Source organism: Bradyrhizobium sp. C9 (genome assembly GCF_002532045.1).
Taxonomy (GTDB): Bacteria; Pseudomonadota; Alphaproteobacteria; order Rhizobiales; family Xanthobacteraceae; genus Bradyrhizobium.
In genome coordinates, this window is the sequence record NZ_NWTG01000024.1 from 57,672 (window position 1) to 109,235 (window position 51,564).

General features: G+C 65.6%; 43 protein-coding genes (1 of these 43 cut by a window edge). 23 read left to right on the top strand and 20 right to left on the bottom strand.

The window, feature by feature from the left end:
- The 5 genes from fahA to CO675_RS32335 all read right to left on the bottom strand — a co-directional run.
- A protein-coding gene (gene fahA, locus CO675_RS32315; protein ID WP_097675813.1) for a fumarylacetoacetase crosses the window boundary here: on the bottom strand, positions 1–844 show its 5' portion. Its footprint begins 428 nt before the window's first position; the window shows 844 of its 1,272 coding nt (coding positions 1–844); it begins with the start codon at positions 842–844; its stop codon lies beyond the left edge, outside the window.
- A gap of 202 nt (positions 845–1,046) precedes the next feature.
- On the bottom strand, positions 1,047–2,393 hold the full coding sequence (hmgA, locus tag CO675_RS32320) for a homogentisate 1,2-dioxygenase (RefSeq protein WP_097675814.1): 1,347 nt from the start codon (positions 2,391–2,393) through the stop codon (positions 1,047–1,049).
- A gap of 2 nt (positions 2,394–2,395) precedes the next feature.
- Entirely contained in the window at positions 2,396–3,349 is a 954-nt protein-coding gene (locus CO675_RS32325; RefSeq protein ID WP_097675815.1) for an MBL fold metallo-hydrolase, read from the bottom strand.
- A 28-nt stretch (positions 3,350–3,377) separates the two neighbouring features.
- The gene (locus CO675_RS32330) at positions 3,378–3,605 is read right to left on the bottom strand and encodes a DUF2783 domain-containing protein (RefSeq protein ID WP_092121894.1); all 228 of its coding nucleotides are present in this window, start codon (positions 3,603–3,605) and stop codon (positions 3,378–3,380) included.
- Between the two features lie 9 nt (positions 3,606–3,614).
- A complete protein-coding gene (locus CO675_RS32335) occupies positions 3,615–5,240 on the bottom strand; it encodes an FAD-dependent oxidoreductase (RefSeq protein WP_097675816.1) in 1,626 nt (541 codons plus the stop codon).
- Between the two features lie 177 nt (positions 5,241–5,417).
- Between CO675_RS32335 and CO675_RS32340 the strand changes: the two genes are divergently transcribed.
- Positions 5,418–5,978, top strand: a complete 561-nt coding sequence (locus CO675_RS32340) for a MarR family winged helix-turn-helix transcriptional regulator (RefSeq protein WP_097675851.1) — start codon at positions 5,418–5,420, stop codon at positions 5,976–5,978.
- A 293-nt stretch (positions 5,979–6,271) separates the two neighbouring features.
- On the opposite strand, the gene CO675_RS32345 is transcribed toward CO675_RS32340, so the two are convergent.
- Both CO675_RS32345 and CO675_RS32350 read right to left on the bottom strand, forming a co-directional pair.
- Positions 6,272–7,153, bottom strand: coding sequence for an NAD(P)-dependent oxidoreductase (locus CO675_RS32345; RefSeq protein WP_097675817.1), 882 nt, complete (start codon positions 7,151–7,153; stop codon positions 6,272–6,274).
- Positions 7,154–7,200: 47 nt separating this feature from the next.
- A complete protein-coding gene (locus CO675_RS32350; RefSeq protein WP_097675818.1) occupies positions 7,201–8,007 on the bottom strand; it encodes an N-acyl homoserine lactonase family protein in 807 nt (268 codons plus the stop codon).
- 383 nt (positions 8,008–8,390) lie between these two features.
- Between CO675_RS32350 and CO675_RS32355 the strand changes: the two genes are divergently transcribed.
- From CO675_RS32355 to CO675_RS32370, 4 genes are all read left to right on the top strand, one after another.
- Positions 8,391–9,959 (top strand): caspase family protein, encoded by a 1,569-nt coding sequence (locus CO675_RS32355; protein WP_097675819.1) that lies wholly within the window; start codon positions 8,391–8,393, stop codon positions 9,957–9,959.
- A 141-nt stretch (positions 9,960–10,100) separates the two neighbouring features.
- The gene (locus CO675_RS32360) at positions 10,101–10,751 is read left to right on the top strand and encodes an OmpA family protein (RefSeq protein ID WP_097675820.1); all 651 of its coding nucleotides are present in this window, start codon (positions 10,101–10,103) and stop codon (positions 10,749–10,751) included.
- Between the two features lie 256 nt (positions 10,752–11,007).
- Positions 11,008–11,925, top strand: coding sequence for an efflux RND transporter periplasmic adaptor subunit (locus CO675_RS32365; protein ID WP_097675821.1), 918 nt, complete (start codon positions 11,008–11,010; stop codon positions 11,923–11,925).
- A 13-nt stretch (positions 11,926–11,938) separates the two neighbouring features.
- A complete protein-coding gene (locus CO675_RS32370; RefSeq protein WP_097675822.1) occupies positions 11,939–15,091 on the top strand; it encodes an efflux RND transporter permease subunit in 3,153 nt (1,050 codons plus the stop codon).
- Positions 15,092–15,322: 231 nt separating this feature from the next.
- Here CO675_RS32370 and CO675_RS32375 read toward each other — a convergent pair whose 3' ends face one another.
- From CO675_RS32375 to CO675_RS32395, 5 genes are read right to left on the bottom strand one after another with little or no spacing between them, the layout of a single operon-like run.
- Positions 15,323–15,958 carry a pyridoxamine 5'-phosphate oxidase family protein gene (locus CO675_RS32375; RefSeq protein WP_097675823.1) on the bottom strand — a complete coding sequence of 212 codons (636 nt, stop codon included), beginning with the start codon at positions 15,956–15,958 and terminating at the stop codon, positions 15,323–15,325.
- Positions 15,959–15,982: 24 nt separating this feature from the next.
- Positions 15,983–17,686, bottom strand: a complete 1,704-nt coding sequence (locus CO675_RS32380; RefSeq protein WP_097675824.1) for a dipeptide ABC transporter ATP-binding protein — start codon at positions 17,684–17,686, stop codon at positions 15,983–15,985.
- A complete protein-coding gene (locus CO675_RS32385) occupies positions 17,683–18,516 on the bottom strand; it encodes an ABC transporter permease (RefSeq protein WP_097675825.1) in 834 nt (277 codons plus the stop codon). The genes CO675_RS32380 and CO675_RS32385 overlap by 4 nt, the downstream gene beginning before the upstream one ends.
- Complete coding sequence (locus CO675_RS32390; protein WP_097675826.1) at positions 18,516–19,517, bottom strand: ABC transporter permease; 1,002 nt, start codon at positions 19,515–19,517, stop codon at positions 18,516–18,518. Before CO675_RS32390 ends, CO675_RS32385 begins: the two co-directional genes overlap by 1 nt.
- Positions 19,514–21,091 carry an ABC transporter substrate-binding protein gene (locus CO675_RS32395; protein WP_097675827.1) on the bottom strand — a complete coding sequence of 526 codons (1,578 nt, stop codon included), beginning with the start codon at positions 21,089–21,091 and terminating at the stop codon, positions 19,514–19,516. The genes CO675_RS32390 and CO675_RS32395 overlap by 4 nt, the downstream gene beginning before the upstream one ends.
- Positions 21,092–21,319: 228 nt before the next feature.
- Between CO675_RS32395 and CO675_RS32400 the strand changes: the two genes are divergently transcribed.
- Positions 21,320–22,138 carry an AraC family transcriptional regulator gene (locus CO675_RS32400; protein WP_245453021.1) on the top strand — a complete coding sequence of 273 codons (819 nt, stop codon included), beginning with the start codon at positions 21,320–21,322 and terminating at the stop codon, positions 22,136–22,138.
- 242 nt (positions 22,139–22,380) lie between these two features.
- Here CO675_RS32400 and CO675_RS32405 read toward each other — a convergent pair whose 3' ends face one another.
- The gene (locus tag CO675_RS32405; RefSeq protein ID WP_097675829.1) at positions 22,381–23,055 is read right to left on the bottom strand and encodes a Crp/Fnr family transcriptional regulator; all 675 of its coding nucleotides are present in this window, start codon (positions 23,053–23,055) and stop codon (positions 22,381–22,383) included.
- Positions 23,056–23,267: 212 nt separating this feature from the next.
- Between CO675_RS32405 and CO675_RS32410 the strand changes: the two genes are divergently transcribed.
- From CO675_RS32410 to CO675_RS32435, 6 genes are all read left to right on the top strand, one after another.
- Complete coding sequence (locus CO675_RS32410) at positions 23,268–25,346, top strand: AsmA family protein (RefSeq protein ID WP_097675830.1); 2,079 nt, start codon at positions 23,268–23,270, stop codon at positions 25,344–25,346.
- A gap of 137 nt (positions 25,347–25,483) precedes the next feature.
- The gene (locus CO675_RS32415; RefSeq protein ID WP_097675831.1) at positions 25,484–27,919 is read left to right on the top strand and encodes an adenylate/guanylate cyclase domain-containing protein; all 2,436 of its coding nucleotides are present in this window, start codon (positions 25,484–25,486) and stop codon (positions 27,917–27,919) included.
- Positions 27,920–28,133: 214 nt separating this feature from the next.
- On the top strand, positions 28,134–28,343 hold the full coding sequence (locus CO675_RS32420; RefSeq protein WP_029084280.1) for a cold-shock protein: 210 nt from the start codon (positions 28,134–28,136) through the stop codon (positions 28,341–28,343).
- Between the two features lie 58 nt (positions 28,344–28,401).
- Positions 28,402–28,821: a hypothetical protein gene (locus CO675_RS42045; RefSeq protein ID WP_502693431.1), complete on the top strand. Its 420-nt coding sequence runs from the start codon at positions 28,402–28,404 to the stop codon at positions 28,819–28,821.
- A 384-nt stretch (positions 28,822–29,205) separates the two neighbouring features.
- Positions 29,206–30,114 carry an alpha/beta fold hydrolase gene (locus tag CO675_RS32430; protein ID WP_158231338.1) on the top strand — a complete coding sequence of 303 codons (909 nt, stop codon included), beginning with the start codon at positions 29,206–29,208 and terminating at the stop codon, positions 30,112–30,114.
- A 7-nt stretch (positions 30,115–30,121) separates the two neighbouring features.
- Positions 30,122–30,997, top strand: coding sequence for an efflux RND transporter periplasmic adaptor subunit (locus CO675_RS32435; RefSeq protein WP_097675853.1), 876 nt, complete (start codon positions 30,122–30,124; stop codon positions 30,995–30,997).
- Positions 30,998–31,377: 380 nt separating this feature from the next.
- Here CO675_RS32435 and CO675_RS32440 read toward each other — a convergent pair whose 3' ends face one another.
- A complete protein-coding gene (locus CO675_RS32440) occupies positions 31,378–32,232 on the bottom strand; it encodes a caspase family protein (protein WP_097675833.1) in 855 nt (284 codons plus the stop codon).
- Between the two features lie 359 nt (positions 32,233–32,591).
- On the opposite strand from CO675_RS32440, the gene CO675_RS32445 reads away from it, so the two are divergent.
- The 10 genes from CO675_RS32445 to CO675_RS32490 all read left to right on the top strand — a co-directional run bounded on the left by CO675_RS32445 (position 32,592) and on the right by CO675_RS32490 (position 45,610).
- Positions 32,592–34,319 carry a hypothetical protein gene (locus tag CO675_RS32445; RefSeq protein ID WP_097675834.1) on the top strand — a complete coding sequence of 576 codons (1,728 nt, stop codon included), beginning with the start codon at positions 32,592–32,594 and terminating at the stop codon, positions 34,317–34,319.
- Between the two features lie 260 nt (positions 34,320–34,579).
- Entirely contained in the window at positions 34,580–35,305 is a 726-nt protein-coding gene (locus CO675_RS32450) for a thermonuclease family protein (RefSeq protein WP_097675854.1), read from the top strand.
- 33 nt (positions 35,306–35,338) lie between these two features.
- Complete coding sequence (locus CO675_RS32455; protein ID WP_097675835.1) at positions 35,339–36,178, top strand: LssY C-terminal domain-containing protein; 840 nt, start codon at positions 35,339–35,341, stop codon at positions 36,176–36,178.
- 134 nt (positions 36,179–36,312) lie between these two features.
- Positions 36,313–37,497: a pyridoxal-phosphate-dependent aminotransferase family protein gene (locus tag CO675_RS32460; protein ID WP_097675836.1), complete on the top strand. Its 1,185-nt coding sequence runs from the start codon at positions 36,313–36,315 to the stop codon at positions 37,495–37,497.
- Positions 37,498–37,627: 130 nt separating this feature from the next.
- Positions 37,628–38,470 (top strand): IS5 family transposase, encoded by an 843-nt coding sequence (locus CO675_RS32465; protein WP_097675837.1) that lies wholly within the window; start codon positions 37,628–37,630, stop codon positions 38,468–38,470.
- A gap of 240 nt (positions 38,471–38,710) precedes the next feature.
- Complete coding sequence (locus CO675_RS32470; protein ID WP_097675855.1) at positions 38,711–39,046, top strand: GIY-YIG nuclease family protein; 336 nt, start codon at positions 38,711–38,713, stop codon at positions 39,044–39,046.
- A 279-nt stretch (positions 39,047–39,325) separates the two neighbouring features.
- Positions 39,326–40,378 carry an ABC transporter ATP-binding protein gene (locus tag CO675_RS32475; protein ID WP_245453024.1) on the top strand — a complete coding sequence of 351 codons (1,053 nt, stop codon included), beginning with the start codon at positions 39,326–39,328 and terminating at the stop codon, positions 40,376–40,378.
- A 23-nt stretch (positions 40,379–40,401) separates the two neighbouring features.
- Positions 40,402–41,466 carry an ABC transporter substrate-binding protein gene (locus CO675_RS32480; protein WP_097675839.1) on the top strand — a complete coding sequence of 355 codons (1,065 nt, stop codon included), beginning with the start codon at positions 40,402–40,404 and terminating at the stop codon, positions 41,464–41,466.
- Between the two features lie 212 nt (positions 41,467–41,678).
- A complete protein-coding gene (locus CO675_RS32485) occupies positions 41,679–43,394 on the top strand; it encodes an ABC transporter permease (RefSeq protein ID WP_097675840.1) in 1,716 nt (571 codons plus the stop codon).
- Between the two features lie 107 nt (positions 43,395–43,501).
- Positions 43,502–45,610 (top strand): S9 family peptidase, encoded by a 2,109-nt coding sequence (locus tag CO675_RS32490; protein ID WP_097675841.1) that lies wholly within the window; start codon positions 43,502–43,504, stop codon positions 45,608–45,610.
- 188 nt (positions 45,611–45,798) lie between these two features.
- Here the strand turns inward: CO675_RS32490 and CO675_RS32495 are convergent, their stop codons facing one another.
- From CO675_RS32495 to CO675_RS32505, 3 genes are all read right to left on the bottom strand, one after another.
- The gene (locus tag CO675_RS32495; protein WP_097675842.1) at positions 45,799–46,518 is read right to left on the bottom strand and encodes a ribonuclease activity regulator RraA; all 720 of its coding nucleotides are present in this window, start codon (positions 46,516–46,518) and stop codon (positions 45,799–45,801) included.
- A 92-nt stretch (positions 46,519–46,610) separates the two neighbouring features.
- Positions 46,611–48,350, bottom strand: coding sequence for an L-arabinonate dehydratase (gene araD / locus CO675_RS32500; protein ID WP_097675856.1), 1,740 nt, complete (start codon positions 48,348–48,350; stop codon positions 46,611–46,613).
- Positions 48,351–48,589: 239 nt separating this feature from the next.
- Positions 48,590–49,222, bottom strand: coding sequence for a response regulator transcription factor (locus CO675_RS32505; RefSeq protein ID WP_092121810.1), 633 nt, complete (start codon positions 49,220–49,222; stop codon positions 48,590–48,592).
- 153 nt (positions 49,223–49,375) lie between these two features.
- On the opposite strand from CO675_RS32505, the gene CO675_RS32510 reads away from it, so the two are divergent.
- Positions 49,376–49,684: a hypothetical protein gene (locus CO675_RS32510; RefSeq protein WP_097675843.1), complete on the top strand. Its 309-nt coding sequence runs from the start codon at positions 49,376–49,378 to the stop codon at positions 49,682–49,684.
- 158 nt (positions 49,685–49,842) lie between these two features.
- On the opposite strand, the gene CO675_RS32515 is transcribed toward CO675_RS32510, so the two are convergent.
- Genes CO675_RS32515 through CO675_RS32525 form a run of 3 tightly spaced genes read right to left on the bottom strand, consistent with a single transcriptional unit; the run spans position 49,843 to position 51,446 of the window.
- Positions 49,843–50,160 carry a hypothetical protein gene (locus tag CO675_RS32515; RefSeq protein WP_050404430.1) on the bottom strand — a complete coding sequence of 106 codons (318 nt, stop codon included), beginning with the start codon at positions 50,158–50,160 and terminating at the stop codon, positions 49,843–49,845.
- A 3-nt stretch (positions 50,161–50,163) separates the two neighbouring features.
- Entirely contained in the window at positions 50,164–51,021 is an 858-nt protein-coding gene (locus tag CO675_RS32520) for a CheR family methyltransferase (RefSeq protein WP_097675844.1), read from the bottom strand.
- 35 nt (positions 51,022–51,056) lie between these two features.
- Positions 51,057–51,446: a response regulator gene (locus tag CO675_RS32525; protein WP_097675845.1), complete on the bottom strand. Its 390-nt coding sequence runs from the start codon at positions 51,444–51,446 to the stop codon at positions 51,057–51,059.
- Positions 51,447–51,564 lie beyond the last annotated feature (118 nt).

Here is a 51,564-nt window from a genome sequence, read left to right on the forward strand (position 1 = left end):
GCATCCGGAACGGCTCCAGCGCCTCGCGCGTCACCACCCACGGGCTGATCGAGGTCGCGAACGCCTTGGCCTGGAACGGCCCGAGCGGCACATACTCCCATTGCTGGATGTCGCGCGCGCTCCAGTCGTTGAGGATGACGAAGCCGAAGATCATCTCCTCGGCCTGCTTCTCGGTCAGCATCTCGCCCATCGGCGAGGCCTGACCAACCACGAAGCCCATCTCGAGCTCGAAGTCGAGCCGCTTGCAGGCGCCGAAGCTCGGCACCTCGGCGGTCGGCGGCTTCAGCTGGCCGCGCGGCCGCCGCACCTTGGTGCCGCCAACCACCACCGTCGAGGCGCGGCCGTTATAGCCGATCGGCATGTGCAGCCAGTTCGGCTGCAACGCATTGTCCTTGCCGCGGAACATGACGCCGACATTGGTGGCGTGCTCCTTCGACGAATAGAAATCGGTGTAGCCCGAGACGGCAAACGGCATGTGCAGCTGGACGTCAGCCATCGGCAGCAGCGCCCGTGCCCGCAACTCCCTGTTGTCGCGCAGCTCCGGATGATCTGATCGCAACAGCTCGCTGATCCGCGCCCGCGTCGCCGACCACACTTTCGGCCCAAGCGCCATGAAGGCGTTGAGCGACGGCTGCGAGAACACGCCGAGCGGCCCGACATCGAGCCGCGAATCCTGCTCGAGCTCCCAGAGATCGAGCACATAATCACCGATCGCAACGCCGACACGCGGCGCAAGGCCGTCCTTCGACGAGAACACGCCGTAGGGTAGGTTCTGGATCGGGAAGTCGGAAGTGGGGGCAACGTCAATGAAGGAACGGAGGGATGGGTCGTTAGGGTGGGGCATGGTTTTCTCGACGCAATGATGGTGGTTCTACTTTCGCCACTCTCCCCTGGAGGGGGAGGGTCGGCTCGCATGGAGCGAAGCGAAATGCGAGACGGGGTGGGGTGATCCCTCCCCCCGGGTACTGCCTCAAAGGAGAAACTGTCACCCCACCCCGCCGCTCATTTCATTCGCGTCGACCCTCCCCCTCCAGGGGAGGGTAAGATTACGGCTTGGTCGGGTCGAACTTCTTCTCGAGCCCCTTCCAGCAATCCGAGTAATCGTCCTGCAGCGTCGATGACGTCGCGGCGTACTGCGTCACCCGCTGCGGGAACCGAGTCTCGAACATGAAGGCCATCGTGCCGGTCAGCTTCACTGGCTTCAGCTCGCCGTTGCTGGCGTGCTCGAAGGCTTCGCGATCCGGACCATGCGGCAGCATCATGTTGTGTAGCGAGATGCCGCCCGGCACGAAGCCCTGCGGCTTGGCATCGTAGACGCCATAGATCAGGCCCATGAACTCCGACATGATGTTCATGTGATACCACGGCGGACGGAAGGTGTTGTCGGCCACCATCCAGCGCTCCGGGAAGATCACGAAGTCGATATTCGCGGTGCCGGCGGTCTCCGACGGCGAGGTCAGCACCGTGAAGATCGACGGATCGGGATGATCGAACGCGATCGCGCCGACCGGCGAGAAGGTGCGCAGATCATATTTGTAGGGCGCGTAATTGCCGTGCCAGGCGACGACGTCGATCGGCGAATGCGGCAAGGTGGTCTTGAACAGCGCGCCGCCCCACTTGACGTAGAGCTCGGTCGGGGTGTCCTTGTCTTCGTAGGCGGCCACCGGCGTCAGGAAGTCGCGCGAATTGGCGAGGCAATTGGCGCCGATCGGGCCGCGCTCCGGCAGCGTGAAGGCGCCGCCGTAATTCTCGCAGAGATAGCCGCGCGCGGGTCCGCCCGGAATCTCGACGCGGAATTTCACGCCGCGCGGGATCACCACGATCTCGCCGGGCTCGGCATCGATGCGGCCGAACTCGGTGACGAGGCGCAGATTGCCCTGCTGCAGCACGAACATCATCTCGCCATCGGCATTGTAGAAATGCTGATCGACCATCGATTTGGTGATGAGATAGATGTGCGCTGCCATGCCGGCCTGCGTATTGGCATCGCCGGCCGTGGTCATGGTCTGCACGCCCTGCAGTAAGGTCATGTCCTGCTTCGGGATCGGCGCCGGATCCCACCGTAATTGCGCGATCGGCATGTCGTATTCGTGGCACGGCGCGGTGCGCCACAGCCCGCTATCTGCCTTGGCGAAGCGGCCAGAGTGCCGCACCGAGGGACGGATGCGATACAACCATGAGCGCTCATTGGTGCCGCGCGGCGCCGTGAACGGCGAGCCCGACAGCTGCTCGGCATAGAGCCCATAGGCGCAGCGCTGCGGCGAGTTGCGCCCCATCGGCAGCGCGCCGGGCAACGCTTCGGTCTCAAAGCTGTTGCCGAAGCCGGACATGTAGCCCGGCGTGACCTGCCCCGAGCTGCGAACGATCTGATCAGGCGAGGTGTTGATATTCATCGCTATCCTCCTTGCAGGGCGGCCCACATTTCCTGGTCGCGCTTGTCGGTCCAGATCACGGGATCGTCGATCCCGGACGCTTCGTCATAGGCACGCGAAACGTTGAACGGCAGGCAGTGCTCATAGATCGCAAACTTCGAGAACTTCGGATCCATCACCTCGCGCGTCGCCGCCATCGACTCCTTCAGGCTGCGGCCCTTGGCGACGGACGATTCGGCGGCGCCATAGAGCGTGGTGACGAAATCGCGGGTCATCGCGATCGCATCGCGACCGGTCTCGAGGCCCTTCAACGCATCGCCGCGGCCCGGCGCGATCGCCTTGGGATTGAAGGCGCGGATTTCGTTCAGGGTCATCGGCCATTCGCGCAGGTGCGCATCGCCGCAATAGCAGGCCGAGTGATATTCGATCAGGTCGCCGGAGAACATCACCTCGGCGTCCGGCACCCAGGCGACGATGTCGCCCGAAGTGTGGCCGGCTCCGAGCTGCATCAGCCGCACCTCGCGCTTGCCGAGATAGATCGACATCTCGCCCTCGAAGGTCAGCGTCGGCCAGGTCAGGCCGGGAATGCTCGCGGCATCCTGGAACAGCCGCGGGAAGCGGCCGTACTCCGAATCCCAATCCTGCTGGCCACGCTCCTGGATCAGCCGGTAGGTCTCCTGCGAGGCCACGATGCCCTGGGCGTGATAGGCGGAGGCGCCGAGTACGCGGACCGCGTGATAATGCGACAGCACGACGTATTTGATCGGCTTGTCGGTGACGGTCTTGACCCGCTCGATCACCTTGTTGGCCATCGCAGGCGTCGCCTGTGCGTCGAACACCAGGCAGCCGTCCTCGCCGACGATGACGGCGGTGTTGGGGTCGCCCTCGGCGGTGAAGGCGTAGAGATCGGTTCCGATCTCGGAGAAGGTGACCTTCTTCTCCGCGAGATCCGTGGTCGATGCGAAACCTTTGGCCATCAGTTCAATCCTGTCCGTTTGATCAGTGCTATTGTTGTTGCTGTTGTTGCTGCTGGCTCGCGTCCAGCGTCCGCCGCTTCGCCAGCGCGATCGCCTCGCGAAGCACGTCGAGATCGCCGATGTGGTTGGCGAGTACCAAAACCAGCGCGGCATCAAGATCGGCGCTCTGCGCCTCGGTGAGGCCGCGATGCGCCTCGACGATGGCACGGAAGGCGTCGTCGGGCTTTGCGAAGTTCGAACTGGTCGACAGCGCCATGACTGCTCCTCAGCTCACACCGGACGCGCGCGCCAGCGCCGCATCGAGTGGCGGCCGCGCGGCGTTGCGGAAGCGCGCCGCGACGTAGCCATCCGGCCGCAGCAGATAGGCGGTGCCAGGCTCGGCGTCGTAGCGCTTGCCGGCCAGGCCTTGCGCGTCGACCAGGCCGCCCTCGCCGCCGACCCGGATGCTGCCGACGCCCTCAGGGACATCGGCGGCCGTGCCATTGCCAAACTCCAGCAACGTGAAACGCGTTCCCTGTCTGATGAAAACATCAGTCAGATAGCTGGAACCGCCGCCCTGCTCGGTCACCGGCGCGTCCGGCATCGAGGTGCCCGGCCGCGGGCCGCCGCGCCAATCGTCGCGATCGCCGCTCGACAGCGGCGTGTCGTAGACCGACGGCACCGACAGCCGGCCGCCATTGACCATGCGCTTGCCGAATTCCGTGTCCTTGGCCAGCGAGAGCACCGCTTCACGCAGCCGCGCCTCCTGCCGGGTCACCGGCGCCATGAAATCGGTCGAGCGGGTAGACTCGCGGATGTTCTCATCCGCCGCGGCGCTACGCTCGATGTGATAGGTCTCCAGCAAGCTTTCCGGCGACAGCCGGCGCAACACGCGATCGAGCTTCCACGCCAGATTCTCGGCGTCCTCGAGCCCGGAATTGGCGCCGCGCGCGCCGAACGGCGAGACCTGGTGCGCGGAATCGCCGGCGAAGATCACGCGGCCGTGGATGAACTTGGCCATCCGCCGGCACTGGAACTTGTACAGCGATATCCACTCGAACTCGAACTTGTCGTGCCCGAGCATGCGCTCGATCCGCGGCCGCACGTTCTCGGGCTGCTTCTCGGCCACCGGATCGGCATCCGGATTGAGCTGCAGATCGATCCGCCAGATGTCGTCCGGCTGCTTGTGCAGCAGCGCCGAGCGTCCGGCGTGGAACGGCGGGTCGAACCAGAACCAGCGCTCGGTCGGGAATGCCGCGGTCATCTTGACGTCGGCGATCAGGAACTGGTCCTCGAACACCTGCCCCGCAAAGTCCGCGCCGACCATCTGCCGCAGCGACGAGCGCGCGCCGTCGCAGGCGACCACGAAGGAGGCGCGTACCTGATAGGAGCCTTCGGGGGTCGCGATCGTCAGCGCGACGCCGTCGTTGCGGCTTTCCAGCGCGATCACCTTGTTGCGCCAGCGCAGGTCGATTTCAGGCAGCTGCTCGACCCGGTCGACCAGATAGGCCTCGGCATAGAACTGCTGCAGGTTGATGAAGGCGGGCCGCTTGTGGCCCTCCTCGGGCAGCAAATTGAACTGGTAGAGCTGCGAGGCACCGTGGAAGATCTTGCCGACGCTCCACACCACGCCCTTCTCGACCATGCGGTCGCCGACGCCGAGGCGATCCCAGAACTCGAGCGAGCGCTTCGAGAAGCAGATCGCGCGCGAACCCTCGCCGATCCGGTCGGCATCGTCGAGCAGCACCACGCGCTGGCCGCGCTGCGCGAGATCGATCGCGAGCGACAGCCCTACCGGCCCGGCGCCGACCACTACGACCGGGTGCTCCGCCACATTGGCGCCCGACCGCTCCTGGTCGGGATGACGGCGATAGCCGAACTGGGTTTTGGCCTGTGCCGTGTTGGCTGCCATTGCTTGACCCTGGATGTTCCCTGGCGCCGGCCCTTGTCTGTGGCTCGGACTGCGGCTTGTGTGACCGGCTGGCAACCAGCACCTTGCGGGCTGGGCGCGACCTTGCTAAATTAGTCTCACTTGCAACTATCTTAAACTCCCAGTCGGGCTCGCCGTCAACTCAAATTGGAGGAATTTTTGGCCAGGACCTCTGCAAGCCAGCCTCCGATCCGGCCGCGCAGCGCCGTGGAAGCGGACGCGCGCGACAATGTCGCGCCGACCAAGAAGCGCCTCGACCTGTTCCACTTCATGCCGTTCCGCCTGAACCGGGTGGCGGCCGAGGTGTCCTCGGCGCTGTCGAGCGAATATCAGGCGCGCTACGACCTCGACATTCCGGAATGGCGCGTGCTCGCGACGCTCGGTTTCCGCAGCGATCCCTGTAGCGCGCAATACATCGCGCATTGCACCCGCACGCATAAATCCACCATCAGCCGCGCCGTGTCAGCGCTGATGGAGCGCGAGATCGTGGAGCGCGTCGAGAACGCCGACGACCGCCGCGAATTCCGCCTGCGGCTGACCAAGAAGGGCCAGGGGCTCTATGAAGAGCTGATCCCGCGCCTGCTGCGCAAGGAGCAGGAGATCCTGTCCTGCCTGTCCGCGCAGGAACGCCGCGATCTCGCACGCCTGCTCGGCAAGGTCGAGACCAGCCTCGAGCTGGTACAGTCCAGCGAAGAGGCCGATGCGAAGGACGTGTATTAGAGACACGCTCCGCTTTGGATACACACTTCGCCGTCGTCCTGGCGAAAGCCAGGACCCATACTCCGCGGCCGGTGTTGTGAACGCGACTCGTCGTTCCAGCGAAGCTCAACAAAGGACATTTGTGGTTATGGGTCCTGGCTTTCGCCAGGACGACGCCGAGGTTGGCTGGCGTCCCAACACGAACACAGCTGCGTAGGGCGGATTGGCCGCTGGCGTAATCCGCCGCTCGTGACGCAAGATACGGCGGATTGCGCTGCGCTAATCCGCCCTACGCAGCTCATGCGGCGCGAGAGCTACGCCCCTTCGATATGCTTCGCGATCACAGGGAAATAATTATCCCCCGATCCCTTGTCGATCGCCTCCTGCAGCACGGTGCCGATCAGCTCCGCGCCGCGGATCTTGATGCCGGCGTCGGCGGCGAGCTCCAGTGCGTAGGACAGATCCTTCAGCGCATATTCGGTCGAGAACGCGCGCTCGGGAAATACGCCGGGCACGATCGCCTTCATGCCGTGGTTGCGCAGCGCAAAGCTGTCGGCCGAGCCCTTCGACAGGGTTTCCAGCAAGAGCTTCGGATCGACGCCACTGTGCTTTGCCACCGCGGCGGCCTCGGCCAGCGCGTTCACGGTCTCGAACAGCACCATGTTGTTGAGGATCTTGGTCACCTGCCCCGCGCCGACATCGCCGCAATTGGTGACGTCGGTGGCAAAGCAGCGGATCAAGGGCTCGATCGCGGCATAGAGCGCGGGCACCGCACCGACCATCACGCTGAGCGTGCCGTCCTGCGCCGCCTGCCGGGTGCGCGCGATCGGCGCGTCGGCCCAGGCCGCGCCCTTGGCCTGCAATTGCGCGGCAAAGTCGCGGGTCTGGCTGACCGAAGACGTGCCGAGATCGACCACGACCTGGCCGCTCCTGATGTTCTTCAGAATGCCGTCGCCTTCGAACACCGCGCGCACATGCTTGGCGCTCGGCAGGCAGAGGAACAGCACGTCGCTCTGCTTGATGACGTCGGCGACCGAGCCGGCAATCTCGGCGCCGTCGGCGCGCAGCCGTTGCAGCGGCTCAGTCGCGAGGTCGAACACCACGACGCGCTTACCGCTCTTCTTGACCAGGTTGCGGCAAATCGGCTCACCCATCACGCCGAGGCCGATGAATCCGAGAGTTTTATAGTCAGTCATATCGCTCTTCTTTTTGACGTTTCTTGACGTTTTGCAGACGTGCCCGGTTACTTCGCGAACGATCGCGACGGCGCCAGATGCAGCGCGAACGCATCGACCTTATCGCTGGCGCGCGGATAGATCTCGCTGACGATCGGATCGTGGCCGGGGATGAAGCGATCGGGATGACCGGCAAGCCGCTCGACGGTCTCCCAGCCCTGCGCCATGTCGCCGACATTGTAGACGATCGGAAACGGGCTCTTCTTGTGCAGGTTCGCGTAATAATGCGCGGCGTCCGACGCCAGCACGACCGGGCCGCGCGCGGTCTCGACCCGCACCACCTGCAGGCCGTCGGAATGGCCGCCGACGCGATGCACGGTCACGCCGGGCGCGATCTCGCCATCGCCGGAATGGAAGGTGACGCGCTCGCCATAGACGTGCCGCACCATCTGAGTGACATGCTCGATGGAAAACGGATGGCGCAGCATGCCGTTGCACATGCAGCGGCCGGTCGCGTAGCTCATCTCGCGTTCCTGCAGATGGAATTTGGCGCCCGGAAAGCGATCCAGATTGCCCGCATGGTCGTAATGCAGATGGGTAACGATCACGTCGCGGATCGAGTCAGCCGAGACGCCGAAGCCGGCCAGCGCATCGACCGGGTTGAGCGTCAGCTTGCGGGCGCGCGCCTTGGCCTCCTCGGCGTTGAAGCCGGTGTCGACCAGGATGTCGCGGCCGTGGCCGCGGATCAGCCAGACGAAATAATCGAGATCCTGCGCCGTGGTGTCGTGCGGATCGGGCACCAGGAAATTGAGGTGCGGCGTGCGCGGCGACATCGTCGCATAGCGCAGGGCGTAGATTTCGTAGGCGTTTCCCATCGGTTTCGCTCTTGTTTGCGGTCTTGTTGAATGGCTTGCCGTCCCGGACACAAAGCCATCGCCTTGCGCAAAGGTCAAACTGCGCGCAGTGCGACGAGCGCATGACAGGGCGGCCCAAACCACTGCGCAAGCCTCTGTGAATGCAATCACACTATCCGGTCGCAGGAACCTGCACCATGCCACGATGGCGATGGCCGCCATGAGCGCGGGTGTTGCACTGCGGCCTCGCGGTCCTCGCTGCAATAGGCGATGGTGCAGCAAGCCGTTGACGGGGGTTTGGCCGTGGTTTGATAATGGATTTTCGCTAGAGTAAGGTCCCCGAGGCGCAGGCTCGAAGCGGCGCCATTTCATGTGGAATGCCGCGATCTGGATTTGCCGCGATTATGAAAATCCGCCTTGCCTTGCTCGCCACGCTGATTTTTGCAATCGCGTCGCCCACCCTGTCCTTCGCCGCCGGCGATCGTTTCGCGCTGGTCATCGGCAATGCCAAATATCCCGACGCCGACGCGCCGCTGAAGGAGCCGGTCAACGACGCCCGCGACGTCGCCGACGAGCTCAAGCGTGACGGCTTCACCGTCGAGGTCGGCGAGAACCTGACCGGCGACGGCATGCGCCGCGCCTTCGACCGGCTCTATGGCAAGATCAAGCCGGGTTCGGTCGCGCTGATCTTCTTCTCGGGTTACGGCATCCAGTCGAACCGGCAGAGCTACATGATCCCGATCGACGCCCAGATCTGGGCCGAGGCCGACGTTCGGCGCGACGGCTTCAGCCTCGAGACCGTGCTCGGCGAGATCAACAGCCGCGGCGCCGGGGTGAAGATCGCCCTGGTCGACGCCTCCAGGCGCAACCCGTTCGAGCGCCGCTTCCGCAGCTTCTCGGCGGGGCTCGCCCCGGTGATCGCACCCAACGGAACGTTGGTGATGTATTCGGCCGCGCTGTCGTCCGTGGTCTCGGACAATGGCAGCGACCGCAGCCTGTTCGTGCGGGAACTGCTGAAGGAGATCCGCACCCCCGACCTGATGGCGGAGGAAACGCTGAACCGCACCCGCGTCGGCGTCACCCGCGCCTCCCGGCAGGAACAGGTGCCGTGGATCTCGTCGTCACTGGCCGAGGATTTCTCGTTCATTCCAGCCGGTGCAGCCGGCACGCCGGGACCGTCGAGCGCCGCGCCCGCGCCGGCCGTATCGCCGTCGCCCGAGGTGGCAACGGCACCGCCGGTCTCGCCGCCACCGGCGCCGCCAGCCCCACCCGCTGCAACGCCGAAGCCGGCGCCGACGCCTCCGGCGGCAACCGCGCCGACGCCACCACCCGCGCCGCCGAAGCCGGCCGTCGCGACAGCGCCGACCGCACCGCCACCTCCGCCAAAAGCGCCCGAGATCGCGCTGCCGCCACCCGCGCCTCCGCCGCCGGTGGTGATCCAGCCCACCCCGGCCCCGAGCAATTCACCCGTGCTCGCCGATGACCCGACGATCAAGAGCCTGAACGAAAAGCTCGACAAGAATCCGGATGACGCGGCTGCGCTGTATCGCCGCGGCCAGGTCTTTGCCAGCAAGGGCGCCTATGATCTCGCGGTGAAGGATTTCACCAATTCGCTGCGGCTGAACCCGAAGGATGTCGAGGCCTATAACAACCGCTGCTGGGTCCGCACCGTGATCGGCGACCTGCAGGCGGCCCTGAAGGACTGCAACGAAGCGCTGCGGCTGCGCCCGAATTTCGTCGATGCGCTCGACAGCCGCGGGCTGATGAATCTGAAGGGCGGGCAGAACAAGAACGCCATCGCCGATTTCGACGCCGCGCTGAAGATCAACCCGCGGCTGACCTCGTCGCTGTACGGGCGAGGCCTCGCCAAGAAGCGCAACGGCGCGGTCGCGGAAGGCGATCTCGACATCGCCAACGCCAAGGCGATGGACCCGAACATCGTCAAGGAATTCGCCGACTACGGCGTGCAGTGACATATGAAACCGGGCCTGCCCGCGGCTCGAACCGCTGCTGCAATGGCGCGACTAATCAGAGGGTGCGTGCCGGGCAGCGATGCCCGCGATCGATCCGAAGCGTTGCATGGAACCGCGCCAACCGGCGCAGGAGGGACCGAAATGTTCAAGCCGTCGGCAAGGGCCGCGCTCCTTTCAATCGTGACCGGCGGCGCCGTGCTGTTATCAGGCATGGCGGCCGCCCGCGCTGGTGACGTGACCGAGGACCAGATCATCAAGGCGCTGACGCCCGAGAAGAAGCCACTGACCCGCGGCCTCTCGGTCGGCCCGCAGACCACCTCGCCCGGGCTGAACGCCGACCAGGCCAAGTTCGTGCAGAGCATCCGTGGCCGCGCCACCCGCTCGCTGTCCTCGACCGAGCGCGAGGAAATCGCGACCATCGTCCAGGACAAGCCGAAGATCGATCTCGAGATCAACTTCGATTACAACTCCGCCGACATCAGCGCGAAGTCGCTGCCCTCGGTGCAGGCGCTCGGCCGCGCTTTGACCAATCAGGACCTGAAGGGCTCGACCTTCGTGGTAGCCGGCCACACCGACGCTGCCGGCGGCGAGGACTACAATCAGGGCCTCTCGGAGCGCCGCGCCGACGCCATCAAGCGCTATCTGGTCGACAAATACGGCATCAACGGCACCGATCTCGTCACCGTCGGCTATGGCAAGAGCAAGCTGAAGGACCCGAGCCACCCGATGGCGGACGTCAACCGGCGCGTGCAGGTGGTCAACGTGGAAAACAAGGACACCGCCGCCAAGTAATCCAGAGGTGATGGGCGATGGCGCGGGCCCTTTTTGAGGTTACAATGCGTTCCGCACCCCGGCGGGGCGCATTTGCTTTGGGGCGAACGCCCAAAACGGCTTACAGGTGACCCGCCTCACATGACGTCAGGGCACGATCCGGAACAATGGACCCCGGCCTTTCCGATGCCCACACACTACGACGGCGAGATGAGACTTCGACGTGCGCCCAAGACAATCCCTGTCGATACGCGCCAAGTTCTGGATTGATCAGGCGATGAACTTTTCCCAGTACCTCAAGCCTGCGCTCGGCACGGTGGTTTTCCTCGCACTGGCTGTCGCCTACTACGCGTTCGAGCACCGCTCCCATCCGGAGGAGAAGGAAACGCCGGGCCAGGCGCTGGTCGTGGTGACGAAGTCGACCAATGCCTGCTTCTCCGACATGGTCCGCGTCACCGGCTTCATCGTGCCGCGCCGCGAGGCGCAGGTGAATGTCGACCAGGACGGCTCCAAGGTCACCGACGTGCTGGTTCGCGAGGGCGACACCGTGACCGAGAACCAGGAACTGGCGCGGCTGACCCCGCCGCCGCAGCAGGCGGCGCAGGGCAACGCCAAGCCGATCGTGCTGCGCGCCCCGGCCGCCGGCCTCGTCACCGAGGTGCGCACCGCGCCCGGCGCCCCGGCCTCGCCGCAGGCTCCGCCGATGTTCAAGATCTCCGTCAACAACGAGATCGAGCTCGACGCCGAGGTGCCGAGCTTCCAGCTCCTGAAGCTCAATCCCGGCGCCAATGTCCGGATCAGCCGCGACGACGCGCCCGACATCGTCGGCAAGGTCCGCCAGATCTCGCCGCAGATCGACCGCGCCACCCAGCTCGGGCACGTCCGCATCACCATCAACAACAATCCGACGCTGAAGGTCGGCATGTTCGCGCGCGCCAATATCGACGCCAAGCGCTCCTGCGGCGTCGCGGTGCCGCGCACCGCGATCGACCGCCTGACCTTGCAGGTCGTGAAGGGCAACACGATCGAGACCCGCAGGGTCCGCGTCGGGCTGACCTCCGACACCTCGACCGAAATCCTTGAAGGCCTCGACGTCGGCGAAATCGTCGTGGCCGATGCTGGCACCTCGCTGCATGACGGCGACCAGATCAAGACCATGTTCGCCGACGAACTCGATCGCACGCGATCACGCTAATTCGGATACGCTAATGGCTTTGAACATCTCGGCATGGTCGATCCGGAACCCGCTTCCCTCGATCGTCTTCTCGATCATCCTGCTGGTGCTGGGGTGGGTCTCCTTCACCAAGCTCGCCGTGACGCGGCTGCCGAGCGCCGACATTCCGGTGATCTCGGTCGCGGTCTCGCAATTCGGCGCCGCGCCTTCGGAACTTGAATCGCAGGTCACCAAGACGATCGAGGACGGCGTCTCCGGTGTCGAGGGCGTGCGCCATATCTCCTCCTCGATCACCGACGGCCTGTCGGTGACCACGATCCAGTTCGCGCTGGAGACCAACACCGACCGCGCGCTCAACGACGTCAAGGACGCCGTGACCCGCGTGCGCGCCAACCTGCCGCAGAACGTCACCGAGCCCTTGATCCAGCGCGTCGACGTCATCGGCCTGCCGATCGTGACCTATGCCGCGATCTCGCCCGGCAAGACGCCGGAGCAGCTATCTTACTTCGTCGACGACGTGGTCAAGCGCGCGCTGCAGGGCGTGCGCGGCGTCGCCCAGGTCGAGCGCATCGGCGGTGTCGAGCGCGAGATCCTGGTCTCGCTCGATCCCGACAAGCTGCAGGCGGTGGGGCTCACCGCGGTCAATGTCAGCCAGATCCTGCGCGGCACCAATGTCGACGTCGCCGGCGGCCGCGCCGAGATCGGCAAGAACGACCAGGCGATCCGCACGCTGGCCGGCGCCAAGACGCTGAACGAGCTCGCCGGCACCATGATTCCGCTGTTCGGCGGCGGCGAGATCCGGCTCGACGATCTCGGCACCGTCACCGACACGATCGCCGACCGGCGCACCTTCGCCCGCTTCAACGGCGAGCCGGTGGTGGCACTCGGCATCAAGCGCTCCAAGGGCGCCAGCGACGTCGTCGTCGCGGCTGCCGTGCAGAAGCGGATCGACGCCCTGAAGGTCGCCTATCCCGACGTCGATCTCAAGCTGATCGACACCTCGGTCGAATTCACCAAGGGCAATTACGAGGCCGCGATCTCGACCCTGTTCGAGGGCGCGATCCTCGCCGTCATCATCGTGCTGCTGTTCCTGCGCGACATGCGTGCCACCATCATCGCGGCGGTCTCGCTGCCGCTGTCGATCTTCCCGGCGTTCTGGGCGATGGACCTGCTCGGTTTCTCGCTCAACCTGGTCTCGTTCCTCGCCATCACGCTGTCGACCGGCATCCTGGTCGACGACGCCATCGTCGAGATCGAGAACATCGTCCGCCACATGCGGATGGGCAAGACGCCCTACCGGGCCGCGCTGGAGGCCGCCGACGAGATCGGCCTTGCGGTGATCGCGATCTCGCTCACCATCATCGCGATCTTCGCGCCGGCGAGCTTCATGTCCGGGATCGCCGGCCAGTTCTTCAAGCAGTTCGGCATCACCGTGTCGGTGCAGGTGTTCTTCTCGCTGCTCGCCGCGCGCTTCGTGACGCCGATGCTGGCCGCCTATTTCCTCAAGCACCATGACCACGACGATCCGCCGCCCGGCCGCATCCTGCGCAGCTATCACGGCCTCGTCACCTGGTCGGTGCGGCACTATTACATCACCGTGCTGATCGGCTTTGCGGTGTTCGCCGCGTCGATCTGGAGCATCACGCTGCTGCCGCAGGGCTTCCTGCCGGCGCAGGACACCGCGCGCTCGCTGCTGGCGATGGAACTGCCGCCCGGCTCGCAGCTGGCCTACACTGAGAAGGTCACCGAGGAGATCGTGGCGCGGCTGCGCAAGCGGCCTGAGGTGAGGAGCGTGTTCGTCGACGGCGGCCGCGTGCCGCCGGGCATCCAGGAAGTGCGCCGCGCCGCGCTGATCATCAACTACACGCCGAAGGCGGACCGCAGGATCACCCAGCGCGAGCTCGAGCTGTCGATCGGCAAGGAGCTCGACAACGTCCCCGATATCCGGTTCTGGTTCCTCGACGAGAACGGCCTGCGCGCCATCTCGCTGGTCGTCACCGGTACCGACAGCAACATCGTCAACAACGTCGCCAGCGAGCTCGCGACCCAGATGAAGCGGATTCCGATCATCGCCAACGTGATCTCGGAAACCGCGCTCGACCGACCCGAGTTGCGCATCCGTCCACGCGCCGAGCTCGCGGCGCGGCTCGGCGTCTCGACCGAAAGCCTGTCGCAGACCATCCGCGTCGCCACCATCGGCGACGTCGGCCCTGCGCTGGCCAAATTCGACGCCGGCGAGCGTCAGGTGCCGATCCGCGTCCAGCTCGAGGACAATGCGCGCAGCGATTTGCAGATGCTGGAGCAGCTGCGCGTGCCGCTGGGCCAGCGCGGCGAGCGCGGCGGCGTGCCGCTCTCGGTCGTTGCCGACATCCAGCTCGACCAGGGCCCGACCAGCATCAACCGCTACGACCGCGAGCGGCAGGCCACCGTCGCGGCCGACCTGGTCGGCAATGCCGCGCTCGGCGATGCCACCAAGCTGATCTACGACCTGCCTGTCATGAAGAGCCTGCCGAAGGGCGTGAAGGTGAGCCCGTCCGGCGACGCCGAGAGCCTCGCCGAACTGTCCGACGGCTTCGCCACCGCGATCACCGCCGGACTGATGATGGTCTATGCCGTGCTGGTGCTGCTGTTCGGCACCTTCCTGCAGCCGATCACCATCCTGTTCTCGCTGCCGCTGTCGATTGGCGGCGCTATCGGCGCGCTGCTCTTGACCGGCAAGCAGCTCACCACGCCGGTGTGGATCGGCATCCTGATGCTGATGGGCATCGTCACCAAGAACGCCATCATGCTGGTGGAGTTCGCGGTGGAGGCGATCCGCGACGGCAAGGCGCGCGAGGACGCCATGATCGACGCCGGCATGAAGCGCGCCCGCCCGATCGTGATGACCACGATCGCGATGGCCGCCGGCATGATGCCGTCCGCCCTGGCGTTCGGCGCCGGCGGCGAATTCCGCTCACCGATGGCGCTCGCGGTGATCGGCGGCCTGATCTTCTCGACCGTGCTGTCGCTGGTGTTCGTGCCGGCGATGTTCATGGTGATGGACGACATCGGCGGCCTGATCTGGCGCTTCGGCAAGCGGCTCGTGGTCTCGCATGCCGACCACGAGCTGACCCCGAGCGAGCAGCCAACCGACCAGACCAAGCGGCCGCCCGGCCCGCCGAGCGTGATCTCACCCGCGGCGGAGTGAACTGGGGACGCGGCCGGACGAGAGTATGATGCAGTCGGGCTGAATAGCGGCCGCGAAGATGATGCGCCCCCTCTCCCGCTTGCGGGGGAGGGCTGGGGTGGGGGTATCACCACGAATCCTATTGTGGAGGGAGCCCCCACCCGTCGCGCTACGCGCGCCGGCCTTCCCCGCAAGCGGGAGAGGCGAAGCGAACGCGCGGACGGGCCGCGTTTAATCAAGTCGCATCGCGCCCTAGTACAGCCGCGTGCGATAGGCCTCTTCCATCGTCTTCTCAGCGACCTCGACCTCGACGGCCGCGGTCTGCTCGGCGATGATGCGGCCGAGCGTCGGGAAGCTGTGGCGCTCGACCTGGGCGGCCGGATTCCAGAGCTTCGAGCGCATCAGCGCCTTGCCGCAATGGAAGTAGGTCTCATCGACATGCACCTTGATGCCGATGATCGGGGTGACGTTCTGCACCGTCAGCGGCGTCAAGAGATCCGACTCCTGCGAGATCTCGGCTCGCCCGTTGATCCGCAGGGTCTCGTTGATGCCAGGCACCATGAAGATCAGCCCGATCCCGGGCGAAGCGATGATATTGCCGAACGTATCGACCCGGTTGTTGCCGCGGCGATCCGGGATCAGCAGTGTCTTGTCGTCGAGCACCGAGACGAAGCCCGGTGCATCGCCGCGCGGACTGGCGTCGGCATGGCCCTTGCCGTCGCTGGAGGCGATGACCAGGAACGGCGACAGCGCGATGAAGTCGCGGCAGAACTTGTCGAGATGGTTGAGCACCTTCTTCTCGGCGAGCGGGCTCAATTGCCCGAAATGCGCGCGAAGATCCTCCTGCGACTTGACCGGCGGCTTGCCGCCTGCGCCCTCGTGACCCATAGTGAACCTCCCTTTGTTGTTAGTCTATACCGCGTCGATGCCGGAAGCGATCCTTGCCGCATGGCGCGCATCAGCCGTGGCCGCAAAGCCCGGCTGGTCGAAGAAGTCGCGGCCGGGGATCGCATCGAGCAGGTCGCGCGTATAGGCCTGGCGCGGCGCAGTGAAGACCTCGGCGGTGGTGCCCTCCTCGACGATGCGCCCCTTCTGCAAGACGATGACGCGATCGGCGATCTCGGCGGCGATCCGCAGATCATGGGTGATGAAGATCATCGCAAGCCGCATCTCCTGGCGCAGCTCGGCGAGCAGCGCCAGCACCTGGGCCTGCACCGAGACGTCGAGCGCCGACACCGCTTCGTCGGCGATCAACACCCGCGGCTTGAGCGCCAGCGCCCGCGCGATGCAGATGCGCTGGCGCTGGCCGCCCGAGAATTCGTGCGGGTAGCGATCCGCGGCGGTCTCCGCGAGGCCGGCCCGGACCAGCAGTTGCCTCGCCTGCGCCATCGCCTCTGATCGCGACGTGCCATAGGCCATCGGGCCGCGCGCGATGGCATCGCCAACCTTCTGCCGCGGATCGAGGCTGGCAAAGGGATCCTGGAACACGATCTGGAGCTGCCGCCGCGCCTGGCGCAGCGCCTCGCCGCGCAGTTGCCGAAGGTCCGCACCGCCGAAACGGATGGCGCCGGCATCCGGCTCGGTCAGCCGCATGATCATGCGGCCGAGCGTCGATTTGCCGGAGCCGGATTCGCCGACAACGGCGAGCGTCTCGCCCTCGTGCAGGGTCAGCGTGATGCCATCCGCGGCGACCACCTCGCGCGGCGGCTGCAGCCAGCCGCGCTTGACCCGGAAGGTCTTCTGCAGGCCGACGACTTCCAGCAGCGGCTCCGGCCGCACGATCGTCTCATGGATGTCGGCAAGGCGCGCCTTCGGCACCGCATCGATCAGTTCGCGGGTGTAGGCGGCCTGCGGATTGCGCAGCACCTCACCGGCGGCGCCCTGCTCGACCACCTTGCCATGGCGCAGCACCACGACGCGATCGGCGACATCGGCGACGACGCCGAAATCATGGGTGATCAGCAACACGCCCATGCCGCGCTCGCGCCGGAGATCGTCGATCAGCCGCAGGATCTGGCGCTGGGTCGTGACATCGAGCGCGGTGGTCGGCTCGTCGGCGATCAGGAGCGCGGGCCGGTTGGCCATCGCCATCGCGATCATCACGCGCTGGCGCTGGCCGCCCGAAAGCTCGAACGGGTAGCTCTTTTCCAGCAGTTGCGGGTTCGGCAACCCGACCTGCGTCAGCAAGGTCTGCACCCGCGCGCGGACCTCAGCCGTCGATGGCGTGGGCTGCTGGTGCGCCAGGATCATCTCCTCGATCTGCTTGCCGACCCGCTTGAGCGGATTGAGCGAAGACAACGGCTCCTGGAAGATCATCGCAGCATTGCCGCCGCGCAGCTTTCGCAGCCCGCGGCCGTCGAGCTTCGACGGATCCTGCCCCGCGACCGTTACGGTGCCGGACACGATGTCGACGCCGCGCGGCAACAGCTGCAGCACCGCATGGGCGATCATCGACTTGCCTGAGCCGGATTCGCCGACCAGGCAGACCACCTCGTTGGGCTTGATCGCAAACGACACATTCTCGACCGCGAACGGCCGGTCGCCGCCCTTTGGCAGCGCGATCGAGAGACGCTCGACCGCAAGGACCGGCGCGCTGGACTGCATGGCCTCGCTCATGACCGGCGCCTCGAGACGCGCGGGTTGAGGACATCGGACAGGCCCTCGCCGAACAGATTGATCGCCAGCACCGTGACGAGGATGGCAAGGCCGGGAAACACGCTCATCCACCACGCATTGCGGATCACGGTGCGTCCGGCGCCGATCATGAAGCCCCATGACATCAGATTGGGATCGCCGAGCCCCATGAAGGACAGTGCGCTTTCCAGCAGGATCGCGGTCGCGACCGTCAGCGACGTCACCACCAGGATCGGCGAGATCGCATTCGGCAGGATGTGGCCGAGCACGATGCGCCAGGTGCGCTCGCCCTGGCACAGCGCCGCCTCGACGAATTCGCGATTGCGAAGGCGCAGGAACTCCGCGCGCGTCAGCCGCGCCAGCGGCGGCCAGCTCACCGCACCGATGGTGAGGATGATCGTGAGCAGCGACGGATTGAAGGTCGCGACCAGCAGGATGGCCAGCACGAAGGCCGGAATGGTCTGGAACAATTCCGTCATCCGCATCAGCACCAGATCGACCTTGCCGCCGAAATAGCCCGAGATCGCGCCGACCACGACGCCGATCGCCATCGCCGCGAGCGCCGATGCGATGCCGATCAGCAGCGAGACCCGCGCGCCGTAGGCGACGCCGGCTGCGACATCGCGGCCGAGCGTATCGCCGCCAAGCCACAGCCCGTCCTCGCCGGGCGGCGTGAACGGCGCCCCGACCATCTCCCAGGGCGAGACCGGAAACACGATCGGCGCAATGATCGCGACGACAACGACGACGAGCAGCAGGACCAGCCCGATCATGCCGCTGGGATGACGCAGGAAGGCGCGCACCGTCTCCATCACGCCGCTCCCGTGGTCATGCGCGGATCGATCAACCGGTAGACCAGGTCGGTCAGGAGATTGAGCGCGATCACGACGATCGAGAGGATCAGGAAGATGCCGAGCAGGACCGGATAGTCGCGTTGCAGCAGCGCCTCGAAGGTCAGGCGGCCGAGGCCGGGCCAGGCAAACACCGTCTCGATCACCACGGCGCCGCCGACCAGCGCGCCGGCCTGCATGCCGGCGACGGTGACGACCGGAACCAGCGCATTGCGCAGCATGTGGCCGACCACGATGCGCGTTCCGGACAAGCCCTTGGCGCGCGCCGTCTTGATGAAGTCCTGCTGGGCGACCTCGATGATCGAGGAGCGCATCAGCCGCGCATAGATCGCGAGGTAGATCGCTGCCAGCGACGTCACCGGCATGATCATGTGCTTCATGATGTCGAGCGCATGCGCGAGCGGCGAGAGCTGGACGTTGATGGTCTCGTAGCCGAACGGCGGCAGCCAGCCGAGCGTCACCGAGAACACCAGCACCAGCATCAGGCCGAGCCAGAACACCGGCGTCGCATACAGCACGAGCGAGAGCACGGTGAACACCGTATCGAGCACGCTGCCGGCCGCGAGCCCTGCCAGCGCGCCGAGCGCGGTGCCGATCAGGAGCGCAAGGCAGAACGCCGTCACCGTCAGCAGCAGCGTCGCCGGCAGCCGCTCGAGGATCAGATCGACGACGGGGCGGCGCTGGCGATAGGAATAGCCGAGATCGAGCCTGACGACGCGGCTGAGGTGGCTGACGAGCTGCACGAAATACGGCTTGTCGAGCCCGTACTCCTTGCGCAGATCGTCGAGCAGCTTTGGATCGGACGCGCCGGACTGCCCGGCCATCACCTGGGCCGGGTCGCCGGGCGCGGCCCGCACCAGCACGAAGTTGAACGTCGCGATGACGAGGATCACGGCGACGAGCTGGGCGATGCGGCTGATCGCCTGGAGCCCGATCGCCGCTGCGCTCCCGAGCCGGGTCACGATTTGTAGACCGACCCGAAGGTTTCGTGCGAGCCGATGCCCGTGGTCACGATGTTCTTGAACGCCTTGTCGTAAATGATGGGGTATTCGATCTCGAGCGTCCAGGCCACCGGCACATCCTCGACCAGGATCTGCTGCACCTTGCTGTAGAGTTCCTGGCGCTTGGCTTCATCGAGCGTGATGGCGGCCTCGTCGAACAGTCTGTCGACTTCCGGGTTCGAGTAGCCTTGCGTGTTCGAGAACAGGATGCCCTTCTTGATGTTCGACGAAATATAGGTGCGGGCGACGCCGAGCGCGGGATCGCCGAGCTGGTAGAGCAGGTTCTGGGTCATCTCATAGTCCCAGTTGCCGACCTTCTCGGCCCAGCCGGCCATGTCGGTGCCCACAAGCACGAGGTCGATGCCGACGCGCGCAAAGCTCTGGCGGAAGAATTCGCCGGCGCGCTGATAGGACTCGCCATAGGGCGGCACGATGTACTTGATCTCGGCCCGCTTGCCGCTGGCGCCCACCTTCAAGCCCATGTCGTCGAGCAGCGCCTTGGCCTTGTCCACCGAGAACTCGTAGCGCTTCACGTTCGGATCGTAGAACCGCGTCTTCGACGAGATCGGGCCGGTTGCGACCTTGGCGTTGCCGAAATACACCCGCTTGCTGAACGCCTCGCGATCGATCAGGTGCATCACCGCCTGCCGGAACCGTTTGTCGTTCATCGGCGCGATGCGGTTGTTCATTTCGAGCCACTGATGCGGCGCGAAGTATTCGTAGCCCTTGGTGGTGAATTCGAGGTTCTTCTGCGCCTTGAAGCGCTGCACGTCGTAGAATTCGACGTCGGACCATTGCACCAGCTGCACGGTGCCGTTCTCGAGCGCGAGCGCGCGCGACGCCGCATCCGGGATCACGCGATAGACGATCTCGTCGAGATAAGGCTCGTCCTTCAGATAGTAGCCGTCGTGGCGGACGAGGTGCACGTGCGAGCCGCGCACCCATTCCTTCAGCTTGAACGGGCCGGTGCCGATCGCCTTGTCGTTCTCCGGGTTCTTGCGATAGTCGGTGCCGTCGTAGATGTGCTTGGGCACGATCGGCGCGGAGGTGCAGTCGAAGCAGCCGATGAACGGCGCGAACGGCTGCTTCAGCTTGAACACGACGGTGAGCGGATCGGGCGCCTCGGCCAACGCCACGCGGGCGAAATTCTGCCGCGCGCGCGGATGCGTTTCCACCAGCAGCTTCATGCAGCTGAAGACCACGTCCTCCGAGGTCATCGGCTTGCCGTCGTGGAAGGTGATGCCGGGAAACAGCTTGAATGTATAGGTCAGGCCGTCGGGTGAGATCTCCCAGGACTGCGCCATGCCGGGCATCGGCTTGAGGTCGGCGCCGTATTTCAGCAGGCCTTCATAGATCTTGCCGCCGAGCGTCAAGGTCGGCTGCTGCTGGTTCAGCGCGGTCACGAGAACCGGCGGCTCCGGCTGAATGATGGTGTTGAGCGTTCCACCGCGGGTCTGGCCCGCCGCCCGCGTGATGCCGAACGGGATGGCTGCACCGCAGGCCAGCATCGCCTTGGTGAATTCGCGTCTGTTCATCGGACCTCTCCGTCGCTGCGCATCAGGCATTCGATTTCGGCGAATGTCGCGGGGTGAGGCATTGTTGCCAAACGCCGTATCCCGCGCTACCTGAATGGGGACAACAACCATCGCGATCGGGCCAACTGGCCCGGAAGATGCATGAGCACCCTGCGAAAACGACGATCGATCAGGAGCTCACGACACTTGAAAGTCGCAGCGCGACGAAATGACACCGCCGGTTTGCGCGTGTGCCGCAAGCAAGCCGGTCCCGTAGCCGCCGCGCATTATGCCGGACAACTGCAACAGGTCGAACGGCCGCTCGCGGCGATGGCGGCCTCTTACCCGAACGAAAGCACGAGCGCGCGACACGCGCACCGACGCGATCAGTTCATCCTGCAGACCGCAGGCGTGACCTCGATGATGACCGAGCGCGGCCATTTCGTCGTGCCGCCCGGACACGGCCTGTGGATTCCCGCCGGCGTCGCCCACCAATCGCGCGCATGGGGCGAGGTCGAGATCCAGACCGTCTATGTCACGCCGGATCGCGTGCGGAATGCGCCGGCGACCTGCCGCCTGATCAGGGTCTCCGCGCTGGTCGAAGCGCTGATGGAAGAAGCGGTGCATATGCCGACGCGTTACGACCCGGAAGGGCGCGACGGCCGGCTGGTCGATTTCCTGCTCGATGAGATCGGCAGGATGCCCGAAGTGTCGTTGCATGTGCAGGTGCCGCCCGATCCGCGGCTCGCCGCGATCTGCGAAGCGGTGCTGGTCGATCCGAGCTCCGATCTCACGCTCGACGAATGGGCCGATCGCAGCCAGCTCAGCCGGCGCACCTTGACGCGGCTGTTCCGCCGCGAGACCGGACAGAGCTTTGCGGCCTGGCGCCAGCGGGTGCGGCTGCTCGAAGCGCTGGCGCGGCTCGGCGCCGGCGAAGCCGTCACCTGCGTTGCGCTCGACGTCGGCTATGACAGCCCGAGCGCCTTCGCCGCGATGTTCAAGCGCGAGCTCGGCGCCGCGCCGCGCCAGTATCTGCGCTGGGCCAATCCCGAAGTGGTGATGAGGTAGGCGAATTCGCGTCACGCACGCGGAACGCAAAACCCCTGCGGTCAACGGGAAAGACCGCAGGGGTTTGCAGGTGGATGGCGTGAGGCCAGCAAGGCTGGGTGTCACCCCAAGGACCGGCACGCGGATGAAAGCGATACCCGCCTCGTCATGCAAGCAAGTCTTTTAGGCAGGAGTGCGTCAACATTTGCAAGCAAGGCGCGCGAGAGGACGGCGATCCTCGCGCGCGCGTTGCATGCAACCGTTTAATCGTTGCGTGCGACCGCCGTAAGCTTGGTCATGTTGTGCAGCATGATCCGGCCGCGCTGCAGGTCGACGATGCCATCCTTGCGCCAGGTCTGCAGTTGCCGGTTGACGCTCTCACGCGCGGCGCCGACGAAGATGCCGAGCTGTTCCTGCGAGATGTGCACCTCGGAACCGAAATCCTCGGCCAGCGCGCACAGCCGGCGCGCAAGGCGGACCGGCAATGGCTGCAGCACGGATTCTTCCATCCGCTCGCTCTGCCAACGGATACGCTGGCAGAGCAATTCGATCAGGCGGACCGCAACCTTCGGCTCGCGCTCGAGAAAGCCCAGGAAATCCTCCCGCCGCAGGACAAACAATTCGGTCGGCTCGCCCGCGGTCGCATCCGCGGTGCGATCCTGACCGTCGAGCACGGCGACTTCGCCGAACAGGTCGCCCGATCCCATGAAGTTCAGTGTGAGCCGGCTGCCGTCGGAGGCGCCGGTTTCGATGCGCACCTGGCCGCGGCGGACCCCAAACAGAGCATCGCCGGGATCGCCTTTCTGGAACAGAACCTCGCCGGAGGCGAGCTGCTGGGTGTGGCAGAGGCCCGAAAGCCGCGCCAATTCGTCCGCACCGAGATCGGCGAACATAGGGTTCATTTTCAGAATGACCGCAAATTCGGCCTGTTTGCTCATTGTATTGCCTTCCAAATCGATCCGAGCGGTCCCCTGACGCCCGGTTAGCAACAATCACCCTCATAAGAGTGTGGGAGAGGTCACATAAGTTCATGCTGGTAACGGATTATTTTTCGCCTCGTTGGAGCGAGGTCCCGTTTGCGGGATAATCTCGCGCGATCGGCCGTGCCTTTCCGCGGCGGAACCCTGTCTGCCCGGCCTGGAATATCGAGATGAGAGCACTGAAATTCGCCGGGGCCGCCATCGCTGTCGTGATCGTGATCATCGCGCTGGTGGCCACGGTCGGGATCCCGTCCTCGTTCCTCACCTCGGCCATCACCGAGCGGGTCGAGCGGGAGAGCGGCTACACGCTGACCATCAATGGCGGCGCCAGGATTGGACTGTGGCCGACCGTCACCCTGACCTTGAGCGACGTCGTGCTGCAGGACCCGCGGGAGCGCGAGGTCAACACCCGGTTCGCGGCCGATCGGGTCGACGCCGAGATGACGCTGTCGAGCCTGTGGTCGGGCCGGCCCGAGATCACCGACCTTGCGATCGTCAAGCCGGTGATCAACCTGCCGCTGCAGCGCGAACGCACCCGCGACCATAATCCGCCGGCAAAGTCTTCCGCCTCCGAGAGCGGCGGCCTCACGATCCGGCATGTCAATATCAGCGGCGGCACCATCGTGTTCGCCAATGTGCGCGACCGGGTCGAAAACCGGATCGAGACGCTCAATGCCGATGCGACCATCGGCAACGACCGCAAGATCGTCGTCACGGGGAGTGCGAGCGCCAGTGACAAGCCGCTGAAGTTCGAGATCCGCGCGACCGCGCCGCAAGCGCCGCTGGAACGCTCGAGCGTGCCGGCCGAATTCAACATCGACGCACCCGGCCTGTTGCCCGCGGCGATCAAGGCGAATGCGGAGGCCCGCCTGAACGGCACGGTGCTGATGTTCAACGGCGTATCGGGCACGCTCGGCGATGGCGGTTTCACCGGCTGGGCCTCGGTCGACTTCGCCAGCAACAAGCCGCTGGTGAAGCTCGATCTCGACTTTCAGCGCATCTCGGTGGCGCTGACGCCGAGCCACTCCGATGCGGCGCAGCCGCTCGGCACCAACATTTGGAGCAACGCGTCGATCGACCTTTCCGGACTCAACTACGTCGACGCGCAGGCACGCATCTCGGCGGCGGAGCTCGTGGTCGGTGACGGCCGCTTCGCGCAGGCGGCGATCGATGCATCTGTCGACAGCGGCGTGCTGAAGGGAAAGCTCGTCGATCTCGGCGCCTATGAGGGCACCGCCAATGGCGACCTCACGATCGACGCGCGGGCCGCGACGCCGACCTACGCGCTGCGGCTCGATCTCGCCGGCGTGCGCGCGCTGCCGGTGCTGAAGAGCCTCGCCGAATTCGACAAGCTCGACGGCAAGATGCAGGCCAAGGTCGCGCTCGCCTCGCAGGGCACCAGCGCGCGCGCCATCGTCGGCGGTCTCGGCGGCACCGCCTTCGTCGTGTTCCAGGACGGCAAGATCCTCGGCCTCAACGTCGCGCAGATGATCCGCAACCTCACCACCAGCACCTTGTCGGGCTGGCAGCAGGGCCAGGAGCTGTCGACCGACCTCAGCCAGCTCTCGGCCTCGTTCAAGCTCGACAAGGGCCAGGCCGTCACCACCGATCTCAATCTGATAGGACCGCTGGTGAAGATGAGCGGGGTCGGCACCGTCGATCTCAACACCCGTCAGATCGGGTTCCGCGTCGAGCCGCAGCTCGTGATGACCACCGAGGGCCAGGGCCGCACCGGCAATCCGGTCGGCCTCGGCATCCCCGTGATGATCGAGGGGCCGTGGGTGAGCCCGCGGATCTATCCGGAGATGCAGGGCATCCTCGACAACCCCCAGGCCGCCTACGCCAAGCTCAAGGAGATGGGCAAGGGCCTGTTCGGGGCGAATGGCCAGGGTCTGAACCAAGGCCTGAGCCAGGGCCTGAACGGACTGACCAACCTCCTCAACGGCGTGCAGGGCGGCGGGACCGCCGCGCAGCCCGGCACCGCCCAGGCGCCAGCCGGCGCGGCCGCCGGCCAGAACAGCCCGCTCGGCGGGCAGCTCGGCGACACCATCGGGAACTTGCTGCAGCAGGGCCTCTCGACCCTCAATCAGGGCAACGCCTCCCGCCCGAGCCGCAGCCTGGCTCAGCCCACGCCGGACGCGCCGGCGGCCGCCGCACCACCACCGCCTGCTCCGCCATCGACCGACACCGCCGAGCAGCACGACAATCCCGCGATGAACGACGTGCTGCGGCAGCTGTTCAACCGCTGAATATTCCCGGATATCCCCCGCCGGAATGCAGGGCTAACCATGCGACGGGAGGCCCCGCCTTGCCCGGCCGATCCGTGCTAAACAGCAGCGGATACAGTGGCGCACCCGACTGATCGGAGGGGAACGGACGAGGTTGAATGAACGGGGCACCGGACAAGGGCGAGAACTGGTTCCTGCGCGGCGGCCTGTTCGCCAAATACGTCCTCGCGCTGGTCGGCCTCGTCGTGTTCGTGCTGGCGGTCAACGGTGCGCTCGAGACCTGGATCAGCTACCGCGGCATCAAGAGCACGCTGACGGACGCGATGAGCGAGAAGGCGGACGCCACCGCCAAGCGCATCGAGCAGTCGATCGCCGATCTCGAGCGCCAGATCTCCTGGGTCACCCGCGCCTCCTCCAACACCATCGAGCTCCGCCGCGCCGACTATGCCCAGCTGCTCGGCCAGGTGCCGGCGGTGAACCAGCTCACCTTGATCAATGGCCAGGGCCGCGAGATGCTGCGGCTGTCGCGCCAGACCGTCACCCTGAACTCCAATGCCGATCTCTCCCGCGACCTCCGCTTCACCGAGGCGGTCGAGCGTGGCACCGCCTACGCACCCGCATACTTCCGCGACGAGCGGCCGTATATGTCGATCGGCGAGCAGCATTCCGGCTTCAACGCCGGCGTCACCGTGGCCGAGATCGACCTGCGCTTCCTGGACGACTATTTCGGCGATTCCCAGGTCGGCCGGACCGCCTATGCCTATCTCGTCGACGCCAAGGGCCGCGTGCTGGCGAGCTCGTCGAAGGGCCCGGAGATCGGCAAGGATCTCGCCGCGCTGCCGCAGGTCGCGGCGGTTCTGTCGCGGAGCGGCAGACCGATCGCCTCCGGCAAGGATGTCGACGGCAACGCGGTGCTGACGACCGCGACAGCAGCGCCGGACCTCGGCTGGCACGTGTTCTATGAGCAGCCGACCGCACAGGCGCTGTCGCCGATCCGCGACCAGCTGGTGCGCATCGCGCTGCTGATCGCGCTCGGCCTCGTGGTCGCGATCATCGCCGGCACGATTCTGGCGCGGCGCATGCTGGTGCCGATCACGGCGCTGCGCACCGGCGCGCGGCGGCTCGGGGCCGGCGATTTCGGCCATCGCATCGAGGTGAAGACCGCGGATGAGCTGGAGGAGCTCGCTGGTCAATTCAACAGCATGGCGGGCCAGCTTGCCGAGACCTATTCCGATCTCGAAGGCAAGGTGAAGGAGCGCACGCGAGACCTCGCGCAATCGATCAACGAGCTGAAGGTGCTGGAGGAGGTCGGCCGCGCGGTGGCCTCCTCGCTCGACCTCAACGCGGTGCTGCCGACGGTCGCCGCCCGCGCGCTCGAGATCACCCATGCCGACGCCGTATTGATCTACGGCTATGACGCCGCGCAGCGCACGTTCAACCTGACGCAATCGATCGGCATCGACGCCGCCGCCGAGGGCCGGCATCGCGCGATCGATGCGGCGGACAGCCCGCTTGCCGAGGCCGCCGCCAAGGGCGAGCCGCTGGCCTTCCCTGACCTCGCAGCAAGTCCGGATCATCCGCTGCGCGACGTCGTGGTCGGCGCCGGCTTCCACTCGGTGCTGGTGGTGCCGCTGGTCGACCAGCAGGGCGTGCTCGGTTCGCTGGTGGTGCTGCGCAAGGCCGCCGGCGATTTCCCCGCGAGCCTGATCGGCCTGATGAAGACTTTTGCGCACCAGGCCGTGCTGGCGATGCGCAATGCGCGGCTGTTCACTGAGGTGGACCAGAAGAGCCACGCGCTGGAGCAGGCCAATTCCACCGTGCGCGAGCAGGCCGACAAGCTGCGCGAGCAGACGGAAGCGCTCAAGGACTGGAACAAGTCGCTGGAGCAGCGGGTCGAGACCCAGCTCGGCGAGATCGAGCGCATCCGAAGGCTCGAGCGTTTCCTGGCGCCGCAGGTGGCGCAACTGATCGCCTCGTCAGACAATCCCGAGGGCCTGCTCGACAGCCACCGCCGCGAAGTCACCGTCGTGTTCTGCGATTTGCGCGGCTTCACCGCCTTCACCGAGGCGACCGAGCCGGAAGAGGCGATGAACGTGCTGCGCGAATATCACGCGGCGCTCGGCAAGCTGATCTTCAAGTATGAGGGCACGCTCGACAAATATGCCGGCGACGGCGTGATGATCCTGTTCAACGCGCCGATCCAGCTGGCCGACCACACCGCGCGCGCGGTGCGGATGGCGGTGGAGATGCGCGACACGGTCGGCCCCCTGACCGAGAAGTGGCGCAACCGCGGCCATAGCCTCGGCTTCGGCATCGGCATCGCCGTCGGCTATGCCACGCTCGGCCAGGTCGGCTTCGAGCAGCGGCTGGAATATGCCGCGATCGGCAGCGTCACCAACCTCGCCTCCCGCCTGTGCGGCGAAGCCAGGCCCAACCAGATCGTGGTCAGCCGCCGCGTCTACGGCATCGTCGAGCCCCACGTCGAAGGCCGCGCCATCGACGACCTCGTGCTGAAGGGCTTCAATCACCCGATCCTGGCCGCGGAGATCCTGAGCTGGAAGGGCGAGCCATCAGCGGAGGCGGCGGCGGAGTGATCCGCGCTCCCTCCAATCGCCGGTCGCCAGCGGGAACCCGCTACCGCCCGAACCTTGCATTCGCGCGGAAAGTGTGTATATTGGGGCCATTCGATTAGCCGTTGCGCCTTGTTGAATGGTCAGAACGGCCCTCCTCCAAAGACATCGTCAGTTGAATGGATGGCGCGCGATTCTGCGCAACACATGCGCAGATGCGCATTTTGGAGAAGAGAAGATGGCGACAGGTACTGTGAAGTGGTTCAACGGCCAGAAGGGCTTTGGTTTCATCGAGCCGAGCGACGGCAGCAAGGATGTGTTCGTTCACATCAGCGCAGTCGAGCGCGCCGGTCTGACCGGCCTGGCTGAAGGCCAGAAGGTCTCGTTCGAGCTGAAGACCGACAAGATGCGCGGCAAGACCAGCGCCGAGAATCTTCAGATCGTCTGAAGTTCTTGCTTCGGCATGATCTCAGCGCAGGCGCGTTCCGCGTTTGCCGCGAGGGATCATGCCCCTCGTCATTCCACGGATGTACTGGGATGACGTCGCGACCCGCTCGGTCCCGATCGGATTGGGCGGGTTTTTGCGTATCTTTTTGCGCGTGATCCTGCCGAGCGCCGCGCTAGCGCGCGTGGCAAATGCGAACCTCCACGCAGGGATCGCGCCCTTTGAGAGGATGCCGATGAGCGCCAGAAAGCCCGACCCATCGCCCGCAAGCCTTGCGCGAGCCGACCGCCAGCGGCTGGCTGCCGAGGAAGGCGCACGCGCCATGGCCGAAGTCGAGCGCGACGCCGCCGCGATCCGCAAGAACATGGAGCGCCTGCGTGCGCTCCGCGAAGCCCGCGAGACCGAGGCGGCCAATGAAGCCGAGCTGGCGCCGACACCCGTCGCCAAGAAGAAAGCGCGCGTGAAGCGCATCGTGCGCTGACGCTGCGCTGTGGGTGGCTGCAATAACCGCCGTCATTGCGAACGAAGCGAGGCAATCAATCTCACCTCGTATACGGAATGATGGATTGCTTCGTTGCGACCGCTCCTCGCAATGACAGCATCAATCTCGTCATCCCCGCGCAAAGACTTCGCCTTTGTCGCTGCGAGCTGCGAGCGGGGCGAGCCGCGAAAGATGCTGCTTTCATTTCCGCGAATTGCCGCGAGCCTCAAATCAACATCCAGTGAATCTGTTTGCCTCCGCAATCACGATCACGCCCTCTCCCACCCCTCCCAGGAATAACCCCTCCCCCACCTCGCTAGCGTCATGACGGGCGCGTGCGCACGCGCGCCCGTCGACAACAAGAACACGCAAGGATCGGGTTTGATGACAGGATTGGACGGGACGCACGCGGCGGCGTCGGTGGTGGCGTTGCACTGCTCGTTGGGGTCGGGACGCCAATGGACGAAGCTTGCGGGCGCGCTCGGTGGCACGCCGTTCCTGGCGCCGGATATTTCCGGCTATGGCGTTGCCGCCTGCGGGCGCGACTGGCCGCGGACGCTGGATGGCGAGATCGCACGGCTCGAGCCCTGGCTCGCCAAGGCCACGGGGCCGATCCATCTGGTCGGGCATTCCTATGGCGGGGCAATCGCGTTCCGGCTGGCGAGCGCGTCGCCTTATGCGCAGCGCATCCGCAGCCTGACATTGATCGAGCCTGTGCTGCCGACGTTGCTGCGCGACGGGACCGCCGACGTGCGGCTGTACGATCGGTTCGCGCGGATCGCGCAGGTGGTGGCGCAGGATATTTTCGACGGCGCGGTGCTGGAGGCAGTCGAGGCGTTCACCGCGTTCTGGGCCGGCTCCGGCCCGCGCGAGCAGTTCTCGCCGAGCGGGCGGCTGCGGATGATCGAGCAGGCCGACAAGCTGCCTTACGATTTCAACGCTGCGCTCGATCTCGACGGCGTGGCGGCGGCGGCGCGCGCCTTGCGGGTGCCGACGCTCTTGGTGTCGGGCGGGCTGTCGCCCTATGTGACGCAGCGCATTGTCGCAAAACTCGCCGCGATGATTGATGGCGCCGAGATGCGGCATCTGCCGGCGGCCGGCCACATGCTGCCGGTGACGCATGCCGAGCGGGTCAATCCGGAGATCCTGCGGCACATCTGGCGCGCCGAGGAGCTGGCGAAGCTCGAGCTCGCCGCGTGTGCCGGACCGACCGAGGCGGCTGCCGCCGCGGCGCAGCCAGCTGGCTCGGTGCGGCCGCATCTGGTATTCAGGAAGCCCTCATTTTGGGAATAGTTTGCCGATGATCTTGCCCCGCCTGCGCGCTGCCGCCCTCGCCGCCTCCGCGCTGCTGCTCGCGGCTTCTCCCGCGCTCGCCGCGGGCGAGGCCGACGCCGTGCCGAAGGGCGCGGCGGTGACGGTGCTGAAGGCCTCGAAATTCTGCTTCGGCAATATCGTCGAGGTGTCCGGCATCGTGCTGCCGCGCGACGAGCAGCAGATCCGGCCCGACCGCTTCGGCTTGAAGGTGGCGGAGGTGAAGGCCGATCCCGGCGACACCGTCACCGCGGGCCAGGTGCTGGCGCGGCTGACCGACGGCACCAATTCGATCAACCTCACGGCGCCGGTGGCAGGCACCATCTCAGCGTCTTCGGCGATCATCGGCGCGCCGGCCTCCGGCAAGGATGCGCTGTTCTCGATCATCGCCAAGAGCGAGTACGATCTGGTCGGCATGGTGCCGACCCGCGATATCGCCAAGCTGAAGACCGAGCAGACCGCGCGGCTCAAGATCATCGGCGCCGGCGAGATGGACGGTAAGGTACGGATGATCGCGCCGACCATCGAGCCGAACAGCCAGCTCGGCCAGGTGTTCGTCGGCATCGGATCGAACCAGCGGCTGCTGGTGAATTCGTCGGGCCGTGCGCAGATCAAGACCGGGCAGAGCTGCGGCGTCGCGGTGCCGCTGACCGCGATCCTCTATTCCACCGCCGGCACCGTGGTGCAAGTGGTGCGCGGCGGCCGCGTCGAGACGCGGCGGGTCGAGACCGGATTGATGTCGGCCGGCCAGGTCGAGATCCGCGACGGCATTTTGGAAGGCGACATCGTCGTCGCCCGCGCCGGCGCGCTGCTGCGCGAGGGCGATCCGGTGCGGCCGGTGGGCGCGAGCGCGGACGCGAAGTAGGCGGCCGGGCGACGTTAGGTGGGCACACCCGTCAGGCTCCCTCTCCCCTTGTGGGAGAGGGTTGGGGGTGAGGGGTATCCCTCCACACGGCAAACTGCATGGAGAGACCGCGACCCCTCACCCGGATTGCATCTGACGATGCAATCCGGCCTCTCGCACAAGGGGAGAGGCGAAGCGGAGCAAGCGGTGCGGCATCCACAACGTCGTCCCGGCGAAGGCCGGGACCCAACCACCGGCAGGAATTTTGCGAAGATTGGTAGCGAATGCGCGCCGCGGTACATACAGCACGCTTCACCGATAGATCACGCGGTATGGGTCCCGGCCCCCGTGCGCAATTGCGCACTAGGCCGGGACGACGTGTGGATAGAGCAGAGAAGGGCTCAGCCGCCGAGCTTGATGTCTTCCAGCAGCGACGACGACACGCTCGGCACCTGCTCGCCTTCGCTGGCGCGGGAGATCGCGATGCGGGTCTTGTTGAAGGCGGTCTCGGCGCCGGCCTGGGCGTTGAGGTTGTTGATCAGCTCGGAAACCAGGACGCTGTTGGCGCCCTTGGAATCGTCGGCGACCTTGCCTGGTGTCGCCGAGGTCAGCACGATGGTGTTGTCCGGCGGTGAGATCGGGGCAAGGCCGTGCGAGAAGGCGCGGAAGCGGCGCTCATAGGGATTGCGGCGCGAAGCATCGAGCACCACGAGCTTGGCCTTGGCGCCGCGCTCCTTCATCGCATCGAGCACGGACTCGACGCTGACACCGGTGCGCTTGACGTCGGCTTCCTTCCAGATCGTGGCGTCGACCGGGATCATGTAGCTCTCACGGCCGACCTGCACGCCGTAGCCGCCGAAGAACAGCATCACGACGGTGTCGGGCCGGATCTTGGCCTTCATGCGCTCGACCGCGCGAAACATGTCGTCCTTGGTCGCGTCCTCGACCACGTCGACGTCAAAGCCTTCGCGGCGCAGCGCCGACGACAGAGTGCGGGCATCGTTGATCGGCTGGGCCAGCGGCGCCGCGGCGTCCGGGTAGTGGCCGTTGCCGATGATCAGCGCGAGGCGGGAGGCGCCGGCCGCAACGCTGCCGGTCTGCCCGGCGGTGACGGAGCCTGCGACAGTCTCCTTGGCAACGTCAGGTGTCCGCTTGTTGAGCGCGGCATGGGCGCCGATCGCCAGCGACACCGTGCCGGCCACCGCCACGCAGACGGCGATGGTGCGACGGGAAATATGAAGCTGCCTAAGGTTCATAACGATCTAGTCCCAATCTCTATCCCGATGGCGTTCGAGCGAAATCGCGCCAGTTAGTCGCGTCAGTGACGATCAGGTTTAATGGGGTTGAGCTGAGTGTGCCGTTGAATTGGTCTCAATTTGCGGCGCCGCAACAAACACTCCCTTAACCCGGCCGGACCGCCGGAGCAACCCGGTTTGCTGCATGCTGCCGCCCGGCACAGGCCATTGACGCCGTTAAGATCCCGTTACGTGACTTCGGTCACATTTGTATTTCGTATGGATTCATGTAGCTTTCCAAAGGTTTGCGCGTTTGGGGGAGGACCGGAGGAAACACCGCCGGGGCGGCGGCGTTAACCGGTTCCTTGAGAAAGGCATTCATGAGCCTTCACGAAATCGCCGGGACGGTGTGCCGAGCGCTGACCGCCAGGAAGGACGGCCCGTCGCTTTATGACGTCTGCGACCCCGTGCTGCAGGCCTATCGCGGCGGCGATGCCCATCTCGGAAAATTCTACCGGACCGCACTCGGCAATCCGCCGCTGCGCGCGCTGCTCCGCCGCACCGGGCTTCCAGCGCTGAAGGACCCCGACCGCCTGGCCGGCCTGCGCGCGGCGCTGACGCAAGCGCGCGACGCCGCGACGCCGGACTGGGCCGCGATCGGCGCCCCGGTCGCCGACCTGATGGACGGCATCGGCGTGCGCCACCCTGCCCCGCCGGCCGCGGCGGCCCACAGCCACCCGCCCGCGATGGCCGAGGTCGACCGCGTGATCCGCGCCGCCGGCGCGCATCTGCTGCGCTCGTTCGCCAAGAACGGCTTCATCCCGACCTATGCCGCCTTCAACCTGATCGGCGACCCCGACATCAGCGGGCGCGAGATGCTGATGGCGCTGACCGGGCTGAACGCACGCGGCTACAAGAACTCGACCTTGCTGTTCAGCCTGGCGCGAATCTTCATCGCGCATTCGCCGGCGCGCGCGCTGATCAACCCGCCATGGCGCGGCATCGCCGAGCCGATGTGGGAGCCGGTGCAGATCCGCCACCGCTCGGCCTATTACGACGCGTTCTTCACCGAGGCGCTGCTGAGTTTTGTCGAGACCGGACTCGCCTCATCGGATGAGGCGGGCGCTGCGCGGCGCGCGATCGCCGACATGGTGGACTTCTGCCTCAAGACCAGCGCCGAGGAGGTGCCGTCGTATGACGGCTCGATCGTGAAGGTGATCACCGCACTGGCGCCGGGACGACACCCGCGCTTCTCGCGCTTCTTCGCCCAGATCAAGCAGGACCTCGGCTTCGGCGTCTATGTGCCCGACTGCGACACCACCGCGTGTTCGTTCTCGGCCGCTACGCAGGCCGGCTCCGACGATCCGATCCTGCAGCAGCCGCTGCTGGATTTCTACCGCGGCTACCAGGTCCGCGCCGGCGCCAACGAGCCTGTTGTCACCGTGCCGCTCAACGACAATATCGATTACGAAGGCGGTGTCGTCACCTGGATCGACAATCTCAGGGGTGAGCGTCCCTATGGCAACGACCTCGATCCGACGCTGAACCTCGACATCCTCGAGGTCTCGTTCCGCAATCTCGCCCGCTGGCAGATCATCGAGACGCCGCAGCGGCTGGAGACAGTGCATCGCATCATCGCGTTCCAGAAGAATCTGGTCGAAAGCGGCGCATTCAGGAATCCGCGCTCGCATATCTATTATCTGCCGGAGCTCTATTCGGCTTATTTCGGGCGCTGCTACGCCGCCTTCATCGCGCTGCCGCTGGCGGCGCAGCGCATCATCGATCCCGGCAATGTGTTCGCGCTGATCCGCGCCCGCGTGCTCGGCTATGTCCAAGGCGAGCTGATTGCGCATGAGATGAACCCGTTCGACGCCGCGCTCGCGCTGATGGCGCTGGCGCATCTCGGCGCCGAGGTCTCGAGCTTCACGCCGGCGCTGCACTGCATCGTGCAGGGCCTCGGCGAGGGCGGTCGCAAGGGGCCCTACCAAGCCTATGAATGGAACAAGATGAAGACGCCGACGCGGATCCTGGTCGGCGGCCCCGAGGTAACGTCGGCCTTCGTGCTGATGGCCCTCGCGCTGGCGAAGCGACGAATGGCCGCGGTGTAGGTGCGTAGCCCGGATGGAGCACAGCGCAATCCGGGGACTACCCTTTCAACGAAAACACTGTCCCGGATTACGCTGCGCTCCATCCGGGCTACGGGACTGCGAATGGCGCATTCATGAACGGATGACGCGAAGTTGAAACTGGCGGAAACACGACACCACTGGCAGGGTTGCCCAATTGCCCGCACAATCCTTGACGATCCTTTGCCTTGCCGATCCTCTGGGCGCTGAACGCTGAACGAAAAACCTGGCCGGGAACGCCGATGCTCAAGACGCTGCTCACTGCTGGCCTGCTGTTGTCGCTGCCGACGCTGGCTGTCGCCGCCGACATCACCGGCGTGCCGAAGATCCGCGACGGCGATCAGGTCATGATCGGCAGCGTCAAGATCCGGCTCGGCGGCATCGACGCGCCGTCGACCGACCAGCTCTGTCTCAACACCAAGGGCGAGCGCTGGACCTGCGGCGTCGCCGCGCGCGACGAGCTGATCAAGCATGCCGGCAACAAGAGCTGGACCTGCCACGCGCGCACGATCGATCGCCGCGGCCGCACCATCGCGCGCTGCGAGGTCGACGGCGAGGACATCCAGAAGTGGATGGTCAGCAATGGCTGGGCGCTGGCCTACACCCGCATCTCGCATGACTACGAGCCGGACGAGAAGGCGGCACGCGAGGCCAAGGCCGGGATGTGGCAGGGCGCGTTCATCGCGCCGTGGGACTGGCGAGTGCGCAACAAGAAGACCACGGTGCTCGGCGCCGTGAAGCCGCCGGATGGCGCCAACGCGATCCTGCTCGCCTCGGCCTCCGGCCCGGTGGCGCCCTCGCCCGACTGCACCATCAAGGGCAACGTCAACCGTTCCGGCGAATGCATCTTCCACCAGCGAAGCAGCCGCTGGTACGCCAAGATCGAGATGAAGATCAGCAAGGGCACGCGCTGGTTCTGCTCGGTCGAGGAAGCCGAGGCCGCCGGCTGCCGCGAGACGCGGCGCTAGAGCGCGCGACGCACCGATTCGGAAGTCTGTGCCGTGACCGATGTCGAGATCGATCCGCCTTCAGCGCACCGGCGCAGCCGCCTCCGGCAGGCGCAGATGCTGCTGCTGTTCGTTCTGGTCACCTATCTGATCGCGGCCTATCTGGTGCTGCCGGCGCTGTGGACGCATTACGAGCATCAGAAGGGCCTCGCCAATCTGCCGATGGTGACCCGCACCGCGCAGGGCATTCCCGGCGATCCCATGAATGTCGGGCTGATCGGCGACACCAGGGACGTGGTCTGCGCGATGCACGAGGCCGGCTGGTTCCCGGCCGATCCGGTCACGCTGAAATCCTCGATCGAAATCGTCGGCTCCGTGCTGCTCGATCGTCCCTACAAGGATGCGCCGGTGAGCAATTTGTTCTATCTCGGCCGCCGCGAGGACCTCGCCTTCGAACGGCCGGTTGGCACAAGCGCGGATCGCCGCAACCATGTCCGGCTCTGGCGGGTGCTCGATCAGGGTCAGGAAAAGCGCCCGGTGTGGCTCGGCGCTGCGACGCTCGACCGCAGTGTCGGCGTCAGTCATTACACCGGCGCGGTGACGCACCACATCGCGGCCGACCTCGATGCCGAACGCGCGCTGCTCGCGACCGACCTCGAGTCCGCCGGCATGGTCACCGCGAAATACCAGGTCACCGGCATCGGCCCGACCTTCGACGGGCATAATGGCGGCGGCGACCTGTATTACACCGACGGCGAAATCTGGGTGATGCGGCTGGTCGAGGCCTGCCGCAAGAACGACGGCACCGTCGAGCAGATTCCGAGCCCCGCCGCGACCCAGTTCAAGGACCAGATCTGGCGCTCCGTGGTCGAGGCCATCGACCAAGACAAATAGAGCGGCTGTGTCCCGCGCTTTTGGAAACGCTGGATTGCTTGGACCTGCTCGCAATCGCGGCCGCGATGGCATATCCTCACGGCTTGACCCCTCACACGCATGATTTGCGCTCTTTACCCAAAAGGAACAGGACGATGACCGTTCGCGCGGGCCGGGAATTTCTGGCCATCCCCGGGCCCACCACGATGCCCGATCAGGTGCTGCAGGCGATGCATCGTCCGGCGCTCGATATCTACTCCGCCGAGATGTTCGAACTGACCGAAAGCCTGCTGCGCGATCTCTCGAAGCTGTTCGCCACCATGGGAAAGTCCTACATCTACATCGCCAACGGCCACGGCGCCTGGGAGGCGACGCTCTCCAACGTGCTGTCGCGCGGCGACAAGGTGCTGGTGCTGGAGAGCGGACGCTTTGCGATCGGCTGGGGCCAGGCGGCGGCCGCGATGGGCGCCGATGTCGAGGTGTTGAAGGGTGACTGGCGCCGCGCGATCCGCCCGGCGGAGGTCGAGGAGCGGCTGCGCCGCGACAAGGAACACAAGATCAAGGCGATCCTCGCCGTGCAGGTCGACACCGCGTCGGGCGCCTATAACGACATCGAGGCGATCGGCAAGGCGATCAAGGCCGCAGGCCATCCCGCGCTGTTCATGGTCGACACCGTCGCCTCGCTCGGCTGCATGCCGTTCGAGATGGACAAATGGTATGTCGACGTCGCGATGAGTGGCTCGCAGAAAGGCCTGATGACGCCGCCCGGCCTCGGCTTCGTCGCCGCCAATGACCGCGCCTGGGACGCGCACAAGAAGGCCGATCTGCGCACGCCCTATTGGGACTGGACCGAGCGCGAGGGCTCCGAGCACTACCGAAAGTATGCCGGCACCGCGCCGGTGCATCTGCTGTTCGCACTGCGCGAGGCGATCAACATGCTGCATGCCGAGGGCCTGGAGAACGCGTTCGAAAGGCATCGGCTGCTGGGTGAAGCCGTGCGCCGCGCCGTCGCCGTCTGGGGCGAGGGCCAGGTGCTCGGCTTCAACATCGCCGAACCCAATGAGCGCTCCAACACGGTGACGACCGTGACCGTGAAGGGCGCCGATCCCGCCGCGATCCAGCGCTATGCCAAGGAGAAATGCGGCGTGGTGCTCGGCACCGGCATCGGCGATTTGCAGGGCCAGGCGTTCCGCATCGCGCATATGGGCCACGTCAACGCGCCGATGATCCTCGGCACGCTCGGCGTCGTCGAGGTCGCGCTCACGGCGCTGAACATCCCGCACGGCAAGGCCGGCGCCGACGCCGCCATCCAGTGGCTCGGCGAGAACGTGAAGGCGTAGGCTGCCTCGCGACGTGGCTGCGGGATGAGCATGCTCATCCCGTCATCCTGAGAGCCTGACTGAAAAAGCAGTGAGTGATTTCGGTTGGCTGTGATTCCTTCGGATTTGCGAAGATTCGAGGGAGGGCACGATGCCGTGGACCGAAATCACTCGCGTCGAGTATCAGCGCAATGGGCTGCGCTACACAAGCGACCTGACCGATCGGGAGTGGGCGCTGATTGCCCGACAGATGCCGCCGCGGCGGCGGCTGGGGAGACCGCGGGAAGTCGATTTGCGCGAGGTCGTACAGGCGATCCTCTACATCCTGTCGACCGGGTGCCAATGGCGGGCCTTGCCGAAGGAGTTCCCACCGTATTCGACGGTTCAAGGGTATTTCTATGCTTGGCGCGATACCGGACGCTGGCAGAAGATTGTCAAACGTCTGGTCCGGCGTGCCCGCCAGCAGCTTGGGCGCAAGCCCAGCCCGACCGCAGCTGTGATCGACAGCCAGAGTGCGCCAACGACCCAAGCTGGCGGCGCGCGGGGCTACGACCCCGGCAAGCGCATTTGCGGGCGTAAGCGGCATATCGTCACCGACACCGATGGCCTGCTGCTGGCCGTCCATGTCCATCCTGCCAATGTTCAGGACTGCCACGGCGCCGTTCCGGTGCTGGAGCGACTACGCCGCCGCTTCCCCAAGCTGCACCACGTCTTTGCCGACCGTGTTTACCGCGGCGAGCAGCTTCTCAAAGCCCTGGCTCATTGCAAGCCGTGGACGATCGAGATCGTCCAGCGACCGCATGGCGTCAAAGGCTTCCAGCTCTTGCCTCGGCGCTGGGTGGTCGAACGCACCTTCGCCTGGTGCGGTAGGTGCCGCCGCCTTGCCAAAGACTTCGAAGGGTCAGCCGCAACCGAGACCGCCTGGATCCTCGTCGCACACCTCAGGCTACTAACCAGGCGCTTGGCATGCCCAAAAACATTCAGCGCTTTTTGAGTCAGACTCTGAGGAGGCCGCAAAGCGGCCGTCTCGAAGGATCGACGGCCGTGCTCTCACCGCGAGCGAGTCGGAGTGCAGGGAAATAGCCGGGCCGTGCATCCTTCGAGACGCGCTGCGCGCTCCTCAGGATGACGGGAAAGGGTTCATCGGGGTGACCAAGCGCCGGCGAATATTCGCCCATTGACGCCCGCAATGCTTGCTTCATGATCGATGCGCGATCCGCGCGAGATCATCACGATGGGCATCTACGTCTACATGCTTCGCTGCGCCGACAACTCCTTCTACGTCGGCAGCACCACGGGTGACGATCTCGCGCCGCGTATCGAACAGCACAACACGGGCGCCTTCCCAGGCTACACCTATAGTCGCCGACCGGTCGTCCTCGTCTGGTCGGAGCATTTCGAGCGCATCACCGACGGCATCGCAGCCGAGCGGCAGATCAAGGGCTGGAGTCGGGCGAAGAAGGAAGCGCTGATCAAATCGGATTGGGAAACCGTCAGGCGGTTCGCGCGTCGTCGCGCTGGCGCACCGCGAGCTAAATCCGGAGCCGATGACCCCTCCCCGTCATCCTGAGGTGCGAGCTCTTGCGAGCCTCGAAGGATCGACGGCCCCGGTGTGGCCACAAGGACTCTAGACGCGGATATAGTCGGGCCGTCGATCCTTCGAGGCTCGCTCCGCTCGCGCCTCAGGATGACGGGACAGCGGCCATGTGATGACAGAAGGAAGGAGGCGCCACGACTTTTGGAGGAGGCCCCCAACACTTTTCGCCGTCATCGTTTTCCGCTTTACTGCCGGCAACCGCCGGGCACGGATCCCTGCAGCATAACAAGATGGAGGGATCGCTTGGCATCGGTGGAACTGCGTGGCCTGGTCAAGCGGTTTGGATCGTTTGTCGCGGTTGATGACGTCTCGCTCACGATCGACCACGGCCAGCTGGTTTGCCTGCTCGGACCGTCCGGCTGCGGCAAGACCACGACGCTGCGGCTGATCGCGGGATTCCTCGAGCCATCCGGCGGCGAGATCCGTGTCGGCGACCGCGTCGTGTCGTCAAAGGCGCACACGCTGCCGCCCGAGCAGCGCAACATGTCGATGATCTTCCAGAGCTACGCGCTGTGGCCGCATATGACGGTGGCCGAGAATATCGTCTATGGGCTGCGCCTGCGCAAAATGGATCGCGACACCATCGCGAAAAAGCTCGCCGCGATCCTGGCAACCACCAAGCTGGAGCCGCTGGCGCAACGCTATCCGGGCGAACTCTCCGGCGGCCAGCAACAGCGCGTCGCGCTGGCACGCGCGCTGATCGTCGGCCCCGAGACGCTGCTGCTCGACGAGCCGCTGTCCAATCTCGACGCCAATCTGCGCGAGGAGATGCGGTTCGAAATCCGCCGCCTGCACGACGAATATCGCTACACCACGGTGTACGTCACCCACGATCAATCCGAGGCGATGACCACGGCCGACCTGATCGCGGTGATGAACGCCGGCAAGATCGACCAGCTCGGCAGCCCTGAAGACATCTATGCGCGACCGGAATCCGAATTCGTGGCGCGCTTCATCGGCGCGGCCAACGTGATCAAGGGCACCGCGCGCGATGCGACCCATGTCGAATTCGCCGGCGCGACGCTTGCGGTGGTCGGCGCCAGGCTCACGGCCGGCCAGAGCGCGCCGGTCGCGATCCGCCAACATGAAATCCAGCTCTCGACGCAGGCTCCCGCGGCGGCGCAGAACACGCTGAAGGCCGTCGTGACGCGACAGGTCTATCTCGGCATGAACCGCGACTACATGGTGGAGACCTCTGACGGCACCTCGCTGCGGGTGACCACGCCGACGGAGACCGCGGTCGAGAAAGGCAGCGAGGTCTGGCTGACGCTGCCGGCGGAACGCTGCCGGGCGCTCAGTCGGTAAACAACAAGAAACCGAGGGACGCGATGCGGAAGCAAATCTCCAGACGCCACGTCCTGATGGGCTCTGCGGCGCTTGCGCTCGGAAAGGTGTTCGCTTCGCCGGCGCGCGCCGCGGCACCCGAGCCGGCCGCGATCACGCCCGACCTCGTCGCGGCCGCGACCAAGGAAGGCAAGCTCGTGTTCTATTCGTCGATGGACCTGCCGGTCGGCGAAAGGCTCGGCAAGGCGTTCGAGATTGCCTATCCCGGCATCACGGTGCAGATCGAGCGCTCCGGCTCGGAGCGGCTGTTCCAGCGCGTGGCGCAGGAATTCGACGCCAACATCCACGCCGCCGACGTCGTCAACAGTGCCGACGCCTCGCACTTCATCCCATGGAAGAAGAGCGGCTGGCTGATGCCGTTTGTGCCCGAGGACGTCGCCAAGCACTTTCCCGATGGATATCGCGATCCGGACGGCATGGCCGTGACCACGCGGCTGTGGCTGTCGTCGATCGCCTACAACACCAACCTGGTGAAGGCGGAGGATGCGCCGCAGAGCTTTGCCGATCTGCTCGATCCAAAGTGGATGGGCAAGATGGTGAAGGGTCATCCGGCCTATAGCGGCACCATCATGACCACCACGTTCCAGATCGTGCGCGAGCTCGGCTGGCCGTATCTGGAGAAACTCGCGAAGCAGCGGGTGATGCAGGTGCAATCCTCGACCGATCCGCCGAAGAAGCTCTCGCTCGGCGAGCGCGCTGTCATGGCCGACGGCAATGAATACGGCATCGTGCTGTTGAAGGAAGCCGGACAGCCGGTCGAGCCGGTCTACCCGACCGAAGGCACGCCGACGATCTCGGGCCCGACCGGGATCTTCGCCACAGCGCCGCATCCGAACGCCGCAAGGCTGTTCCAGGCCTGGCTGCACACCCGTGCGACCCAGCAATTCTTCGTCGACTTCACCGGCCAATATTCGCTGCACGCGCAGGTGCAGCCGAAGGCCGGCCGGCGCAAGCTCGCCGACATCAAGCTGATGAAGGAAGATCCAGCGGGGGTGGAAGCGATGACCGAAGAGATCAAGACGCGCTATGCGCGGTTGTTTCGGGTGTGAGGGATGCAGGTCGCGCGCACGCTTCCTTGCCTCGCCCCGCTCGCGGGGAGAGGCCGATGCGCATCGCAAGATGCGGGGCGGGTGAGGGAGACTCTCGGCGCGCTGTGCTCGCCGAAACAGCCCCTCACCCCAACCCTCCAAGAGCAAGCTTCGCTTGTCTCGACCCCGCAAGAGTGGGGCGAGGGAGCTGAGACAGTTCACCGCGGGTCAACATGACAACCACCCCCTCCTCTGCCGTCCGCCCCCGCATCGACTGGACGCGCCCCGTCCTGTGGATGTTCGCGGCCGTGCTCATTCTGCTGATCCTGCTGCCGCTGTCGTGGCTCGCGGTCTACGCCTTCACCGACAAGAACCGCCATCCGACGCTGCAAAACTTCGTCACGCTGTTCAGCAATCCGGATTTCCTCGATCCGCTGCTGACGACCGCGATCATCGCGACGACCTCGGCGCTGATCTGCTGCATCGTCGCGGCGCCGCTCAGCTGGCTGGTGTCGCGCACCGACATGCCGGGACGGCAAACCATCCGCGCGCTGGTCACGGCCTCGTTCGTGACGCCGCCGTTCCTCGGCGCGGTCGCCTGGGAACTGCTCGCCGCGCCGAACTCGGGGCTGCTCAACCAGCTCTACCGGCTGTTTGCCGGCGACGATGCCGACGCGCTGTTCAACATCTATTCGATGACCGGGATCATCTTCGTGATCTCCTGCTACACCTTCCCGTTCGTGTTCGTGCTGGTGGCCAATGCGCTCGACACAATGCCGGGCGAACTCGAAGACGCCTCGGCGATCCTCGGCGGCAATGCCTGGACCACGGCGCGGCGGGTAACGATCCCGCTTGCGCTGCCCGCTTTGGTCGCCGGCGCGCTGATCGCGTTCCTGCAGGCGATGACGCTGTTCGGCTCGCCGGCGATCCTGGCGCTGCCGGCCGGTTTTCACACCATGACGACCAAGATCTGGAGCCTGTTCCAGTATCCGCCGAAGCTCGAGCTGGCGGCGGCGGCCGCAGTGCCGCTGCTGGTGCTGACGATTCTGCTGCTGCAGGGCCAGAAGGCCCTGCTCGGCCGCCGCTCCTATTCGGTGATCGGCGGCAAATACGGCGCGCCGCGCCGGGTCGAGTTGCGCGGCTGGCGCTGGGCCGCGCTCGGCTTCTGCCTTTTGGTGTTGCTGAATCCCGTCTTCCTGCCCTACCTCGCGCTGCTCAACGCCGCGTTCTCGCCCAACGCCACCACATTGGTGACGCCGTCGACATTGACCCTGCACAACATCGTCTTCGTGTTCACCGAGCTGTCGTCGACCCAGCTCGCGTTGAAGAACACCGTGATCCTGGGCACCGCGACCGCGACGATCGGTACCATCCTCGCGCTCGTCATCGCCTATGTCACGACGCGCAAGGTGATCGTCGGCCATCGCGTGCTCGGCTTCCTCGCCACCGCGCCAGTCGCCGTTCCCGGCATCGTGCTCGGCGTCGGCCTGTTCCTGAGCTACACGCGGCCGCCCTTCGTGCTCTACGGCACGCTGTGGATCCTGCTGCTGGCGTTCCTCACCATCAATCTGCCGTCGGCCTATCAGCAATTGCAGGCGGCATTCACGACCATTCATCCCGAGCTCGAGGAGGCGAGCCGCATTCTCGGCGCGACGCGGCTGCAGGCGCTGCGCCAGATCACCGCGCCGTTGCTGCGCACCGGCGTGATCGCGACCTGGTGCTTCATCTTCATCGGCGTGATGCGGGAACTGTCGGCCGCGATCGTGCTGTTCACCTCGCAGACCAAGGTGCTGTCGGTCCTGATCTACGACCTCAACGAAGGCGGCGACCTCGCCGCGATCGCGGTGCTCGGCATCGCGATGCTGGTGATCACCTTCGCCGTGGTGCTGGCGGTGAACCAGATTCCGATGTCCGGCGGCAATGCCGGCGCGAAGCTGCGGAACGGGTAGTTCGACCTCTCAGCGCAATAGCGTCGGGCGCGCGCGAATGCGCGCCCCATCTGGCAATCGCCACATTCATCCCGATATAAAGCGGAACCCCGCACCATGAGGATCGCGTGACCAAATCCGCCACCACAACACCGCCCCCTGTCGCGCCGCGCCGGCCGCATTCCTTCACCACCCACGGCATCACGGTGACGGACGACTATGCCTGGATCAAGGATCCGAAATGGCAGGAGGTGCTGCGCGATCCGTCGATCCTCGATCCCGACATAAGGAGCTATCTCGAAACCGAGAACGGCTACACCGAAAGCCTGCTCGGCCACACCGACGGCTTGCAGAAGCGGCTGGTCAAGGAGATGCGCGGGCGGATCAAGGAGGACGATTCCAGCGTACCCTCGCCGGACGGCCCGTTCGCCTATTTCCGCAAGTTCCGCGAGGGCGGACAGCATGAACTGTACTGCCGCACGCCGCGCGACGGCGGCGACGCGCATGTCGTGCTCGACGGCGACGCGCTGGCAAAGGACCACAAATACTTCAAGTTCGGCGGCAGCCGGCATTCCAACGACCATCGCCTGCATGCCTGGAGCGCCGACACCAAAGGGTCGGAATATTTCTCGATTCGCGTCCGCGACTGGGCAACCGGCGGCGATCTCGAAGACATCGTCGAGGAGACCGACGGCGGCGTGGTCTGGGCCGCGGATTCGAAGAGCTTCTTCTACGTCAAGCTCGACGCCAATCACCGCCCGATGCAGGTGTGGCGGCACAGGCTCGGCACCAGGCAGGCCGACGACAGCCTGATCTATGAGGAGCAGGATTCCGGCTGGTTCACCCATCTGCACGAGAGCGCGAGCGGCCGCTTCTGCGTGATCGCCGGCGGCGATCACGAGACCTCCGAGCAGCGATTGATCGACCTCGCCAATCCCGACGCGCCGCCGCGGCTGGTCGCGGCGCGCGAGGAAGGCGTGCAATATTCGATCGCCGACCGCGGCGACGAGCTGTTCATCCTGACCAACGCCGACGACGCCATCGACTTCAAGGTCGTCACCGCCCCGCTCGCCGCGCCCGAGCGCGCCAACTGGCGCGACCTGATCCCTTATCGTGAAGGTGTCTATGTGCTCGACGTCGAGCTCTATGCCGGCCACATGGTGCGGCTGGAGCGCGCCAACGCGCTGCCGGCGATCATCATCCGCGATCTCAAGAGCGGCGAAGAGCACGCGATCGCCTTCGACGAGGCGGCCTATTCGCTCGACACCATGGGCGGCTACGAGTTCGACACCACCAACCTGCGCTTCGCCTATTCGTCGATGACGACGCCGTCGGAGGTCTATGACTACGACATGGCGACGCGGACGCGGGTGCTGCGCAAGCGGCAGGAAATCCCATCCGGCCACAACCCGGCCGATTACGTCACCACGCGGATCATGGCGACCTCGCATGACGGCGCGCAGGTGCCGGTCTCGATCCTGCACCGCAAGGATTTCGTCCGCGACGGCAAGGCGCCGCTGCTGCTCTACGGCTACGGCTCCTACGGCATGGCGATGCCGGCATCGTTTGCCGCCAACCGGCTGTCGCTGGTCGACCGCGGCTTCGTCTATGCGATCGCGCATATCCGCGGCGGCGCCGACAAGGGCTGGGGCTGGTATCTCGACGGCAAGCGGGAGAAGAAGACCAACACGTTCGACGATTTTGCCGCCGCAGGCCGCGCATTGATCGAAGCGAAATACACCGGCGCAAAACGCATCGTCGGCCATGGCGGTTCGGCCGGTGGCATGCTGATGGGCGCGGTCGCCAACCGCGCCGGCGACCTGTTCGCCGGCATCGTCGCCGAAGTGCCGTTCGTCGACGTGCTCAACACCATGCTCGACGACACCTTGCCGCTGACGCCGCCGGAATGGCCGGAATGGGGCAACCCGATCGAGAGCGAAAAGGATTTCCGCACCATTCTGTCCTATTCGCCATACGACAACGTCGCGGCCAAGGACTATCCGGCGATCCTCGCGATGGGCGGGCTGACCGACCCGCGCGTGACCTATTGGGAGCCGGCGAAATGGATCGCGCGGCTGCGCGCCACCATGCGCGGCGGCGGCCCGGTGCTGCTACGCACCAACATGGGCGCCGGCCATGGCGGCGCCTCCGGCCGCTTCAACCGCCTCGACGAAGTCGCGATCGTCTACGCGTTTGCGCTGTGGGCGGTGGGCATGGCTGAGAAGGCGGAGGTGTAGCGAGGTCCCGTAGCCCGGATGCCTCCCCATTGTCGTCCTGTCGAAAGCCAGGACCCATACCGCGTGATCTATCGATGAAGCGCGGTGGTCGTACCACGGCGATGGATCACTGCCAGTCTTCGCCAAACCACGTCCTGTGGTTATGGGTCCTGGCTTTCGCCAGGACGACGGCGGAGTACGTGGAGCCGTTACCGCCCCTTCGCCTTCCGCCACGCCGCAAAATCCTTCAGCGTCTGCTCGTCGGTCGCGGGATAGAGACCGAAGATGCCGCGGCCGTTCTGGACCTGCTCGGTGACGAAATCCTCGAACGCGGTCATCTCGAAGGTCTCGTTGGCGATCTCGTCGGCGAGATGCGCCGGGATCACGATGACACCGTCGCTGTCGCCGAGGATCACGTCGCCGGGAAACACCGGCGCGTCGCCGCAGCCGATCGGGACGTTGATCTCGATCGCCTGGTGCAGCGTCAGATTGGTCGGCGCACTGGCGCGATGATGAAATGCCGGGAAGCCGAGCCGCGCGATCTCGGCGGAATCGCGGAAGCCGCCGTCGGTGACGACGCCGGCGCAGCCGCGCTTCATCAGCCGCGTCACCAGGATCGCGCCGGCGGAGGCCGCGCGCGCATCCTTGCGGCTGTCCATCACCAGCACGCTGCCCGGCGGGCAATCCTCGATCGCCTTGCGCTGCGGATGCGCGCGGTCGCGGAACACCTCGATCGTGTTGAGATCCTCGCGCGCCGGCATGTAGCGCAAGGTGAAGGCCTCACCGACCATGGTCGGCTGGTCCGGGCTCAAGGGGTGGACATCCTGGATCATCTGGATGCGCAAGCCGCGCTTGAACAGCGCGGTCGCAACCGTCGCGGTCGAGACGGATTTCAGCTTGTTGCGGGTGGTGTCGCTGAGTTTGGACATGTGAGTTTTCCGGTTGTCATTCCGGGGCGATGCGCCAGCATCGAACCCGGATTCTCGAGGTTCCGGGTTCGCTTCGCGCCCCGGAACGACGGCTAATAGATCGACGGCTCGCCCACCGGCTTACCAAAACCGGTCTCGAGGAAATCGAAGTCGCAGCCTTCATTGGCCTGCTTGATGTGCTTGGAGAACATCCAGCCATAGCCGCGCTCGAAACGCTTCTCGGGCTGTTTCCATTCGGCGCGGCGCCTGGCTAGCTCCGCCTCGGGCACATCGAGATCGATGGTGCGTGCGGCGACGTCGAGCGTGATGCGGTCGCCGTTCTTCACCAGCGCCAGCGGACCGCCGATGAACGATTCCGGCGAGACGTGCAGGATGCAGGCGCCGTAGCTGGTGCCGCTCATCCGCGCGTCCGACAGCCGCACCATGTCGCGCACGCCCTGCTTCACGAGCTTGGTCGGGATCGGCAGCATGCCCCATTCCGGCATACCGGGTCCGCCCTGCGGGCCGGCGTTGCGCAGGATCAGCACGTGATCGGCGGTGACATCGAGATCGGGGTCGTCGACCGCCTTCTTCATCGAGGGATAGTCGTCGAACACCAGCGCAGGTCCAGTGTGCTTGAGGAAACGCGGATCGCATGCTGACGGCTTGATCACGCAGCCGTCGGGCGCGAGATTGCCCTTCAGCACCGCGAGCGCGCCCTCCTTGTAGATCGGGTTGTCGACGGTGCGGATGACGTCGTCATGATGGACCTCGGCGCCTGCGATGTTCTCGCCGAGAGTCTTGCCAGTGACGGTCATGCAGTCGAGATGCAGATGCTGCTTGATCCGGTTCATCAGGCCGGGCAGCCCGCCGGCATAGAAGAAATCCTCCATCAGATAGAGGTCGCCGCTCGGCCGCACATTGGCGATGACGGGCACCTTGCGGCTCGCGATTTCAAAATCGTCGAGCGAGATGTCCTGGCCGGCGCGGCGCGCCTGCGCAATCAGGTGGATGATGGCATTCGTCGAGCAGCCCATCGCCATCGCGACCGTGATCGCGTTCTCGAACGCTTTTCGCGTCTGGATCTTCTGCGGGGTCAGATCCTCCCACACCATCTCGACGATGCGGCGGCCGGCTTCCGAACTCATGCGGATATGGTTGGCATCGGCCGCGGGGATCGAGGAGGCGCCGGGCAGCGTCATGCCGATGGCTTCGGCGATCGCGGTCATGGTCGAGGCCGTGCCCATGGTCATGCAGGTGCCATAGCTGCGGGCGATGCCGGCCTCCATGTCGACCCAGTCCTTGTCGGAGATCTTGCCGGCGCGGCGCTCGTCCCAGTATTTCCAGGCGTCCGAGCCGGAGCCGAGCGTCTTGCCCTTCCAGTTGCCGCGCAGCATCGGCCCCGCCGGCAGATAGATCGCCGGCAGGTTCATGCTGGTGGCCCCGAGCAGCAGCCCGGGCGTCGTCTTGTCGCAACCGCCCATCAGCACCACGCCGTCGACCGGATGGCCGCGCAACAGCTCCTCGGCATCCATCGCCAGCATGTTGCGGTAGAGCATGGTGGTCGGCTTCAGCAGCGATTCCGACAGCGACAGCGCCGGCAACTCCAGCGGAAAGCCGCCGGCCATCAGCACGCCGCGCTTGACGTCATCGACCCGGCTCTTGAAGTGCATGTGACAGGGCTGCGCATCCGACCAGGTGTTGATGATCGCGATCACCGGCCGGTCGCGCCACTCCTCCGGCGCGTAGCCCATCTGCATCGCGCGCGAGCGATGCCCGAAGGCGCGCAAATCATCGGGTGCAAACCAGCGCGCGCTGCGCAATTGATCCGGGGTCTTGTTCGTCTTGGTCATCTTGGATGCGCCATCTGCTTCGATATTGCGTGTTTCGATATCGCGTATCTCGACATTGCTCGCACGCGCGGTCTCGGCACGTACGCCTGCGCCACGCATATACGGGATTTCCGGACGTGTCCTCCCGCGCGCGGCGCAGACGTGCCGTTCGCCGCCCGTGTGCCGGGCGTGCGGCGCACAAACCCCGCGATGTGGCAATCGGAGCGTAAACCGGCCTTGGCCGACCTTGGCCTACTGGCTTACTTTTGCTGCGCCGTCATCACGATGCGGACGAGATCGGCGGCGTTGCGCGCGCCGAGCTTCTTCATGATGTTGGCGCGGTGATCCTCGATCGTGCGTGGGCTGATCCCGAGGTGACGCCCGGCCTCCTTGTTGGAGGCGCCCGCGGTGAACTGCTCGAGCACTTCGCGTTCGCGCCGGGTCAGCGGCTCGCGGCCGGGAAAGTGCAGCGCGGCGATGCGCGAGGCCGAAGTCTCGGCCTGGCGCCTGGTATAGGCGTCGATCGCCTCATTGAGGCGGCTGACGATCTCATTGCCGCGGAACGGCTTCTCGATGAAGTCGAGCGCACCGTTCTTGATGGCGCTGACCGCCATCGTGATGTCGCCCTGGCCGGAGATCATGAAGATCGGCGCCGGATAATCCTCGCCGTGCAGCTCCTTCAGGATATCGAGGCCGGATTTGCCGGGAATGTGCACGTCGAGCAGGATACAGGCCGGTGTCCGGCTACGCGCCACCGCAAGCAGCGCGGCGCCGTCCGCGAAACAGATCACCTTGTAGCCAGCGGTCGACAGGACCACGGAAAGCGTCTCGCGAACGGCGGGGTCGTCGTCGACTACAAAGATTTCCCCGCGAGGAGCGCCATTCTCAACCATATGCATCCGTCCATCAGTGGTGAAGCGTGCTGCCCAGACTGCACAAGAAGTAATTCGACCATCTCGATCAATGGACCCGTATTTGTACGGGACGTCCGCTTAACGCACAAGTAGCACCGCGTTCCCTAAAAGTGTGGCAGTGGAGAAACATGCATGGAAAATGCAGCGGCGGACGGCGTTTCGGTGTGCCTGGACGAGGGCAGCGATCCCTACGGCCTGATCGTGACGGACCTGGTCGCGCTGATCGGCCATGTCCAGGCGAGCCTGCGGCTGATCGAGGCGGCGATTGAACGCGAGGCATTCCTGGCCGAGCAGGACGCTGCCGCCGACATCTTCGTGCTTGACGACGTCACCCCGCGCTACGCCGTGGCCTCCACGGCCCTGAGGGCCTGCGACGCCGGCCTCGGCAGGGCACTCGATCGGCTGCGCGAACCCGAGGCGCCGGCGCGCCTCCTGAATTGACCGCCGGACCGGCCGTCACCCAATTCGGCGCCATCACGCAGATTGTGCCGACGACGGCCCAACCCTCGAGGCGACGATCCGTTCCATATTCGGATTGGCGGCAGGCCTTGCCCTACCCAACCGGGTCAGGCCTTCTTCACATCAGGCCCTTCTTGATATCAGGCTCTGGCCCGCTCTTCGTCGGAGCCCGACCGCCGCTTGCTCGGCTTGCCCTTGAGGAAGCTGATGTCCATTTCGGTGCCGTTGACGCGGACCAGTTCGCAGCGGCGGTAGGCGAGCCCGGTCGACGACAGCAAGAGGAAGAACTCCTTCAGGTTGAGCCCCTGAATGGAACCCTCGACGGTCAGCGCCGCGTCATTGTCGGAGATGGCATTGAGCTGGCAGTCGCGCCGCCAGGTGCCGTCGATGGCCATGATGCAGACATCGACGCCCCGGCTGAACGTGACACGCTCAATTGATTTGCCGTCCTCCGTCATCGCTCAATATCCGACCGCCATGGCAGTCCTCGGCATCGCAAGCGCCGGCCGCACCCCGCTCGGCCGGTACAGGCCGCGCCGCTCGGGAATCGGCTTGAACGTGTCGGTCAGGCCAACCACGGTTTCGGCGGCGCCGAGCACCAGGAAGCCGTCGGCCTCCATCAACCGGGCAAGCCGGTTGAAGATGTTGATCTTGGTGTCCTGGTCGAAATAGATCAGCACGTTGCGGCAGAAGATCACATCGAAGGTGCCGAGCTGGGAGAAATCGTGCAGCAGGTTGAGCTGACGGTGCTGCACCATCGCGCGCAACTCGGGATTGATCTGCCAGAGTTCTCCGGACTGCTTGAAATACTTCACCAGCATCTGGATCGGCAACCCGCGCTGCACTTCGAACTGGCTGTAGATGCCGGCTTTCGACTTCTCCAGCACTTCCTGCGACAGATCGGTTGCTGTGATCTCGACCCGCCATCCCGCCAGCGCCGCGCCCATCTCCTTGAGGCACATCGCCAGTGAATAGGGCTCCTGGCCGGTCGAGCCGGCGGCGCACCAGATCCGGACGCTGCGGCGCGCGGCGCGCGCCTTCAGGACCTCGGGCATGATGGTGTCGCGGAAATGGTCGAACGGCACCTTGTCGCGGAAGAAAAACGTCTCGTTGGTGGTCATCGCCTCGACCACCTGGACGGTGTGCGTGGACGAGCCGGCCCTGATCTTGGTGATCAGGTCGGGGATACCGGACAGGCCGCATTTGCGGGCCAGCGGCAGCAGGCGGCTCTCGATCAGATATTGCTTGTCCGCGGACAGATCGAGACCGGAATGGTCCTTCAGGAGCTTACGCAGATACTCGTAGTCGGGGGGCGTCACGGGAGCCTCGCAAAGGCAGAGGGTGAAACTGGGTATCAGGCTTCGGCCGACGCATCGAGCGCCAGCAGACCCACTTCCTGGAATTTCGCGATCACGATGTCCTTGTCGAACGGCTTCATGATGTACTCGTTGGCGCCCGCATGCAGCGCCCGCGAGATGTGGTCGATGCCGTTCTCGGTGGTGCAGAACACAACTTTCGGCACGTCGCCGCCGGGCATGCGGCGGAGTTGCACGAGGAATTCGAAGCCGTCCATGACAGGCATGTTCCAGTCGAGCAGCACCGCGTCCGGCAGCACCTGCTTGCAGGCTTCGAGCGCGACCGCACCGTCCTCGGCTTCGATGACGGTAAATTGCATTCCTTCGAGGATGCGGCGTGCGATCTTTCGCACCACACCGGAATCGTCGACGACAAGACATGTCTTCATAGGTTGGCCTCCTTGTAGAGTCCGCCGTCTCCGCGGCGGAGCGTTACGCTGCAGCAAGTGTCTTGGGCACCAGTTCGAGCACGCGATCGATATCGAGGACGACCATGAGCTGTCCGTC

Bases quoted from the DNA above. Each gene is read 5' to 3' on its own strand.
- hmgA (WP_097675814.1), bottom strand. From the start codon at position 2,393: ATGAATATCAACACCTCGCCTGATCAGATCGTTCGCAGCTCGGGGCAG.
- CO675_RS32325 (WP_097675815.1), bottom strand. From the start codon at position 3,349: ATGGCCAAAGGTTTCGCATCGACCACGGATCTCGCGGAGAAGAAGGTC.
- CO675_RS32330 (WP_092121894.1), bottom strand. From the start codon at position 3,605: ATGGCGCTGTCGACCAGTTCGAACTTCGCAAAGCCCGACGACGCCTTC.
- CO675_RS32335 (WP_097675816.1), bottom strand. From the start codon at position 5,240: ATGGCAGCCAACACGGCACAGGCCAAAACCCAGTTCGGCTATCGCCGT.
- CO675_RS32345 (WP_097675817.1), bottom strand. From the start codon at position 7,153: ATGACTGACTATAAAACTCTCGGATTCATCGGCCTCGGCGTGATGGGT.
- CO675_RS32350 (WP_097675818.1), bottom strand. From the start codon at position 8,007: ATGGGAAACGCCTACGAAATCTACGCCCTGCGCTATGCGACGATGTCG.
- CO675_RS32355 (WP_097675819.1), top strand. From the start codon at position 8,391: ATGAAAATCCGCCTTGCCTTGCTCGCCACGCTGATTTTTGCAATCGCG.
- CO675_RS32360 (WP_097675820.1), top strand. From the start codon at position 10,101: ATGTTCAAGCCGTCGGCAAGGGCCGCGCTCCTTTCAATCGTGACCGGC.
- CO675_RS32365 (WP_097675821.1), top strand. From the start codon at position 11,008: ATGAACTTTTCCCAGTACCTCAAGCCTGCGCTCGGCACGGTGGTTTTC.
- CO675_RS32370 (WP_097675822.1), top strand. From the start codon at position 11,939: ATGGCTTTGAACATCTCGGCATGGTCGATCCGGAACCCGCTTCCCTCG.
- CO675_RS32375 (WP_097675823.1), bottom strand. From the start codon at position 15,958: ATGGGTCACGAGGGCGCAGGCGGCAAGCCGCCGGTCAAGTCGCAGGAG.
- CO675_RS32380 (WP_097675824.1), bottom strand. From the start codon at position 17,686: ATGAGCGAGGCCATGCAGTCCAGCGCGCCGGTCCTTGCGGTCGAGCGT.
- CO675_RS32385 (WP_097675825.1), bottom strand. From the start codon at position 18,516: ATGGAGACGGTGCGCGCCTTCCTGCGTCATCCCAGCGGCATGATCGGG.
- CO675_RS32395 (WP_097675827.1), bottom strand. From the start codon at position 21,091: ATGAACAGACGCGAATTCACCAAGGCGATGCTGGCCTGCGGTGCAGCC.
- CO675_RS32405 (WP_097675829.1), bottom strand. From the start codon at position 23,055: ATGAGCAAACAGGCCGAATTTGCGGTCATTCTGAAAATGAACCCTATG.
- CO675_RS32410 (WP_097675830.1), top strand. From the start codon at position 23,268: ATGAGAGCACTGAAATTCGCCGGGGCCGCCATCGCTGTCGTGATCGTG.
- CO675_RS32415 (WP_097675831.1), top strand. From the start codon at position 25,484: ATGAACGGGGCACCGGACAAGGGCGAGAACTGGTTCCTGCGCGGCGGC.
- CO675_RS32420 (WP_029084280.1), top strand. From the start codon at position 28,134: ATGGCGACAGGTACTGTGAAGTGGTTCAACGGCCAGAAGGGCTTTGGT.
- CO675_RS42045 (WP_502693431.1), top strand. From the start codon at position 28,402: ATGCCCCTCGTCATTCCACGGATGTACTGGGATGACGTCGCGACCCGC.
- CO675_RS32430 (WP_158231338.1), top strand. From the start codon at position 29,206: ATGACAGGATTGGACGGGACGCACGCGGCGGCGTCGGTGGTGGCGTTG.
- CO675_RS32435 (WP_097675853.1), top strand. From the start codon at position 30,122: ATGATCTTGCCCCGCCTGCGCGCTGCCGCCCTCGCCGCCTCCGCGCTG.
- CO675_RS32440 (WP_097675833.1), bottom strand. From the start codon at position 32,232: ATGAACCTTAGGCAGCTTCATATTTCCCGTCGCACCATCGCCGTCTGC.
- CO675_RS32445 (WP_097675834.1), top strand. From the start codon at position 32,592: ATGAGCCTTCACGAAATCGCCGGGACGGTGTGCCGAGCGCTGACCGCC.
- CO675_RS32450 (WP_097675854.1), top strand. From the start codon at position 34,580: ATGCTCAAGACGCTGCTCACTGCTGGCCTGCTGTTGTCGCTGCCGACG.
- CO675_RS32460 (WP_097675836.1), top strand. From the start codon at position 36,313: ATGACCGTTCGCGCGGGCCGGGAATTTCTGGCCATCCCCGGGCCCACC.
- CO675_RS32465 (WP_097675837.1), top strand. From the start codon at position 37,628: ATGCCGTGGACCGAAATCACTCGCGTCGAGTATCAGCGCAATGGGCTG.
- CO675_RS32470 (WP_097675855.1), top strand. From the start codon at position 38,711: ATGGGCATCTACGTCTACATGCTTCGCTGCGCCGACAACTCCTTCTAC.
- CO675_RS32480 (WP_097675839.1), top strand. From the start codon at position 40,402: ATGCGGAAGCAAATCTCCAGACGCCACGTCCTGATGGGCTCTGCGGCG.
- CO675_RS32485 (WP_097675840.1), top strand. From the start codon at position 41,679: ATGACAACCACCCCCTCCTCTGCCGTCCGCCCCCGCATCGACTGGACG.
- CO675_RS32495 (WP_097675842.1), bottom strand. From the start codon at position 46,518: ATGTCCAAACTCAGCGACACCACCCGCAACAAGCTGAAATCCGTCTCG.
- araD (WP_097675856.1), bottom strand. From the start codon at position 48,350: ATGACCAAGACGAACAAGACCCCGGATCAATTGCGCAGCGCGCGCTGG.
- CO675_RS32505 (WP_092121810.1), bottom strand. From the start codon at position 49,222: ATGGTTGAGAATGGCGCTCCTCGCGGGGAAATCTTTGTAGTCGACGAC.
- CO675_RS32510 (WP_097675843.1), top strand. From the start codon at position 49,376: ATGGAAAATGCAGCGGCGGACGGCGTTTCGGTGTGCCTGGACGAGGGC.
- CO675_RS32515 (WP_050404430.1), bottom strand. From the start codon at position 50,160: ATGACGGAGGACGGCAAATCAATTGAGCGTGTCACGTTCAGCCGGGGC.
- CO675_RS32525 (WP_097675845.1), bottom strand. From the start codon at position 51,446: ATGAAGACATGTCTTGTCGTCGACGATTCCGGTGTGGTGCGAAAGATC.